Source organism: Arthrobacter crystallopoietes BAB-32 (genome assembly GCF_000328305.2).
In the GTDB taxonomy this organism is placed as follows: Bacteria; Actinomycetota; Actinomycetes; order Actinomycetales; family Micrococcaceae; genus Crystallibacter; species Crystallibacter crystallopoietes_A.
In genome coordinates this window covers 1-50,506 of record NZ_ANPE02000088.1, presented here as the reverse complement: position 1 = coordinate 50,506, position 50,506 = coordinate 1, and the positions used below count along the sequence as shown (strand labels likewise).

The 50,506-nt window shown below is 67.7% G+C and carries 46 protein-coding genes and 1 pseudogene; 15 read left to right on the top strand and 32 right to left on the bottom strand.

The window, feature by feature from the left end; genetic code table 11:
• Positions 1–45: 45 nt before the first annotated feature.
• From D477_RS06305 to D477_RS06265, 9 genes are all read right to left on the bottom strand, one after another.
• Positions 46–396, bottom strand: coding sequence for a P-II family nitrogen regulator (locus tag D477_RS06305; RefSeq protein ID WP_005268090.1), 351 nt, complete (start codon positions 394–396; stop codon positions 46–48).
• Positions 393–1,874, bottom strand: coding sequence for a DUF1538 domain-containing protein (locus D477_RS06300; RefSeq protein WP_005268089.1), 1,482 nt, complete (start codon positions 1,872–1,874; stop codon positions 393–395). Before D477_RS06300 ends, D477_RS06305 begins: the two co-directional genes overlap by 4 nt.
• A gap of 123 nt (positions 1,875–1,997) precedes the next feature.
• Positions 1,998–3,455: an MFS transporter gene (locus D477_RS06295; protein ID WP_005268088.1), complete on the bottom strand. Its 1,458-nt coding sequence runs from the start codon at positions 3,453–3,455 to the stop codon at positions 1,998–2,000.
• A gap of 77 nt (positions 3,456–3,532) precedes the next feature.
• A complete protein-coding gene (locus tag D477_RS06290) occupies positions 3,533–4,849 on the bottom strand; it encodes a M20 family metallopeptidase (protein ID WP_005268087.1) in 1,317 nt (438 codons plus the stop codon).
• Positions 4,850–6,094: an aminotransferase-like domain-containing protein gene (locus D477_RS06285; protein ID WP_005268086.1), complete on the bottom strand. Its 1,245-nt coding sequence runs from the start codon at positions 6,092–6,094 to the stop codon at positions 4,850–4,852. It abuts the gene before it with no gap.
• A 9-nt stretch (positions 6,095–6,103) separates the two neighbouring features.
• Positions 6,104–7,285 carry a M24 family metallopeptidase gene (locus D477_RS06280; protein ID WP_043845932.1) on the bottom strand — a complete coding sequence of 394 codons (1,182 nt, stop codon included), beginning with the start codon at positions 7,283–7,285 and terminating at the stop codon, positions 6,104–6,106.
• Positions 7,286–7,338: 53 nt separating this feature from the next.
• Entirely contained in the window at positions 7,339–8,838 is a 1,500-nt protein-coding gene (locus D477_RS06275; RefSeq protein WP_005268084.1) for an NAD-dependent succinate-semialdehyde dehydrogenase, read from the bottom strand.
• Complete coding sequence (locus D477_RS06270; protein WP_005268083.1) at positions 8,835–11,930, bottom strand: FAD-binding and (Fe-S)-binding domain-containing protein; 3,096 nt, start codon at positions 11,928–11,930, stop codon at positions 8,835–8,837. Before D477_RS06270 ends, D477_RS06275 begins: the two co-directional genes overlap by 4 nt.
• Before the next feature lie 9 nt (positions 11,931–11,939).
• Positions 11,940–13,217 (bottom strand): aspartate aminotransferase family protein, encoded by a 1,278-nt coding sequence (locus D477_RS06265; RefSeq protein WP_005268082.1) that lies wholly within the window; start codon positions 13,215–13,217, stop codon positions 11,940–11,942.
• Positions 13,218–13,284: 67 nt separating this feature from the next.
• Here D477_RS06265 and D477_RS06260 point away from each other — a divergent pair, with 67 nt between their 5' ends.
• Complete coding sequence (locus tag D477_RS06260) at positions 13,285–14,274, top strand: D-2-hydroxyacid dehydrogenase (protein WP_005268081.1); 990 nt, start codon at positions 13,285–13,287, stop codon at positions 14,272–14,274.
• Positions 14,275–14,328: 54 nt separating this feature from the next.
• Here D477_RS06260 and D477_RS06255 read toward each other — a convergent pair whose 3' ends face one another.
• Positions 14,329–14,907, bottom strand: coding sequence for a cysteine hydrolase family protein (locus D477_RS06255; protein WP_005268080.1), 579 nt, complete (start codon positions 14,905–14,907; stop codon positions 14,329–14,331).
• Between the two features lie 281 nt (positions 14,908–15,188).
• Here D477_RS06255 and vapB point away from each other — a divergent pair, with 281 nt between their 5' ends.
• Complete coding sequence (gene vapB, locus D477_RS06250; protein ID WP_005268079.1) at positions 15,189–15,419, top strand: type II toxin-antitoxin system VapB family antitoxin; 231 nt, start codon at positions 15,189–15,191, stop codon at positions 15,417–15,419.
• An 11-nt stretch (positions 15,420–15,430) separates the two neighbouring features.
• A complete protein-coding gene (vapC, locus tag D477_RS06245; RefSeq protein ID WP_272943812.1) occupies positions 15,431–15,829 on the top strand; it encodes a type II toxin-antitoxin system tRNA(fMet)-specific endonuclease VapC in 399 nt (132 codons plus the stop codon).
• Here the strand turns inward: vapC and D477_RS06240 are convergent, their stop codons facing one another.
• From D477_RS06240 to D477_RS06215, 6 genes are all read right to left on the bottom strand, one after another.
• A complete protein-coding gene (locus D477_RS06240; RefSeq protein WP_005268077.1) occupies positions 15,830–17,239 on the bottom strand; it encodes an LLM class flavin-dependent oxidoreductase in 1,410 nt (469 codons plus the stop codon).
• Positions 17,240–17,334: 95 nt separating this feature from the next.
• The gene (locus tag D477_RS06235) at positions 17,335–18,555 is read right to left on the bottom strand and encodes an acyl-CoA dehydrogenase family protein (protein WP_005268076.1); all 1,221 of its coding nucleotides are present in this window, start codon (positions 18,553–18,555) and stop codon (positions 17,335–17,337) included.
• Between the two features lie 26 nt (positions 18,556–18,581).
• Positions 18,582–20,393, bottom strand: coding sequence for a dipeptide ABC transporter ATP-binding protein (locus D477_RS06230; protein WP_005268075.1), 1,812 nt, complete (start codon positions 20,391–20,393; stop codon positions 18,582–18,584).
• Between the two features lie 3 nt (positions 20,394–20,396).
• Complete coding sequence (locus tag D477_RS06225) at positions 20,397–21,326, bottom strand: ABC transporter permease (protein ID WP_005268074.1); 930 nt, start codon at positions 21,324–21,326, stop codon at positions 20,397–20,399.
• Positions 21,323–22,321, bottom strand: a complete 999-nt coding sequence (locus D477_RS06220; RefSeq protein WP_081608490.1) for an ABC transporter permease — start codon at positions 22,319–22,321, stop codon at positions 21,323–21,325. The genes D477_RS06225 and D477_RS06220 overlap by 4 nt, the downstream gene beginning before the upstream one ends.
• Positions 22,318–23,949: an ABC transporter substrate-binding protein gene (locus D477_RS06215; RefSeq protein WP_005268072.1), complete on the bottom strand. Its 1,632-nt coding sequence runs from the start codon at positions 23,947–23,949 to the stop codon at positions 22,318–22,320. Before D477_RS06215 ends, D477_RS06220 begins: the two co-directional genes overlap by 4 nt.
• 404 nt (positions 23,950–24,353) lie before the next feature.
• Here D477_RS06215 and D477_RS06210 point away from each other — a divergent pair, with 404 nt between their 5' ends.
• Complete coding sequence (locus D477_RS06210) at positions 24,354–24,626, top strand: DUF3040 domain-containing protein (protein WP_043845912.1); 273 nt, start codon at positions 24,354–24,356, stop codon at positions 24,624–24,626.
• A gap of 23 nt (positions 24,627–24,649) precedes the next feature.
• Here D477_RS06210 and D477_RS06205 read toward each other — a convergent pair whose 3' ends face one another.
• Positions 24,650–25,288 carry an NADPH-dependent F420 reductase gene (locus tag D477_RS06205; protein WP_005268070.1) on the bottom strand — a complete coding sequence of 213 codons (639 nt, stop codon included), beginning with the start codon at positions 25,286–25,288 and terminating at the stop codon, positions 24,650–24,652.
• A 154-nt stretch (positions 25,289–25,442) separates the two neighbouring features.
• Positions 25,443–26,240, bottom strand: coding sequence for a bifunctional 2-polyprenyl-6-hydroxyphenol methylase/3-demethylubiquinol 3-O-methyltransferase UbiG (gene ubiG / locus D477_RS06200; RefSeq protein WP_005268069.1), 798 nt, complete (start codon positions 26,238–26,240; stop codon positions 25,443–25,445).
• A 56-nt stretch (positions 26,241–26,296) separates the two neighbouring features.
• Here ubiG and D477_RS06195 point away from each other — a divergent pair, with 56 nt between their 5' ends.
• Both D477_RS06195 and D477_RS06190 read left to right on the top strand, forming a co-directional pair.
• Positions 26,297–27,922 (top strand): MFS transporter, encoded by a 1,626-nt coding sequence (locus D477_RS06195; RefSeq protein WP_005268068.1) that lies wholly within the window; start codon positions 26,297–26,299, stop codon positions 27,920–27,922.
• Positions 27,819–28,502, top strand: coding sequence for a uracil-DNA glycosylase (locus D477_RS06190; RefSeq protein ID WP_005268067.1), 684 nt, complete (start codon positions 27,819–27,821; stop codon positions 28,500–28,502). Before D477_RS06195 ends, D477_RS06190 begins: the two co-directional genes overlap by 104 nt.
• Positions 28,503–28,523: 21 nt before the next feature.
• On the opposite strand, the gene D477_RS06185 is transcribed toward D477_RS06190, so the two are convergent.
• Both D477_RS06185 and D477_RS06180 read right to left on the bottom strand, forming a co-directional pair.
• The gene (locus D477_RS06185) at positions 28,524–29,288 is read right to left on the bottom strand and encodes an ArsR/SmtB family transcription factor (protein ID WP_005268066.1); all 765 of its coding nucleotides are present in this window, start codon (positions 29,286–29,288) and stop codon (positions 28,524–28,526) included.
• 76 nt (positions 29,289–29,364) lie between these two features.
• Entirely contained in the window at positions 29,365–30,435 is a 1,071-nt protein-coding gene (locus D477_RS06180) for a zinc-dependent alcohol dehydrogenase (RefSeq protein WP_005268065.1), read from the bottom strand.
• A gap of 273 nt (positions 30,436–30,708) precedes the next feature.
• Between D477_RS06180 and D477_RS22605 the strand changes: the two genes are divergently transcribed.
• Positions 30,709–30,891, top strand: coding sequence for a YegP family protein (locus D477_RS22605; protein ID WP_005268064.1), 183 nt, complete (start codon positions 30,709–30,711; stop codon positions 30,889–30,891).
• Positions 30,892–30,982: 91 nt separating this feature from the next.
• Here the strand turns inward: D477_RS22605 and D477_RS06170 are convergent, their stop codons facing one another.
• The 4 genes from D477_RS06170 to D477_RS06155 all read right to left on the bottom strand — a co-directional run bounded on the left by D477_RS06170 (position 30,983) and on the right by D477_RS06155 (position 34,513).
• Positions 30,983–31,870, bottom strand: a complete 888-nt coding sequence (locus D477_RS06170; protein WP_005268063.1) for an endonuclease/exonuclease/phosphatase family protein — start codon at positions 31,868–31,870, stop codon at positions 30,983–30,985.
• A 135-nt stretch (positions 31,871–32,005) separates the two neighbouring features.
• Positions 32,006–33,544 carry a serine hydrolase domain-containing protein gene (locus D477_RS06165; RefSeq protein WP_043845910.1) on the bottom strand — a complete coding sequence of 513 codons (1,539 nt, stop codon included), beginning with the start codon at positions 33,542–33,544 and terminating at the stop codon, positions 32,006–32,008.
• Positions 33,545–33,723: 179 nt separating this feature from the next.
• The gene (locus tag D477_RS06160) at positions 33,724–34,179 is read right to left on the bottom strand and encodes an SRPBCC family protein (RefSeq protein ID WP_005268061.1); all 456 of its coding nucleotides are present in this window, start codon (positions 34,177–34,179) and stop codon (positions 33,724–33,726) included.
• Entirely contained in the window at positions 34,172–34,513 is a 342-nt protein-coding gene (locus D477_RS06155; RefSeq protein ID WP_005268060.1) for an ArsR/SmtB family transcription factor, read from the bottom strand. Before D477_RS06155 ends, D477_RS06160 begins: the two co-directional genes overlap by 8 nt.
• Positions 34,514–34,680: 167 nt before the next feature.
• On the opposite strand from D477_RS06155, the gene D477_RS06150 reads away from it, so the two are divergent.
• Positions 34,681–35,154 carry a hypothetical protein gene (locus D477_RS06150; RefSeq protein ID WP_005268059.1) on the top strand — a complete coding sequence of 158 codons (474 nt, stop codon included), beginning with the start codon at positions 34,681–34,683 and terminating at the stop codon, positions 35,152–35,154.
• Positions 35,155–35,226: 72 nt separating this feature from the next.
• On the opposite strand, the gene D477_RS06145 is transcribed toward D477_RS06150, so the two are convergent.
• The 5 genes from D477_RS06145 to D477_RS06125 form a co-directional block, all read right to left on the bottom strand.
• Positions 35,227–36,222, bottom strand: a complete 996-nt coding sequence (locus D477_RS06145; protein ID WP_005268058.1) for an adenosine deaminase — start codon at positions 36,220–36,222, stop codon at positions 35,227–35,229.
• Between the two features lie 140 nt (positions 36,223–36,362).
• Positions 36,363–37,610: an amidohydrolase gene (locus tag D477_RS06140; protein ID WP_005268057.1), complete on the bottom strand. Its 1,248-nt coding sequence runs from the start codon at positions 37,608–37,610 to the stop codon at positions 36,363–36,365.
• A gap of 30 nt (positions 37,611–37,640) precedes the next feature.
• Complete coding sequence (locus D477_RS06135) at positions 37,641–38,189, bottom strand: hypothetical protein (protein ID WP_005268056.1); 549 nt, start codon at positions 38,187–38,189, stop codon at positions 37,641–37,643.
• A 198-nt stretch (positions 38,190–38,387) separates the two neighbouring features.
• Positions 38,388–39,122 carry a DUF5058 family protein gene (locus D477_RS06130; RefSeq protein WP_005268055.1) on the bottom strand — a complete coding sequence of 245 codons (735 nt, stop codon included), beginning with the start codon at positions 39,120–39,122 and terminating at the stop codon, positions 38,388–38,390.
• 96 nt (positions 39,123–39,218) lie between these two features.
• The gene (locus tag D477_RS06125) at positions 39,219–40,151 is read right to left on the bottom strand and encodes a cytochrome b/b6 domain-containing protein (protein WP_005268054.1); all 933 of its coding nucleotides are present in this window, start codon (positions 40,149–40,151) and stop codon (positions 39,219–39,221) included.
• 331 nt (positions 40,152–40,482) lie between these two features.
• On the opposite strand from D477_RS06125, the gene D477_RS06120 reads away from it, so the two are divergent.
• Positions 40,483–41,454, top strand: a complete 972-nt coding sequence (locus D477_RS06120; protein WP_424579999.1) for a formylglycine-generating enzyme family protein — start codon at positions 40,483–40,485, stop codon at positions 41,452–41,454.
• 130 nt (positions 41,455–41,584) lie between these two features.
• Here the strand turns inward: D477_RS06120 and D477_RS06115 are convergent, their stop codons facing one another.
• A complete protein-coding gene (locus D477_RS06115; protein ID WP_043845908.1) occupies positions 41,585–42,217 on the bottom strand; it encodes a TetR/AcrR family transcriptional regulator in 633 nt (210 codons plus the stop codon).
• A 177-nt stretch (positions 42,218–42,394) separates the two neighbouring features.
• Here D477_RS06115 and D477_RS06110 point away from each other — a divergent pair, with 177 nt between their 5' ends.
• Genes D477_RS06110 through D477_RS06085 form a run of 6 tightly spaced genes read left to right on the top strand, consistent with a single transcriptional unit; the run spans position 42,395 to position 49,152 of the window.
• Positions 42,395–44,089: an amidohydrolase gene (locus D477_RS06110; RefSeq protein WP_005268051.1), complete on the top strand. Its 1,695-nt coding sequence runs from the start codon at positions 42,395–42,397 to the stop codon at positions 44,087–44,089.
• Positions 44,090–44,126: 37 nt separating this feature from the next.
• The gene (locus D477_RS06105) at positions 44,127–45,128 is read left to right on the top strand and encodes an ABC transporter substrate-binding protein (protein ID WP_005268050.1); all 1,002 of its coding nucleotides are present in this window, start codon (positions 44,127–44,129) and stop codon (positions 45,126–45,128) included.
• A gap of 28 nt (positions 45,129–45,156) precedes the next feature.
• Positions 45,157–45,933 carry an ABC transporter permease gene (locus D477_RS06100; protein ID WP_005268049.1) on the top strand — a complete coding sequence of 259 codons (777 nt, stop codon included), beginning with the start codon at positions 45,157–45,159 and terminating at the stop codon, positions 45,931–45,933.
• The gene (locus tag D477_RS06095) at positions 45,930–46,703 is read left to right on the top strand and encodes an ABC transporter permease (protein WP_005268048.1); all 774 of its coding nucleotides are present in this window, start codon (positions 45,930–45,932) and stop codon (positions 46,701–46,703) included. The genes D477_RS06100 and D477_RS06095 overlap by 4 nt, the downstream gene beginning before the upstream one ends.
• Before the next feature lie 44 nt (positions 46,704–46,747).
• A complete protein-coding gene (locus D477_RS06090) occupies positions 46,748–47,563 on the top strand; it encodes an ABC transporter ATP-binding protein (RefSeq protein WP_005268047.1) in 816 nt (271 codons plus the stop codon).
• Positions 47,560–49,152 (top strand): sulfatase family protein, encoded by a 1,593-nt coding sequence (locus D477_RS06085; protein ID WP_005268046.1) that lies wholly within the window; start codon positions 47,560–47,562, stop codon positions 49,150–49,152. Before D477_RS06090 ends, D477_RS06085 begins: the two co-directional genes overlap by 4 nt.
• 45 nt (positions 49,153–49,197) lie before the next feature.
• Here D477_RS06085 and D477_RS06080 read toward each other — a convergent pair whose 3' ends face one another.
• Positions 49,198–50,190 (bottom strand): PDR/VanB family oxidoreductase, encoded by a 993-nt coding sequence (locus D477_RS06080; RefSeq protein ID WP_005268045.1) that lies wholly within the window; start codon positions 50,188–50,190, stop codon positions 49,198–49,200.
• A gap of 50 nt (positions 50,191–50,240) precedes the next feature.
• Positions 50,241–50,506 (bottom strand): annotated as a pseudogene (locus D477_RS06075) (aminotransferase); the annotation flags it as partial.

Here is a 50,506-nt window from a genome sequence, read left to right as displayed (position 1 = left end):
GACGTCTTTAACGGTGAGCATCATTTCCTCCTCGTTGGAGTGCGGTCAGCCGTCTTCACGGCGCAAGGCCTCCTCGAACTTGCCGACCTGGCGCATGTCGATGCCGGTCAGGTGCTCGATCGGGACCGCGAAGGCCAGGCCGCGGGATTCGCTTCCGTTGACCAGGAGCCGGTGAAGCGCCTTCAGGATCGGGGCGGTCAGGTGGGAACCTACCACCATCAGCAGCACGGACTGGGTTCCTTCGAAAGTCAGCCCGAAGAAGGTCTTCTTGGATTCTCCCCCGATGCCTTTGCCGGACAGGATGGTCACTCCCGTGGCACCTGCCTGCTGGGCGTGCTCGATGACCCGGTCTTCGAAGTCGTCCGGAGCGATGACCACCACGGCGGTGAATTTCATGGCGTTTCCTTCCGCAGCCGGGGAAATCTTTCCATCACCATGGCATACACCATGACGGAGATGACGGGGAAGATCGAGGCGTAGGCGATGAGCCCGAACCCGTCGATCAGCACGTCGCGGCCCTCGACAGCAGCCGCGAGGCCGATGCCGAGGGCGGTGACCAGCGGCACGGTGACTTCCGACGTCGTAACGCCGCCGAGGTCGAAGGCCAGGGCAATGATGTACTTGGGCGCGAAAAAGACCAGCACCATCGCTACCGCGTAGGCGGCCATTATGAAGTAGTGGAACGGGCCTCCGATGAGGATGCGGTAGACGCCGAACCCGATCCCGCACGCGACGCCGAGGGCGACGATGATCCGGATCGCGAAGGCGCTGATACGCCCCGGGGACGCATCGTGGGCCTGCTCGCCAATCGCCACCAGGGCCGGTTCGGCCATCGTCGTCGCAAAGCCAATGAGGAGGGCAAACAGCAGGATCATGGCCGGCGCCCCCTGCTCGATCAGCTGTTTGGCCATCAGGGTCCCCAGCGGGAAGAGTCCCAGTTTCAGCCCCACGACGAAGGCGTACAGGCCGACCAGGACCATGGCGAAGCCGACGACGACGCGTACTGGGTGGGAGAGGCCCCGCCGCAGGGCGACGAACTGGAAGAACAGGACGACGGCGACGATGGGCAGGACCTCACGGGCTATTGAGGCCAGCCCGAGGATCATGTCCACGACCCAGAGCCCTGGGTCCTGCGGTGGCTCAGCGGGAGCCAGCGCTCCCGTGGCGCCGAAGGTGTAGACCCAGACGCCGTACAGTTGGACGCCGATCATGGGGACCATCACGCACAGCGCCACCAGGCCGAAGCCATCCGCCAGCAGGCTGCGCCCGCGGATGGAGTTTGCCAGGCCAAGGCCGATTGCGGCTATGAGGGGAACGCTCACGATGTTGGTGGTGACCCCGCCGGAATCGTATGCAAGGCCGATAATCTCCGGCGGGGCGACGTAGCTGAGGGCCAGGACCGTGGCGTAGCCGGCGATCAGCAGTTTGTAGACGGCCCAGCCGCGCAGTACGCGCAGTACACCGACAATCAGGACGAGGCCGACGGACACGGCGATGACGAAGCGCAGGACCAGCCCGTTGATCCGGCCGTCGCTGACCAGTTGCGCCTGCTCCGCGACGGCGATCACGGCCGGCTCGGCGACAGAGGCCGCGAAACCGATGGCGAATCCGAACGGAAGCAGCAGGCCCAGCGCCCCGCGGCGGACGAACTGGTTGGCCAGGTTCTTTCCGACCGGGAAGACGCTCAGGTCCAGCCCGTGGAGGAACAGGGCGATCCCGACGGCCACAATGAGCAAGCCACCCACCACTTCCAGCGGGTCGGCCGGCATGGAGCGGAACACCAGCACTTGGAACACCAGGACGACGGCGATGATAGGCAGGAGGTTCTTGAGCGCCTGAACAAACTCGAGCGCGAACCGCCTGAGGTGCTCCATCGGGTGCCTCTCCCGGTGACTTCCTGCGGGTACCTGCCTTTCAGTCTGCCCGTCGTGCCAACAGGTGTCTACCGTCGAACGGTCCGCCGCGGGCAGCCTGCGGTCCAGCGGCGGACGATTCAACTATGCTCCGCGGAACGCCTCCCGGCGAGCCTGCGCATCCTGGCGGTTGAGCTCGACGTGCCGCAGGCTGGGCAGGCCGGTGGACTCCGGAACTCCGGGGAGTTCCTCGCCGCGCAGGGTCGCCTGCGACGTCTCCCGCATGCACAGGATGCTCGCGAACCCGATGATGCCGGCGATCGCCATGTACCAGCCCGGCACCAGCTGGTTGCCCGTGGATTCGATGAGCTGGTTGGCCACAGTCTGCGATGGGCCGGCGAAGAACGCGGTCGAGAAATTGTAGCCGATGGCGAAGCCGCTGTAGCGCACGGCCGTGGGGAAGAGCGCCGGCAAGGTGGAGGACACCGAGGAGACCAAAACCACCAGCAGCAGGCCGAGCACCGCCAGGCCGAGGAACTGCAGCAGCAGATTGGGTACCCCGAGCAGCATGATCGCAGGTACGGAGAGCAGGGCGTAGCCTCCGGCGGCGGCCAGCAGCAGCGGTTTGCGGCCAACACGGTCGGACAGCGAGCCCATCGGCGGGATGGCAACCAGCATCAGCGCCATGATGCCGACCAGCATCCAGTTGCCCTGGGCAGTGCTGTGGCCGAGCTGGCCGCTGAGGTAGGTCGGCATGTAGCCGAGGATCAGGTAGAAGGCGACGTTGAGCAGGACGACGAAGCCGGCGAGGATGAGGATCTGCCGCCAGTTGTTGACGACGACGTGGCGCAGCGGGGAGCGCGTGGTCTCGCGGTGGGCAGAGGCTTCGGAGAAGACCGGCGCTTCGCCCAGCCGGGTGCGGATCCACAGCGCGGTCAGCCCGAGCGGGATGGTCAGCAGGAAGGGGATGCGCCACAGACCGTCCTGCACAGCCTGTTCGCCGGCGACGGTGATCAGCGTGGTGCAGACGACGGCGGCCAGCATGAATCCGACGGTCGTGCCGAATTCCAGGAAGGAGCCGAGGAAGCCGCGGCGGCGGTCCGGTGAGGACTCGGCCATGTAGACGGCGGCGCCGCCGTACTCGCCTCCGGCGGAGAAGCCCTGCACCAGGCGGCAGAGCAGCAGCAGGACCGGAGCCAGGACTCCGGCGGTCTGCAGCGTCGGCAGCAGGCCGATGCAGCCGGTCGCCACGGTCATCATCAGGACGGTCAGCACCATGACCTTTTGGCGGCCCACCTTGTCGCCCAGCGGCCCAAGGATGATGCCGCCGAGCGGGCGGACCAGGAACGAGAGCGCAAGGGTGGCCAGGGTCAGCGTGACGCCGAGTCCGCCGTCGCCCTCTTCGGAGCCGAAGAAGTTCACGGCCATGAAGACGGTCAGGTACCCGTAGACGCCGTAGTCGAACCATTCGACGGCGTTGCCCAGGGCGGAACCGAGGATGGCGCGGTTGAGGGTGCGCTTGCCTTCGGGCGTACCCGGTTCTGCACCTGGAGCGGTCCGCGGCTCGGGCTGGTTGTTGCGCAAGGATTCAGAAGTGCTCACGTGGTTCTCCTTCGCGGAGGATTGCCGGCTGGTACGCCGGACTGAAATGACTGGACGGCATTGTCCAGTGGGTGGATTCAACCGATGGTGTTGGGGGAAAGGGTGCGCAGGCAGAGCAGCGCGTAGGTGCGCGCCGCGATGGAGAGTTCGTCCAGGCTGACGGATTCGTCCGCCTGGTGGGCTTGGTCGTTGAGTCCGCCCGGCCCCAGCACAATGGCGGGGATGCCGAAATCCCGGACGACGAAGCCGCCGTCGCAGGCTGCGGTCCACCCGCCGATCCGGGTCCTCCCGCCGGCGGATTCCACACTGGCCACTGCCGCGGCGACCAGCGGATGGTCGGCCGGTGTGCGGAAACCGGGCATCTGCATGCTGACGCGGCCGGAGACGCTGATGCCGTCCGTGTCGATGCCGGCGGCGCTGACCCCGGCGAGCAGGTCCGCGAGGATGCGCTCCGGGTCATCGTCCGGCATCAGCCTGCGGTCCAGCGAGAGGGAGCACGACGGCGCCACGACCGAGGTGCCTTGTCCTCCTTCAATCAGTCCAACGTTCCAGCTGCCGGCTCCGAGGAGCTCGTCCTGGTCCTGCTGCAGCCGCTCGTGGTCCGCACGGACGAGCTCGCAGATCCGGGCCGCGGCGCTGATGGCATTGCGGCCGTCCGCCGGACGTCCGGAGTGCGCGGGCCGGCCGGTCACCTCGAGCTCCAGGTAGCTGTCGCCGCGGCACCCGACGACGGTTTCCAGGTCCGTGGGCTCGGCCACAATGCAGCCAAGGTAATCGTGAGGGAGGGCCGAGGCGGCCAGGGCCCGGATGCCCAGGCCCAGGTCCTCCTCGTCCACCGTGCAGACCAGCGTGACCGGACCGGTCAGGGCGGCACCGGAATGCTTGAGCGCGGCCATGGCGCCGAGCACTGCCGCGAGCCCGCCCTTCATATCCGTAGCGCCGCGGCCGTAGAGCCGTCCGCCATCAACGGCTGCATGGAAGGGCTGCCGGGTCCAGCCGGGCCCGGCGGGAACCACGTCGGAGTGGCCCAGGAACATCAGGCCCGGAGCCGCGGGCACGGGGGAGGCCGGACTGGGCGTGCCTGCCCCAGCGGGAGCCGAAGCTGACCCGGCGCTGCTCTTCGCGGCCGTCCCGGCGGGATGCGGGGGCAGGGTGATGAGGATGTTCGGCCGGTCCGGCGCGGCAGGCTGGATGCTGGTTTCCAGCCCCAGCTCGCCGGCCGCTGCCTCCAGCACGGCCACGGAGGCCGCCTCGGTGCCGCCCGGGTTCTCGCCGCCGGCATTGATCAGCCGTGCGGCGAGGTCGATTATGCGGTCCAGGTCAATCGCGTCGAGGACGGCCTGCTCGGTGGCGGTCAGCGCGTGCTGGGCAGCCTCGCCGGGTGCCGGCGCCATCTACCGGGCTCCGGTGGACGCGGCGGTACCGAAGGGCAGCTCGGCGCGGGCCTTGTCCAGCGCGGCGGTCAGGCGCACGATGCCGGCCTCGATGCGCTCCGGGGTGCAGGACGCGAAGCAGAGCCGGAAGGCGTCGGTGAAGCGGCCGCCGGGGGAGAGCGCGGGGCCGGGGATGAAGGCGACGCCTTCGGCCAGGGCGATGTCGAACAGCCGCTGCGTGTTGATCTTCGCGTCCTCGCCCTGCAGCGTCACCCAGAGGAAGAAGCCGCCGTCGGGGTTGGTGGTGCGCACCCGGCCGCCCAGGTGCCGTTCGATGCTGGCCAGCATGGCGGTCTTGCGGCTGTGGTACTCGCGGCGCAGCCACACCAGGTGGTCGTCCAGGCCGCCGCGCAGGATGAACTCCGCGACCAGGTGCTGGGCCGGCACGTTGGTGCAGGTGTCCATGGCCTGCTTGGCGTTGATCACCAGCTGCTGCAGCTCCGGGTCCGTCTCCACCCAGCCCACGCGCAGGCCGGGGGCGAGGATCTTGGAGAAGGTGCGCACCGAGAAGATCAGCGGGTCGTCCGGGCTGAGCTGGTTGAAGGTGGGCAGCTCCTCACCTTCGAAGCGCAGCAGGCCGTAGGGATCGTCGTCGACAATGACAGCGTTCCACTGGTGCGCGAGCTCCAGCAGCCGCTTGCGGCGCGGCAGCGAGAGCGTGGTGCCGGACGGATTCTGGAAGTTCGGGATGGTGTAAATGGCCTTGGGCGTCTTGCCGTACGCAGCCACCAGCTCTTCCAGCTGGTCCACGTCCATGCCGTCCTCATCCACGGGCACTTCCAGCAGCTCGGCGCCGTAGCTGAGCGCGGTGGCCGAGCCGTTGGTGTAGGTGGGGCTCTCGACCACCACGAGGTCGCCCGGGTCGACGAAGATCTTGAAGGCCAGGTCCAGCCCCTGCATGCCGCCCGATGTAATGGTGATGCGTTCGCGCCCGGTGGGATCCGCCGTCGTCGATAAATAGTTGGTGAGCGCGTCGATCAGGTGCGGTTCGCCCTCGGTGGCCCCGTAGGTGTAGGAGGAGGCGTCGTAGACGGCGGCCGGCACACTGTTGAACAGCTCGACGGGCACGGCCTCGCTGGCCGGCGCGCCCATGGCGAAGCGCACGATGTCGTGCGTCTGCTTGGCCAGCAGCGAGGTGCTCGAGTCGATGACGGAGCCGACCAGCTTGCCGGCGCGGGCGGAGAGCGGGAGGTTGTGCGAGGTCATGGGGAACTCCTAGCTGTTGATGGGGAGCAGGCCCCGCTTGTAGGTGGTGAAGGTTTCGACGCCGGTGGCCGTGACGCGGATGGATTCGGAGAGGCCGTAGCCGTAGTTGTCCATCCACATGCCGCAGATCAGGTGGAAGGTCATGTTCTCGGCCAGGATCCGTTCATCCTCGCTGCGGATGCTGATGGTGCGCTCGCCCCAGTCCGGCGGGTAGCCGACCCCGATCGAGTAGCCCAGCCGGGACTCCTTCTCGAACCCGTACTCGAAGATAGTGCGGTTCCATACGGCAGCGACCTCGCGCACGGGCACGCCGTCGCCGATCACGTCCAGCATGGCGCCGAGGCCGGCATCGGTCGCTTCGGCCACGCGGCTCAGTTCCGCCGACGGCTGGCCGAGCACGAAGGTCCGGTTCAGCGGGACGTGGTAGCGCTTGTAGGCGCCGGCCAGTTCGACGACGACCGCCTCGTCGCCGCGCAGCCGCCGTTCGCTCCAGGTCAGATGCGGGGTGTCGGCGGATTCCGCGGTCGGCAGCAGCGGCACGATGGCGGTGTAGTCGCCGCCGAATTCCTCGGTCCCGGTGATCTGGGCCGCGGTGATCGCGGCGGCGATGTCGCACTGCCTGGCGCCGGGGCGGATGGCCTCTTCGGCCGCCGCCATCGCGTTGTTGGTGATCACCGCGGCCTTGTGCATCAGCTGGATCTCCGCGGGGGACTTGATGACCCGCACCCAGTTGACCAGCTCGAAGCAGTCCACGAGCGTCCATTCCGGGATGGCGTTGACCAGCGCGCGGTAGGCCTTGGGCGCGAAGAAGTGCGAGTCCATTTCCAGCCCCACGCAGCCCTTGGCCGCCGGCGCGATCAGGTGGCGCTCGCGCAGTGCGAAAGCCACCCAGTCGAAGGGATGGATGTGCGGCCGGTGGATGTAGCTCTCCGGGTAGCCGACGATGCATTCCTCCGGCAGCCAAGCCGTGCGGAAAGCGCCGTTGGCATCCATCTGCCGGGTGAAGAGGATCAGGTCGCCCTCGGCCGGCACGAACACCATCTGCGGGGTGTAGAAGGACCATGCGTTGTAGCCGGTCAGGTAGTAAATGTTGGCCGGATCGGTGACGACCAGGGCACTCAGGCCCTGCTCCGCCATCCGCAGCCGGACTGCGGCGAGGCGCGCCTCGTACTCCTCGATCGGGAAGAGCATGGGGGCGATGCCGTTGTGGTTCACTGGGCCTCCTGGACTCTCGGCCGCGCAGGTCAGCGCGGGACCGCCATGTACTTGTACTCGAGGAACTCTTCGATCCCCACGCGTCCGCCTTCGCGGCCCAGCCCGGAGGCCTTGATGCCGCCGAAGGGCGCGGCCGGATTGGAGACGATGCCGGTGTTCAGGCCGACCATGCCGACCTCCAGCGCCTCGCCCATCCGGAAGCCGCGGTCCACGTCCTGGGTGAACAGGTAGCCGACCAGGCCCCACGGGGTGTCGTTGGCCAGCCGCGTGACTTCCTCCTCCGTATCGAAGGGGATCACGGGGGCAACCGGGCCGAAAATCTCCTGGCTCATCAGGTCCGCGCCGGGGTCGACGTCGGCGAGCACCGTGGGGGAGTAGAAGTAGCCCGGGCGTTCCGGGCGGGAGCCCCCGCAGACCACGGTGGCGCCCTTGGCGACGGCGTCGTCCACCAGCTCCTGCACCTTCACCAGCGCCTTCTCCTCCACCAAAGGTCCGACGTCGGTGCCATCCTTCGCGCCATCGCCCACCGTGAGCGCGGCGAGGCGTTCGGCGAGTTTGCGGGCGAACTCTTCCGCGACCGGCCGCTGCACGAACAGCCGGTTGGCGGCGGTGCAGGCTTCGCCCATGTTGCGCATCTTGGCGGCGACGGCGCCCTCGACCGCACGGTCCAGGTCGGCGTCCTCGAACACGATGAACGGCGCGTTGCCGCCAAGCTCCATAGAGGAGCGCATCACGTGCTGCGCCGCCTGCTCGAGCAGCTTCACGCCGACCTCGGTGGAGCCGGTAAAGCTGACCTTCCGGGCAATGCCGCTCTCCATCCACGGCGTCACCACGGAGGACGCCTTGGAGGTGCAGACCACGTTGAGCACGCCCTTGGGCAGACCCGCCTCGATGAGGATGTCCGCCAGTGCGAGCGAGGACAGCGGGGTCAGGTTGGCCGGCTTGAACACGATGGTGCAGCCGGCGGCGATGGCCGGACCGATCTTCCGGGTGCCCATGGCCAGCGGGAAGTTCCACGGCGTGACCAGCACGCACGGGCCGACCGGCTCCTTGGTCACCAGGATGCGGTTCTTCCCGTCGCCCGTGGTCGTCTGGTCGCCGCCGATCCGCACGGCCTCCTCGGAGAACCACCGGAAGAACTCGGCGGCGTAGGCCACCTCGCCCTTGGCCTCGGCAAACGGCTTGCCCATCTCCGTGGTCATAACCAGGGCCAGCTCGTCCTGCCGCGCCATGATCAGGTCGTAGGCGCGGCGCAGGATCTCACTGCGCTCGCGCGGGGCGGTCTTCGCCCATTCCTTCTGGACCCGGCCGGCGGCTTCGATGGCCCGCCGCGCGTCCTCCGGGCCGCCGTCGGCCACGGTGGCGATGACCTCTTCGGTGGCGGGATTGACCACATTGAAGCGCGCGCCGGAGGCAGAGTCGCTCCATTCGCCATCGATGAAGACACCGGTGCTGACCTTGGCGACGGCGTCCAGTGCGCGCTGGGAGGTGGCCGGAGCGCCCTTGCGGAAGGTGGTTTCAGTAGTCATTCGGCAGAGTCTTTCTGGTTGAGGTTCTGGTCAGGTCGAGGGTCGAGGAGTTGGGCGAGGTGCAGGCCGGGCCGGGCCGGATCCAGCTGCTTGACCTGCATGGCGCAGGAGAAGCCATCCGTGAGCACCGGGACGTCCGCCATGCTGCTGCGCAGGGCCGGCGCCAGCGCATGTTCGGCCACCTGCATGCTGACGTCGTAGTGCTGCTTCTCGAAGCCGAAGTTGCCGGCCACGCCGCAGCAGCCGGTGGCATCGGTGATGCCTTCGACGCCGATCGCGGCCAACGCCCGGCGCTGGGTGCCGGCACCGAAGACGGAGTATTCATGGCAGTGCGTTTGCAGCACCACCTGCTCCGGCAGCGGCTCGGCGGGCGCCGGCGTCCAGCCGCTTGCGGCCAGTTCGCCGACGTGAGCGGCGAAGCTGCGCACGCGGGCGGCAACGCGCCGCGCCTGCTCGGTGTGCACGAGTTCGGGCAGGTCCTTGCGGAGCGCGGCGGCGCAGCTGGGCTCGACGACCACGATCGGCCGGTCCGTGCCGTCATCGAGTGCCTCGGCAGCGCCGCGGAGCAGCTTCCGGGCAGTGCCGAGCTGTCCGGTGGAGATCCAGGTCAGCCCGCAGCACGCATCCGCCGAGCATTCCGCCGGTTCGCCGGCACCCGCGAGCACACGCGCCGCGGCGCCCGCGACCTCCGGGCGGAAGCCCCGCGTGAACGTGTCCACGAAAAGAACGACGCCGGAGGTGCGGTCCGCGCGGTGGCGTGCCCCGCCGTCGTACTCACCGTGGGAGGTGCCCGAAGCGCCCGGGCTGCGGACGCCGTCGTACTTTTGGGGCGCACGGACCCCGGCGGCCGCAACCGCCCGCTGCCACTCCGCAGTGCCGGCGAACTTCGGCAGCGCCCGGCGCGTGGTCAACCCGCCGAGGGCGGCGGCCGCCTTGCCCAGGGGCGTGCCCAGCACGGCGTTGACCAGCGGCGCGATCCGGCCGGTGAGCTTCAGCCAGCGCGGCAGCCAGCCGAGGGAGTAGTGCGAAAGCGGGCGCCGCCGGCCCTGGTAATAGTGGTCGAAGAACTCGGATTTGTAGGTCGCCATGTCGATGCCGGTGGGGCAGTCGCTCGCGCAGGCCTTGCAGGACAGGCACAGGTCCAGCACCTCGCGGACCTCCTCGGAGCGCCAGCCCTCATCGACGGTCCGGGCGCCGCGGACCATCTCCTGCAGCACGCGGGCGCGGCCGCGCGTGGAATCCTTCTCGTCCCGGGTGGCCCGGTAGCTGGGGCACATCACGCCGCCGGACACGGTGCGGCATTTGCCCACGCCGATGCAGCCTTGGACGGCGTGCACCCACGGGTCCGTCCCGGCGCCGGACTCATCCGACGGGTCGTCGGTTTCGGCCCTGGCGCTGCCGCCGGAGCCGACCGGGCGGAGGTCGAAACTGGTCCGCCATTGCCGCTCCGGCACGCCCTCGAGCGACAGGTGGGCGTCCATGGGGTCGGGGTCGGTCAGCGATCCGGGGTTGAGGATCCCGGCCGGGTCCCAGATCCGGCGGAACTCCGCGAACGCCGCCAGCATGGCCGGGGAGTACATCAGGGGCAGCAGCTCGGAGCGGGCGCGGCCGTCCCCGTGCTCGCCGGAGAGGGATCCGCCGTGCCGGACCACCAGCTCCGCCGCTTCCTGCGAGAACTGCCGGAAGACGGCGCGGCCGGCTGCGCTGCGCAGGTCGTAGGTGATGCGGATGTGCATGCAGCCGGCGCCGAAGTGCCCGTACATCACGCCGGTCAGGCCGTGCTTGGCCAGCAGGTCGCGGAAGTCCGCCAGGTAGCCGGCGAGCTTGTCCGGGGCAACGGCGGAGTCCTCCCAGCCGGGCCAGGATTCGCCGCCCGTGGACAGCCGCGAGGAGAGGCCGGCGCCGTCCTCGCGGACCCGCCAAAGCGAGGCGCGCTCCACGGCATCGGGCACCGGGCGGCCGTCGATGAGCCGCCCGTTCTCCTTCAGCCGGGCCAGCAGACGCTCCGCCTGGGAACGCACTTCGTGCGGGTCCTCCCCGTCCAGGTCGACGTAGAGCCACGCCTTGCCCGCGGGCAGCCCGAGGACCGAGTCCTGGCCGCGGCGGAACCGCATGGTGTCCACGATCTGCTCGTCGATGCCCTCGACGGCGGCGGGGGAGAACTCGAGGATGGTTTGGATGTCGCGGGCGGCTTCCACCACGTCCGCATAACCGAGGGAGACCAGCAGTGCGCTCGCCGGCTTGGGCACCAGCTTCATCCGCGCCCCGACGATCACCGCGCAGGTGCCCTCCGACCCCACCAGCGCGCGGGCGATGTTGAAGCCCTTCTCCGGCAGCAGGTTGGCCAGGTGGTAGCCGGAAACCTGCCGCTGGATCCGGCCCAGCTCGGTGCGGAATCCGGCCAGGTTGGCGTGTGCCAGCTCCTTCAGTTCCCCGGTCAGCTGCGCCGCCCGCTGTTCGGCGGCGCGGTCAGCCGGGTCCGTGGCCCGCAGCCCCTCCGCGCTCGCGGTGAGCCGCGCGCCGTCGGAAGTCACGACGTCGAGCTCCACCACGTGGTCCGACGTGCGGCCGTAGCGCACCGAATGGTTGCCGCAGGCATCGTTGCCCAGCGCTCCGCCGACGGCCGCGCGCGTCTTCGACGACGGGTCCGGCGCAAAGGTGAGCCGCCCGCCCGTGGCGCGTTCCACCTCGGCGGAGAGGACCGCGAGCACCATGCCCGGCTCCACCGATACCGTCCCGGCAGCCTCGTCAATACCGTGGATCCGGTTCATGTGGCGGGAGAAATCGAGCACGACTCCGGGGCCGATCGCGTTGCCCGCCATCGAGGTCCCGCCGCCGCGGCTCACCAGCGGGGTGCCGGTTTCGCGGCAGGCATGCACGACGGCGACGACGTCACCAACGCTGCGCGGGAACACCACGGCCAGCGGTGGGACGCGGTAGTTGGACGCATCGTAGGAGTACTCGGCCAGCCGGCGCGGCGAGGCGTCGGCCGGGATACCGGCGGCAGCCAGGCGGGAGAGCACCGCATTGCCGCCGGGTGCTGCCGGAGGGGCCGGCGTGCGGTCGGTGTCGGGGAGCACGGCTTCGCTCATCGTCTGCGCTCAGGCCCCTGCTGCCGCGGTCACGGCTCCGGTCACGGCGGCGACGGCTGCTTCGAATCGCTGCAGGCCGGTGGCGATCTCGTCTTCGGTGACCACCAGGGCCGGAATCAGCCGGACCACGTTGCCGGCTGGGCCGCAGGTGAGCGTGAGCAGCCCCTGTCCGGTGGTGGCCTGCTGGACGGCGGCGGCGGTGGCGGCATCCGGGTTGCCATCCTGGCCCGTGAACTCGATGCCCTGCATCAGGCCCAGGCCGCGGACATTGCCGATCTGCGGGAAGCGGGCCTGGATCTCCAGCAAGCCGGCCTGCAGCTGCTCGCCCCGGATCCGCGAGTTCTCCACGAGGCCCTCCTCCTCCACGACTTCCAGGGTGGCGACGCCGGCGGCCGCGGAGACGGCGTTGCCGCCGTAGGTGCCGCCCTGCGAGCCCGGCCAGGCCTTCGACATGGTCGCGGTGGACGCGGCGATGGCGGAGATCGGGAAGCCGGACGCGATGCCCTTGGCGGTGATGAGGATGTCCGGAGTGGCGGTGGAGTGCTGGTGGCCCCAGAACTTGCCGGTCCGGCCGACCCCGGCCTGCACCTCATCGAAAATGAGCTGGATGCCGTGCCGGTCCGCGCGCTCGCGCAGCCCCTCCATGAAGGCCGGCGGCGTGGGTAGGTAGCCGCCGTCGCCCAGCGCCGGCTCGATCAGGAACGCCGCGGTGTCATTCGGCGCGGTGCGCGTCTGCAGCAGGTAGTCCAGTTCCTTCAGGGCGAATTCGACGGCGGTGGCCTCGTCCCAGCCATAGCGGTAGGCATAGGGGAAGGCGGACATGTGGACGCCGGCCATCAGCGGCGCGAAGCCCGCCGAGAACTTCGTACCCGCGGTGGTCAGCGACGCCGCCGCGACGGTGCGGCCGTGGAAGCCGCCCTGGAAGACCACGATGTTCGGGCGTCCCGTGGCCATGCGGGCCAGTCGGATCGCGGCCTCGACGGCCTCGGAGCCGGAGTTGGCGTAGAAGACGGAGTCCAGCCCGGCCGGCAGCACCTCGCCCAGCTTCTCGGTCAGCTGCAGCAGCGGCTGGTGCATCACGGTGGTGTACTGGGCGTGGATGATCTTGCCGACCTGCTCGCGCGCCGCGGCCACGACCTTGGGGTGGCAGTGGCCGGTGCTGGTCACGCCGATCCCGGTGGTGAAATCCAGGTAGTCCTTGCCGTCCGTGCCATGGATCCAGCTGCCGAGGGCATGGTCGACGACGACGGGAGTTGCTTGCTTGAGCGCGGGGCTGAGTGAAGTCATGCCACCATGGTGTAGGTCACATCTGTTTATTGTCAACAATCCGTCGATCACGTAGCGTGGAAGCGTGATGAAACAAGCGACTGGCTCCCGTCCCAAGCTGGTCATCCTCGCGGAAGACGGCCAGCCCCGCCCCTACAATCTGGACGCGCTCAAGGCGCGCACCGACGTCGTTATTGCCCCCGCCGCGGACCTGCCGCGCGCGATCAAGGGTGCGGACGTGCTGTTCCTGTGGGACTTCTTCTCCTCGGCCCTGCGCGATGCGTGGCCGCAGGCGGAGGAACTGAAATGGGTCCACGTGGCCGCGGCCGGGGTCGACGCGATGATGTTCGATGGGCTGCGTGAATCCGATGTGCCGCTGACCAACGCGCACGGAACCTTCGACCAGCCGATCGCGGAGTTCGTGCTCGCCTCCATCCTCGCGCACGACAAGCAGCTGCACCGCAGCAAGGGCCTGCAGCGGCAGGCGATCTGGCAGCATCGCGAACCCACCAGAACCGCCGGCTCCCGAGCGCTGGTGGTGGGCACCGGCGGGATCGGGCGGGCCACCGCCCGGCTGCTGCGCGCCGTCGGCATGGAAGTGCGCGGCTCCGGCCGGACGGCAAGGGAGTACGACGACGATTTCGGCTCGGTGGTGCCTACCGCCGAGCTCGCCGAACATGCCTCGTGGGCGGACCACGTTGTGCTGATCGCTCCGCTGACGGACCAGACCCGGCACATGCTCAATGCGGAGGTGCTCGCCGCCATGAAGTCCACCGCGCACGTGGTCAACGTCGGCCGCGGCGCCCTGGTGGACGAGCCCGCGCTCATCGACGCACTGCGTTCCGGCCGGATCGCCGCCGCCTCGCTGGATGTCTTCGAGCAGGAGCCGCTCCCCGCCGACCACCCCTTCTGGCAGATGGAGAACGTGCACATCTCGGCTCACATGAGCGGCGACGTTGTCGGCTGGCGCGACGCCCTCGCCGACCAGTTCCTCGCCAACCTCGACCGCTGGCTCGCCGGCGAACCCCTCGCCAACCAGGTGGACAAGCAGCGCGGCTATGTCAGCACCACGCAGTGAACCGACGGCGGTCAGGGGCGGATCCTGCCGTAGTCAAGGAAGCCGGTTCTGCTGCTAGGCCGGTTGTTCCGCCACCGTCCAAGTGATGTCCTTCGAAACTGTTATATCCGCCAGCAGTCCGAGCGAGTTGATGCTCGCCTCGTGTGCTTCCGGAGTGGCGGTAGAGCACGCGTCCTCGACGATGACGACGCGGTATCCAAGGTCGGAGGCTGCCCGTGCCGAGCTCTCGACCGAGACGTTCGTCGCGACTCCTGCGAAAAGGACGGTGTCGATTCCGCGCTGCTCGAGGACATCCGTTAGCTCGCCGACGAAGCCGCCGACTCGCTGATGCGTAATGACCACGTCGTCGGCAGTCGGAGCGAGCGGATCGATAATCTCCGTGAGGCGGGCGCCATCCTTGAGGTTTTCCCTCTGGAGGACCATTTTGAGCAGCGGCGAGTTGGCGACCAGATTGCTGTAATCGGGCTCGAACGCGATTCGGGTGTATACGACTGTGGCTCCAGCACCCCTGGCGGATTCCAAGAGGCCGGCCACCTTCCCGACCACATCGCGGCTGACCACTTGTTCGTGGAAGAAATCTGCGAAGGCACCTTCTGCCCCGATGATGTCGCCCTGCCCATGGACTGCTATCAATGCCGTTTTCTGAGGCGTAAGTTCCATTGGCCTTGCTCCGTTCCGCAACGTTGGACCCGGAAGAGCTGATCGGGCTGGATTGGGAGCATAGCAGCTCGACCAACCCGAAGGGGAGGGGCCTTCCAGCCCCGATCGTTGCATGCTCTTGCGTTGCTGCTCCCACGGGTACCGCGGCGGTGAAGCTGCCGTTACCACTCGGCCTTCCACAGGGAGGCTGGGGCATGGAGCTGAGTTTGACCTTGGATATACGATAGACATATCCCACACATGGAAGCTGCAAAATGATCAGGGCCAAGCTATTCCGGAGCAACCGTTCACAAGCAGTCAGACTGCCGAAGGCCTTGGAGATGCCGGCTTCAGTCGACGAGGTCGCGATTGTGGCGCAAGGAAGTTCGCGAATCCTCTCGCCCGTGGATATGGTGTGGGACGCTTGGTTCGATGGACCTGCTGTCACTGCAGACTTCTTGGCGAAACGCGACCAGCCACAGGACCAGGAGCGCGAGGAAATCTGATGCTCCGGTACATGCTGGACATCAACATTGCGACTTATGTACTGAAGAACCGTCCGGAACACCTTCGCCGGAAGTTCAACGAGAATGCGGGAAGGTTGGCACTCTCGGCCGTCGCCTTGTCTGAGCTGGCATACGGGGCTGAAAAGTCCTCCCGCGTCGCCGCGAATCTGGAAATCCTTGATGGCTTTATTGCCAGGCTGGAGGTCCTGCCCTTCGACGAGGCGGCGGCGTATCATGCCGGCCAGATCAGGGCAGATCTGCAAGAAGCAGGACCCCCTATCGGCGCGTACGACGTGATGATCGCTGGACACGCGCGTTCGGCAGGCTTGACGGTCGTAACCAACAACAGGCGTGAGTTCGAACGTGTTCCGGGGCTTCAGCTGGCGGACTGGAGCCCCGGAACAAGCTGACTACGCTGTCGCTGTTGCTGGTTCTGCCGCTGCGGCTTCCTCCCAGCTGGCCGGGCCGTTGGCGAAGGCGCCGCGGTAGCGGGCGGCGGGATGACGCTCGTTGAGCAGCGGAGCACCGAAGAGCTTCTGCCGCAGCGGCCCCTCGGCGTACTCGAGCTGGGCGAGGCCGCGGTCGCGGAGCACGGGCAGGACATGGTCGGCGAACTCCTCAAACGAGCCGGGGATGACCCAGTTGATCACGTTGATCCCGTCGACGCCGGCGGCCTGCCACTGTTCCAGCCGGTCGGCGATCTGCTCGGGCGTTCCGACCACGCGCGTGCTCCGCGCCTGCAGGTGCGCAATATCGCCGACAACGGGTTCGCGGTCCGGGATGGCCTTGGCGACCCACTCTTGGAAGCCCTTCCGGGTGTTGCTGTCGACCTCGGACAGCGGGGTCTCGGCGGGGTAGACACGGCCGGTCTTGTCCACGAGGGCGGAGTGGGCCAGGTAGCCGTCGACGCTCACGAACTCGTCGTATTCCTTGGCCTTGGCCTGTGCTTCCGCCTCGGTGCCGCCGATGATGAAGGACAGGCCCTGGAAGAATTTGATGTCCTCCGGGCGTCGGCCTGCCTCCACCGCCTGACGCCTGGTGTCCGCGATCTGCAGGGCGGCGACTTCCGGCGTGGGTGCGATGATGAACACGGCCTCGGCGTTGCGGGCGGCGAAGGCGCGGCCGGACGCGGACGAGCCGGCCTGGTAGAGCAGCGGGGTGCGCTGCGGCGAGGGCGAGGGCAGGTGCGGGCCCTCCACGCGGTAGCGCGGCCCCTGGTGGTAGATCTTGTGGATCTTCGACGGGTCGGAGAAGACGCCGCGCTCCTTGTCCTTCAGCAGCGCGCCCTCGTCCCACGAGCCTTCCCAGAGCTTGTAGGCCACGTCGACGTACTCCTCGGCCCACTCGTACCGCTCCGCGTGGTCCGTCAACTGCGACAGCCCGAAGTTCCGCGCGCCGTTGTCCTGCATTCCCGTCACGATGTTCCACGCGATCCGCCCGCGCGAGATGTGGTCCAGCGTGGAGACCTGCCGGGCGAAATTGAACGGGTGGTTCTGGACCACGTTGGAGGTCAGCGCGAGCCCGATGTGCTCAGTTTTGACCGCCAGCGCGCCCAGCAGCACGGTCGGATCGTTCGACGGGATCTGCAGTCCCTCATGCGCGTAGACATCGAAGTCGGCATCGGCATCCCCATAGAGCCCGGAGACGTCGGCGAAGAACATCGCGTCGAACTTCGCGGCCTCCAGCTTCTGCGCCAGGTCGATCCAGGTGTCGACGTCGTTGAACTCGGTCTGCCCCGCGTCCGGCCGGCGCCATTGGCCGTGGTGGATGTGCGAGGCGGTGTTCATGACGAACGCGTTGAAGTGCAGCGGCTTGGCCATGGGGTGCTCCTGTTCGGGAGATGGTGGCTGAAGGTGGTCGGCGGCAAAGTGACAGAGGGTGGATGGTGGCTGGAGCGAGGTGGCGGGTGGCCGGGCTACGAGCCGGCGGCGGTGCCGGAGCGCCAGACGAATTCGGGGATGGTGCAGTTGATCTCCCAGTCGCCGACGATGCGCGCCTTGTAGACCACGGGGTTGTGCGAAGAGATGACCCGCGCATTGCGCCAGTGCCGGTCGAGCTGGAGTTCCGTCTTGGTGGCGGAGGCGCCGAGGGCATCAAACAACGACGACGACGCCCGCTGCGCCAAATCCGTCACCACGATCTGGGCCTGGGCTGACCCGAACTCCACCCGGTGCACGGCGTCCTGGAAAGCCTGCGGATCGGCCCCGGCCGCACGCAGCTCGATGGCTTCCTGCAGCAGGTTGGCGACGCGTTCCACCGCGGCCTCGGCGGTGAAGGCCTTGGCGGAGAGCTCGCCGACGATTTGCTGGATCTGGATGTCCTCCCGCGGCTGCACACCGTTGCCGTGGCTGAACACCCGGGAGCGCCCGCGCACCGCAGCTGCAGCATCCTGCACCACGCGGCGGGTGATGCCGGCCAGCGTCGCCACGTGGATCAGCTGGTAGACGCCGGTGGTGTACGGAGCCTGCTCCGCCTCAACCACGAGGTGCGACGCCGGCACGTACACGTTGTCGAACACGGTGGTGCCGGAAGCGGTCAGCCGCTGGCCGAAGCCGTCCCAGTCGTCACTGATCGACACGCCGTCTGCTTCGGCCTCGACGATCGCGATGATGTCTTCGCCCGCGGCATTGCGGGCGCCGGTCTGGATCCAGTCGGCATAGAGGCTGCCGGTGGTGTAGTACTTCGTACCGTTGATCCGGTAGCCGTCGCCGGCCGGCTCGATGGTGGTGGAGACGCCACCGACGGCTACCGGCCCGGTCTCGGTCCAGGCATTGCCGAGGATCCGGCCCTCGCCCACCTTCCGCAGCCACCCGCCGTCGTTCGCGTACAGCCGACCCTCCACAAAGGCGACGTGCGAGCGCAGCGCCTGGGCGATGTTGGATTCCGCGGCGGCCAGCTCGACGAGCAGCCGGAAGAACTGTGGCGCGGTAGCGCCGTCGCCGCCGAACTCGCGCGGCACGCGGACGGCTCCGAAACCGGCCGCGGCCAGTTCGCCGATCTGCCGGTGGAGCAGCTCGCGGTTGGCCTCGCGCTCGGCGGCGCCGGCGGCGATGCGCTCGAAGATCGGACGGTACTTGGCCGCGAGTTCGGCGTAGGCGGGGGGAGCGGCGGTGGTTGAGTCGGCGGTGATGGTCATTGGTCCTCCTGGGTGAGTCGGCGGGGTCAGGCGCGGGCGGGCAGTTCGGGGACGGCGGCGAGCAGCTGCCGGGTGTAGTCGGTCTGCGGGTTGGCGAAGAGCTCGTCAGCGTTGCCGCTTTCCACCACGCGGCCGTCCTTCATCACCAGCACGTGGTCGCTGACGTGATGGATGACGCCGAGGTCGTGGCTGATGAAGAGGTAGCTCAGGCCGAGCTGGTCCTGCAGGTCCGCAAGCAGGTCGAGCACCTGCGCCTGGATGGACACGTCGAGCGCGGAAACCGGCTCGTCCAGCAGCAGGACCTGCGGCTGCAGGGCGAGGGCGCGGGCGATCGCGACGCGCTGGCGCTGGCCGCCGGAGAGCGTGAGCGGGCGGCGGTCAAATAACGACGCCGGGAGCCCGACCTGGGCGAGCAGGTCCAGTGCGCGCGTGGTCCGGTCGCGCGGCGTGCCGATGGCGCCGGCGTCGAGTGCGTCCGTGACGACCTTGCCGACGCTGAAGCGCGGGTCGAAGGAGCTCAGTGGATCCTGGTTGACCAGCTGGATGTCCGGCCGGTGCCGCCGGCGCTCATCCTCGCTGACCGTTTCTGAACCGGCGCCGGCCCAGGCGAAGCCGCCGAGGGTGACGGTGCCGGTGTCGGGCTGGGTGAGGCCGAGCGCGATCCGGGCGGTGGTCGACTTGCCGGAGCCGGATTCACCCACGATGCCCAGGGTCTTCCCGCGCTCCAGTGTGAAGGAGACGTCGTGCACGACGGTGCGCCGGATGCCGCCGGGCCCGGGGTAGGACTTGGCCAGGCCTCGGGCTTCGAGTGCCGGCGCGGTTGCGGAGAACTCCGTGGCCCGGACACGCTCGATGGGAGCTGCGGCGGATGTGGCGGCGGGGGTGCCGTTGGCTGTCGTGGTGACGGCGGCGCTGCTTGATGTGGCCCGCCCGGCCGCGGAGAGCCGGGTGCCTTTAGCCGCGCCGGAGGGGATCGCGTCGATCAGCGCCTGGGTGTACTCGTGCTGCGGGTTGGCGAGCACCTCGGACGCGCGGCCGGACTCGACGATCCGTCCGCCCTGCATGACGGCGATTTCGTCCGCCAGCCGGCCGACCACGGCGAGGTCGTGCGAGATGAAGATCAGCCCGCGGCCCTGTTCCTTCAGCCCTTCGAGCAGCTCGAGGATCTGCGCCTGAACCGTGGCATCCAGCGCGGTGGTCGGTTCGTCCGCGATGACCAGTTGCGGGTTCAGCACGGTCGCCTGCGCGATCAGGGCCCGCTGCCGCAGTCCGCCGGAGAGCTCGCCGGAGCGCTGCCGGGCCCGCACTTCCGGGTCGGGAATACCGGCGTCGCGCAGCGCCTGGTGCACCCGTTCCAGCCGCTCGGCCTTGCCCCGGACGCCGTGGGCCCCAAGCGCTTCGTCGATCTCCTGGCCGACGGTGCGCAGCGGATCCAGCGAGACCAGGGCGTCCTGCAGGACGTAGCCGATCTCCTTGCCGCGCACGCCGCGCCACTGCCGTTCGGACAGCGCCAGCGCGTCCCGCCCGAGCACCTCGAGCCGGTCCGCGGTGACCCTGGCGTTGGCCGCATTCAGCCCCACCAGCGTGCGCGCGGTGACCGTCTTGCCCGAGCCGGATTCGCCCACCAGCGCCAGCGCCTTGCCCGGCGCCAGCGCCAGCGAGACGTCGCGGACCACGTCCACCCGTCCGCGCGGCGTCGAGAAGGAGACACTGAGCCTCTCGATGTTGAGGAGGGATTTACCGCTGCCAGTGGAACCGGTAGCCGCAGCCGAAGCCGCGCCTGCCTCCGTGACGGAAGTTCCGCCGTCGTACTTTGCGGTGTTTGCTGTGCTGCCCATGTCCTAGACCTCCGCTTCCAGACGCTGCTGCAGGTGCCGGCCCACCAGGGTGGTGGTCAGCGCGGCGAGGGTGATGAAGATGCCGGGGAACGCCGCGATCCACCAGGCGACCTGGAGGTAGTTGCGGCCGTCGGCCAGCATGGCGCCCCACTCGGCCGCCGGCGGCTGTGCGCCCAGGCCCAGGAAGCTGAGCGAGGAGGCCCAGACGATCGCCTGCCCGACGCCGAGCGTCGCGAGCACGAACAGCGGCCGGATGACGTTCGGGACGATGGTGTGCCACAGGATGTGCGCCCTTGACCGGCCCAGCGACAGCGCGGTTTCCACGTACGGGGCGTCGATGACCTGCAGCGTTTGGGTCCGCAGCATGCGCGCATAGCCGGGCGCGGTGCCGACGCCAACCGCGATGGCCGCGGTGACGACACCGGTGCCGGAGACCGCGATGACGATCAGTGCGAGCAGCAGGCCGGGGAAGGCGAACAGGATCTCCACGAAGCGGCAGATCGCCGAGTCGAGCCACTTGCCGGAGACGCCGGCGGTGATGCCGAGCAGGCCGCCGAGCACCAGGCCGATCGCGGTGGCGGCCAGGCCCAACAGCAGCGACTGCCCGGTGCCGGCGACCACCCGGGAGAAGACGTCGCGCCCGTTCTGGTCGGTGCCGAACCAATGCTCCGCGCTGGGCGCGGTGAAGGCCGCCGCCGGATCAATGATGTACGGGTCCTGGCGGAGCAGGAGGGAGGGTACGACGGCGGCTAGCACCAGGAAGGCGAGCAGTGCCGCCGCGATCCAGACGCCGATCGGCGTCCTGCGCAGCGCCGCGGCGGCCTTCCCGGCAGCCGTACCGCGGGCGGAGTGGGTCGGCTTCCCCGGTTCCGGGGCGCCGGGGACGCCAGGCCGGTTGCCGTGGGCGGTAGTGGGTTCAAGTGCCACGCTCATGCCGCGGCTCCCTTCTGGATGCGCGGGTCGATCACGCGGTAGAGCACGTCGACCAGCAGGTTCACGACGATGTAGACGGCGGCGATGATGAACACCACGGCCAGGGTGATGGGCAGGTCCCGGTTGATGATCGCGTCCACCAGCGAACGGCCCAGGCCCGGGCGGGCGAAGATGATCTCGGCGACCACCGCGGAGCTGACCAACGAGCCGATCGCCCAGGCGGAGAGGGTCAGGCCGGGCAGGATGGCGTGCCGCAGTGCGTGGCCCAGCCGGACGGCCAGGTCGGAGAGTCCGCGGGCCCGGGCCGAGAGGATGAACGGCTGCGCCAGCGCCTCCTCGAAGGAGGACCGGGTGACCTGGGCAATGAAGCCGGCCAGCGGGATGGCCAGCGCCAGCGAGGGCAGCACCAGGGACTTGAATCCATCGTCCCCGGCCACCGGGAACCAGCCGAGGATGACCGCGAAGACCACGGCGAGCATGATGCCCACCCAGAACGGCGGCAGTGCGGCAAACAGCACTTCCACACCGCGGCCAATCCCGTCCAGCAGCCGGCCGCGGCCGACGGTCAGCAGGGTGAAGGCCAGCGCGATGGCCCAGGCGAACAGCAGCGCCAGCCCGGCCAGCTGGAACGTCGGCAGGATCTGCGGGCCGAGGATGTCCAGCACCGGCACCTTGAAGACGTAGGAGGTCCCGAAGTTCCCGGTGGCCACGCCGGCCAGGTAGTTCACGTACTGGACGAGGACCGGCTGGTCCAGTCCGTACTGGGCCTTGACCACGGCGACGGTCTCGGCGGACGGCGCGGCGCTGTGGCCGCCCAGGATGGTGGTGACCGGATCGCCGGGCACCAGCCGCAGCACGAAGAAGGTCAGCGTCACCGCCGCCCAGAGCACGAACACGCTGCCGGCCGCGCGCTTAAGGACCACCTGCCCCGGGGAGCCGGATGTCGCCGTCGTTCTGGGAAGTTCGGTATGCGAGGTTGTTGCTGCAGTGCTCATCGGTTCTCCACCGCCGTCACGTCGTAGATATAAGGGAGGGACAGGCTCGGCTCCAGCGTGAGGTTGGCGAAGCGGTCCTTGCGGACGGCGAGCTGGCTGGCCTGGTTGTAGAGCGGCAGCTGCAGCGCGTTCTCGCTGACAATCTGCTGCGCCCGGTAGTAGAGCTTTTCGCGCACCGCCGGGTCGTCGGTGGCCAGCGCGTCGTTGACGATCCGGTCGAACTCGGGATTGCTGAAGCCGGAGCCGTTCGGCACGAAGCCGGCCGACTTCATGTACTCAGTGGAGAACACGATCCGCAGCACGTCCGCGGTGTTGGTGTTCCAGTAGCCGGCGCGCAGGTCGTAGGCGAAGTTGTTGTACTTTTCCGACGACGACGCGAAGTCCTGGTTTTCGATCCGCAGGTCGAAGCCGGCCTGCTTGGCGCTCGCCTGGAGCTGCGTGATCAGCGCCGCGTGCGCCGTCGGCCATGCGGCCGGGGTGTAGGGCAGCACCACGGTCAGCCGCTTGCCGTCCTTGGTCCGGTAGCCTTCCTCGTCCCGGACGGTCCAGCCCGCCTCGTCCAGCAGCTGCGCCGCCTTGGCCGGGTCCGGCTGGTAGACGTCCTCGAAGTCAGGGGAGTAGAAGCCGGTAGTGCTGGCCAGCGGGCCGCCGGCCTGCGTGACGGTGCCGAAGTAGACGCTGTTGATCCCGGCCTCCACGTAGACGCTGTGCAGGAAGGCCTTGCGCACGCGGATGTCGTCGAACGGCGCCCGCGTGGTGTTGAGCATCAGGTTGGTCGGATTGCCCGGCCGGTCCTGCAGCACCAGTTCGACGTTCTTGTCCGCCTCCGCCTCGGCGAAGTGCACGGACGGCATCAGGTCCAGCGCGTCCACCTGGCCGGCGCGGAGCAGGCCGTAGCGGGTGGAATCCTCCGGCACGATCTGCCATTCCAGGTTCTTGATGTGCGCCGGGCCCTGGTGCTGCGCGAACGGCGGCGCCGAGTTGTAGTCCTCGTTGCGCACCAGCGTGACCTTGGACTGCGGGATGTAGTCGACGATCTTGTACGGCCCGGTGCCCACCGGCGAATTGCAGTTCTCCGCCTGCGGCCGCTTCAGCGCCGTAGGCGATTCGATCCCGAGGAACGGCTGCGCCAGCACCTCGAGGAAGGCCGCGTACGGCCGGTTCAGCGTGACCACCGCCGTCGTCTCGTCCACCACTTCGGTGCTCTCGTACGGCTTGAGGTATCCGCCGGCCGTGCCGGACTGGGTGTCCGGATCCACCATGTGGTCCAGGTTCGCCTTGACCGCCTCGGCCGTGAACTTCGTGCCGTCGGTGAAATAGACATCGTCACGGACCTTGAACGTGTAGGTCAGCCCGTCCTCCGAGACCTCCCACGACTCGGCCAGCCACGGGTGGATCTTCCCCTCGGCATCCTGGGAGACCAGCGAGTCGAGATAGTTCGCGGCGATCGAGGCCTGCGGCATGTCGCCGTTCACGTGCGGGTCGAGGCAGGAAATGTCCTTGCCGGTGGCGAAGACAAAGGTGTCGTCCTGCGGCTGCGCGCTCGCCGCACCGCCGCAGCCGGTCAGGGCCAAAAGTACGACGGCGGCGCCAGCCGTGGGTGCCCAAGGGGCCTTGCGATGTTTCATGCTCGGGTCTTCCGTCCGGCCCGTTGAACAGGTCGCCGGAGGCACGCCCGAAGACAGGGGCGACTGCGATCACCGGCTAGTGTTCAACGAGGCTTGTGTCGCCTCGCGGCAGTTCACGAGGAATCTATCGGCCGGCGTGGAGCGGCGAAATATTTCTGAACCGCGATGACCTGGTGCGTCATGGACGTGACAGCACATGTCGCCGCGTGACGTTACAAGGCAAAACATGACATGCCAGATGGCTGCTGGCGCAGGCGAATCCACCGCGCCCGCACGGTGTTTTCCACTGCTGGCATTCGATGCTTTGGAAGCGCATCATGGCCTTAAGGGACCGGCTCCCCAAAGAACCGGTCCGGGCGGCAGGCGTCTTGGGCGCAGCTCGCCTGGAGGAAGGGGGTCGCGCAGTGCCATTGTCGGATGAAGAACGGAAACAGCTGCGGGAGCTGGAGCAGGCGCTGGCCGCTGAAGACCCCAGGCTCGCCGAGGAACTGGAGTCGGGTTCATTGTGGCCGCGGCAGTCCCGCGCGCTGCTGGACGCGTTGGTCTGGCTGGCGGCCCTGGTGCTGCTGATCGGCGGAATCGCCGCCCAACTGGCCGCCGTGGCGATCGTCGGCTTCCTGCTGCTGTGCGCAGCCGGATACTGGTCGCTGCGCCTGGCCCGGCACCGCCCGAGGTAACGTCCCCGCTCGGACCAGGGGCGTCAGTCGAGGATCTTCAGGGCGGTGCCCCAGTTGAACGACTCGTAGGCAGGGTTGGCCTGCAGCGCCATGACCAGCAGCTGGAAGCCCTCCAGCTCGCGCGCGTGGTGCAGGCCGCCGACCTCGAGCGGGCGCAACCCCGCGGCGCGCACAAAATCGGCCACCTGCTTCCGCGCCTCCTGCGAATCGGAGGCGATGAAAACGTCCAGCGGTTTTCCGTCGGCCGACCCCGCGGACAGCGTGCCGGCGAAGGTGGTGTTGAAGGCCTTGACGAAGGTGGCCTCCGGCGCCAGCTTCGCCAGCTCCTCGGCGGCCGACGTGCCTGGCTCGACCACCAGCGAATCGAACGTGTCCGTGTTGATCGGGTTGCTGATGTCGATGACGGTCTTGCCGGTCAGGGAACCACGCAGCCTCGTGATGACCTCCTGGGCCGGCCCGTAGTACAAGGCGACGATGACAATGTCTCCCAGCGCCGGTTCCGCGAGCCCACCGCTGATGACCCCGGATCCGAGTTCGCCGGCGAGCTCCGCAGCCTTCTCCGGCGTGCGGTTCAAGATCTGCAGGGAGCGGCCCGCGGCCGCCGCGCGCTTGGCAAGGGCGCTGCCCATGTTGCCGGTACCGATAATGGTGATGTCCGTCATGTTGCTTCCTTCCGAAGGAATGTACAGGCCCGTGACACATTTGCTGCCCTCACAGAGGACGACGGCGGAACTTGCCTTCCGCCGTCGCCAGCCTATGGCGTATGCCAACCGCAGGCCAGAGCGAAGCCCCGCAGGCCGGCGACGGTCCCGCGCACTAGCTGGGCTTGACGGCGTAGCCCATGTAGGACAAGGCGGTACTGCGGACCGGGCCGAAATCCAGGCGGCGGCCCAGTTCGGCGTAGCTGATCCGGCCGCTCCGGGCGCGCCGGAGGTTCCGCGCTGATGCCAGCGGATGTGCGCGCGGGGCGAGACCGGACAGCCCGGCGGGCTGGAGGCCCTTGGCCGCCAGGAGCGCGGCCAGCTCCGAGGGCTTGATGAACATCTCCCAGACGTGCAGCGGCGAGTCGAAGAGCCGGGTGAGCGGCCATTCCTGCATCGCTTTGATCGCCGCAATCCGGCTCACGAAGGTCCGGTTGATCGTGTCGAAGAAGTAGAGCCCGCCCGGTTTCAGAACCCGGGCAGTTTCGGCGATGACCTGCGGCACGTCCGCAACATGCTCGAGCACGTCGCAGCAGAGAACGACGTCGAACGCCGCGTCCGGCACGGGCAGCTGCTCGCCGGAACCTTGGAGGTAGCGGATGCGCAGCCCGCCGTCCGCGGCGTGGCGGCGGCCCGCTTCCACGGCTGCCGCCGCAGGATCGACGCCGGTGACCTCGCAGCCCAGCCGGGCGAACTCCTCGCTCATGAAACCGGCGCCGCAGCCGATGTCCAGCACCCTGAGCCCGGCCGCTCGGCCAAGGCCTTCCTGCGCCAGGATCTTCCGGAAATAGGCGAGGCGGGCCGGGGTCAGGCTGCCGTGCAGCAGGCTGAGCGGGTTGTCCTCGTCCCACCAGCTGCCGCCGAGCCGCTGATAGACGTCGTTGTCGATGGGAATCCCGCGGATCCGCGCCATAACTGGATAATAGCCATACCCCGCGGTCAGGGTGGCTTGATGGGCGGAGGAGGGCCATGCTGAAGGCAGGCGGCGATGCCCGCGTGAATGCCTTGCGGAGGATGATGATGAGCCAGCCAGCTGGAGGGGAACAGGATGAGGGACTGCACCCGGCGTACCCGCTCCGCCCGGTGCTCTGGGCCGCGATCCTCGCCTCGTTCGTAGCCTTCCTGGACGGCGCGATCGTCAACGTTGCCTTGCCGGCGATGTCGGACGAGTTCGGTGGCGGGCTGGCCCTGCAGCAGTGGGTTGTTGATGCCTACCTCCTGACGCTGGGCGCGCTCATTCTGCTGGCCGGCTCCCTGTCCGACGGCTTCGGCCGCGTCCGCATCCTGCGGCTGGGGCTGCTGCTGTTCGGCGCCGCGTCGCTGGCCTGCGCGCTCGCCTCAAGCGGTGCAGTGCTGGTGGCCGCGCGTGCGGTCCAGGGTGTCGGCGGCGCGCTGCTGGTCCCGAGCTCGCTGGCCCTGATCATGTCGGCCTACAGCGGACCCGCGCAGGGCCGCGCCATCGGGACCTGGACCGGCTGGACGGGAACCTCCGCCATCGCGGGGCCGCTGCTCGGCGGCGTCCTCGTGGACATGTTCAGCTGGCGCTGGATCTTCGGCATCAACGTGCTCCCGATCGCCGCCACGCTGGTGCTTCTCAGCCGGCTTAAGGACCCGCCTCCCGCCCGGCGCCGTCCGCCGGTGGACCTGGCCGGCGCAGTGCTGGCCGCGGCCGGCCTTGCCGGGACGGTCTTCGGCTTGATCGAGCAACAACGGCTCGGCTGGACCCATCCGGCGGTGCTGGGCTGCCTGGTCCTGGGGCTGGCGTGCCTCGTTGCCTTCCTGTGGTGGGAAGGCCGCACTCCGTACCCGATGATGCCGCTGGAGTTGTTCCGCAGCCGCAACTTCGGCATCGGGAACATCGCCACCGCGTTCATCTATGCGGCGCTGTCCCTCGGCATGCTGATGGTTGTCCTGTTCCTCCAGCAGGTCGCCGGGTTCTCGGCAACGCAGGCAGGCCTGGCCACCCTTCCGGTCGCGGTGCTGATGCTGCTGTTCTCCGCGTCTTTCGGCGGACTGGCAGGCAAGTTCGGGCCGCGGGTTTTCATGGCGGCCGGCCCGGTGCTGCTCGGCGCCGGCTACCTGCTGATGCTGGCCGCACGCACCCCAGTGGACTTCTGGCTCCAGCTGCTGCCCGGCCTCGTCGTGTGCGGGCTGGGCCTCGCCATCACGGTGGCGCCGCTGACCGCCGGCATCCTGTCCGCCGTGCGGCCTGAGGAAAGCGGGATCGGTTCGGCCATCAACAACGCGGTGTCCCGGGTCGCCGGGCTGATCGCCGTGGCCTTCGCCGCCGTGGTCACCGGAGGGACACTTGACGACGGCGGCTTCCACCGGGTGCTGCTTGTCGTCGCCCTGCTCGCGGTCGCCGGAGGCCTCATCTCGGCGTGGGGGATCCGCAACGTTCCGGCTCCTGCCGGACCGCCTGTGGAAACGCCGGGCAGAGCGGCGCCGGAGACGATAGCGTCGGAGCATGCGAGTGGAGAAGAGCGGGCCGGTGGCGCAGCCCAAGACGGTCGCGAAGAGCCTGCCGGCGGCGAATCCGGTCCGAGCGTTCGTGGAGCTGCTCGCTGGAACGGAAACCGGCGCCAGCAGTACTAACTTCCTCGACTGCAGCGACCCCAACAATGCCATCCGGCGCCGGAACCTCGAGCTCTACCTGCTGGAAATGCTGGCGCGCCGGCCCACGGTCCTGCTCGTCGGAGAGGCGCCGGGCTACCGCGGCATGCGGATGACCGGCGTTCCGTTCAGCAACCGCGCCATCATCGAAGGCCGGATCGATCCGTTCGGGCTCTTCGGCGCGCACCACGGCTTCACCCTGCCCCCGGACGCGCGCACGGTGGCGGCCGAACCGACGGCCACCGTGATGTGGGACGTGCTGGCGGACCTCGACTTCCTGCCCCTGCTGTGGAGCGCCTACCCGTTCCACCCGCACCAGACCGGCCGGCCGCTGTCCAACCGGACGCCCAACGCGAAGGAGATCCAGGCCGGACTGCCGTTGTGGCAGGAACTGGCCCGAATCTTCTCCATCGAATCCATTGTGGCCGTCGGCAACATCGGCTACCGGAGCGTCCAGGCCAGCGGCACCAGCGCGCCGAAGGTCCGGCATCCAGCCCACGGCGGCAAGGTGCAGTTCCGCGAAGGCCTGCGGGAATTGCTCGCCGAGGGGATGGACAGGTAAGACGAGAGGTCTCCGGCCGCGTCAGCTGGCGTACATGAGCGAGCCGGGGGTGGTCAGGGTCGAGCCGGTCTCCAGCCAGGTCTTCAGGCCGGAGAGGATCATCGGCCATCCGCCGTAGAGCTGCTCGTTGGCGCCTTCGCGCAGCTGGTCGTGCGTGACGGTGAGCCGGCACGAGTCCTCCACCTGCTCGATCTCCCAGGTGATGCGCGAGGTGCCTTCGGCCTCGACGTCCTCGCCCCAGAGCGCCCGCATGGTCTGCACGAGGCGGCGCGGCGGGTCGACTTCGAGGATCTCGCCCTCGCTGAGCGGGCCGTCGGCGCGCGGGTTCGTCATCCGGTAGGTCGATCCGGGCTGCCAGTCCGTTTCGATCCGGTTGCCGAAGATGTACTTGCTCCGGATTTCGCTGTCCGTGATGGCTTCCCAGAGCCGCTCCGGGGATGTACGGATGTAGATTTCGAAGATCTTTGCGGTCGTTTCCACGGGATTTTCCAATCTGGTTTTCAGGTCGCTGAGTCCAGCGGCCCATGGGGCTGCGTATTTGCTGACCCACCGGTCGTGGATGAGCCGGATGGGCACCGAATTCAGGAAGTGCAGCTTTTCGCGGCCGCGGCGCCGGGTCACCACCAGGCCTGCTTCCTCCAGCAGCTTCAGGTGCTTCATCACCCCGAAGCGCGTCATGGCGAAGCGTTCCTCGAGGGCACGCAGGCTCTGTCCGTCTTTGCGGAACAGCTCGTCCAGCAGTTCCCTGCGGGTGGGATCGGCCAGCGCTTTGAACACCTCGTCCACACCTCCAGAATAGGTGACTAAAAGGTCACATGTACAGACCTGGGAACCGGGAGTCGGGGGCAGTTCATCGATGGAATCAGGGGACGGGTCGGATGGCGGCCTTGATGAGCGGTTCGGCATTCGCCCCGGAGGGGCGGGCGGTGCGCCGCAGTGCCTCGACCGCCTGTTCCATCGGGTAAACAGTGACGAGGCGGCTGCCCAGGGCTGGCAGAGTGGTGAGGAAGCGGATGGCGTGCTCGAAGTCCGGGCGGGCCGAGGAGTAGCTCGCGAGGATTGTGAGTTCCTTACCCACCGGCATGCTAATGGTCTCCGGCGTGCCGCTGGCATACATTGCAACAAGCACGAGTTTCCCACCGGGCCGCAGCGACTCCGTTGCGGTGGCGAGCTGCTTCCCGGAGCCCGTGGCCTCGATCCACGTATCGAAGCTCTCCGGGGCGGGGTCGGTGGCGGTTTCTAGGCCGAGATCTGCGGCCAGCCGTTCCTTGGCCTCCAGCCCGGGACCGGGCCGGCCGACCATGGTCACTTCCGCACCCCGGCTCTTGGCGATCAGGGCCGCTAGCAGTCCGACGGCCCGCGTGGTGGACACCGCCACCCGCTCGCCGGGGCTGGTTTGCGCCACGTCGACCGTGGCCCGCCAGGCGACGGACGCAGGCTCGGTGAGCACCGCCGTCGTATCCGGCAAGTCGGCGGGCAGCGGGACCAGGCAGTGCCACGGCAGTACCGCGCGGGCTGCAGCGGTTCCGTGCCGTCCCAGCCCGAGGGTGACCCTGTGCCGGCACTGCTCGGTGCGCCCGCCGATGCACTGGCTGCAGCGGCCGCAGTGGAGTGCCGAAACGGGGACGACGCGCAGCCCCGGGGTGACCGCCTCCGGAACCAGGAGGCCCGTCGTGCCGACCACCCCGACGGCTTCATGTCCCAGGACCGTCCCCGGGCGCACCCACGCGAAGGCCGGATCGGCGTCGAAAACCACCGCATCGGAACCGGACAGCCCGCAGAGCGAAACCTGGAGCTCGACCTCGTCCGGTGCCGGCTGGCGCAGCGGATGGTCGATCAACCCGACCCCCGCCGGCTCGGTCGAGGTGCGCGCCAGCGCGCGGGTTGTCGGGTACAGGCGCGTCAATGCCCTGCTGCCTTCGGATGCAGCCATGGGCCCGCCTCCTCCTCGTCGTTCCGAGAGCCACCTCAAGCACCGCCGCGCGGAAAAGGCAAGAGCCTGACGCTCATTCATAGCCCCTTCAGGGCGATATTTCAGCTTCTGACAAGATGTGACAAATATTACAAACACGTACTCGGGAGTAACGAAGAACACGCCTACCCTTGTGGTACAGCCATGGCAACGGCGCCATGGCTGACAAGCCTGCACGCAGGCCGCGCAACCAGGCGGCCGCGGGGGATCCAACAAAGATCGGGGGAAAGAAGCATGTTCGAAATCTTTAGGGATACCAACAAGAAGTACAGGTTCCGGCTGATGGAGAAGGACCGCGTCATTGCCGTCTCGGAGGGGTACGAGGAGAAAGCCAGCGTAGTGGCCGCGATCAATGACGCGCGCGAGGTTGCCGCGACGGCTTGGATCAAGGACAAGTCCGTGGCCATTGCCGGTTAGAGCCTAGGCCCGAGCCTGAAGACGCTGGCCCGACCGATTGGTCGGACCAGCGTCTTCAGTGGTTTAAGCCTCGTCCGGCGACCGGATCGGGCTACTTGCGCAGGCCGTTCGGCGCCTGGTCCACATCGAGGTCCGCGATGACCGGCAGGTGGTCGGACGACATGGTACGGATGACCTCCGCAGCTTCGACTTCCACGTCGCCGTGCGTGAGGATGTAGTCGATGCGGCGGTCGGGCTCGCCGACCGGGTACGTGAAGTCCTCGTCCTGCCCCAGCTGGGCGAAGGTATCGGTGAACTCCGTCAGGATGTCCTGCATTTCGGGCGACGACGGGATGGCATTCAAGTCGCCGACCAGTACCGACGGACGGTCGGAGTCGTCGGCAATGGCGAGGATTTCCTTCACCTGGGACTGGCGCTGCTCGCTGCGCTGGTGGTCCAGGTGGGTGTTGTAGAAGTTGATGTGGCTGCCGTCCACGTTGATTACGGCCTCCAGCAGCCCGCGCTGCTCGGTGGGACGTTCTGCGTACTCAATACTGGTCAACAGGTGGTTTTCGGAGTCCAGGATCGGGTACTCGCTCAGGATCGCCGTGCCGTACTGGCGGCGTTCCGGCTGGCCGTCCACCGGATCGCGGTCCAGGTTCGCCGCGTAGGAGTAGTGCATGCCAAGGCGGTCGGCGAGCCAGGCTGCCTGGTCCACGAAGTCGCTGCGCGAAGACCAATGGTTGTCCACTTCCTGCAGGCCGATGATGTCCGAATCGCTGGCTTCGATGTCCTGGGCGATGCGTTCCAGGTCCAGCACGTCCTGGCCGTCGGCCCCGTGGTGAACGTTGAAGGACATCACCCGAATATCGTCATCCAGATCGCCGTTCATTACAGGAGCAGCGGTGGCGGCTCCGGTGGCCGCCACCACCGAGCCGGCAGCCAACGTGGCCGCGGAGGAAAGCAGCAGGAAATTCTTGACCGGGGGATTCCGGAACATGGATCGTCCTTCACATCGGGGGAGTGATTGCAGGACCACTGTTCCCGAGTTGTGTTTCAGTCCGTTGGCTCCGGCTTGGCGTTCCGGTTGCCGGGGAGTGAACGGGAGAAGGGCGTTTTCGCCGTCCGTCTGGAACTAGCGCGGGACCCTGCGGCGTGCTGTGACCAGCAGCAGGACGGTCCTCGGCAAGGACCAGAGCAGGGCCAGCGCCAGGGCGGGCATGAGCGTGACGGCGACGTCCGGCAGGTGGCTAACGACGACGGCGAGCGGCACCGCGAAATGTGCGGGGACGTAGGCCACGGCAAGCCAGAGCAGCAGCACGTCCAGCGCCAGCGCGGCCGCGGCCAGCAGCAGGATGGGCGCGCGCCGGGGCCGGCGGCTCCGGAACAGGACAAACAGGGAGGTGGCGAGGCTGGCCAGCTCGGCCAGCAGGAGCGCCGCCGAGACTGCCCAGGCCTGGCGCTGCAGCCAGTCCTCCTGGATGGCGGGCGCGGCCGGCGGCTGGCCGTGCAGGATCCGCAGGATGTTCGTGTCGATCGCCTTCAGCCGCGACGGCGAAGACGGGTCATTGGCGTTGATGACCAGCGCCACCCCGAGCCCGGAGGACGGCACGACGGCCTGGTAGGTGTGCGTGTTGCCCCATTCGCCCTGATGCTCGACGACCACCGGGAGGTCCGCCGGCGGCTCGGTGGCCGGGGAGGCGGCCTCGACGAGCGGCCGAACGAACCAGCCCATCGCATACTCCTGCTCCCGGCTGACCCGTACCGCCGGCGTGAACATCGTCCCGACGCTCGACGGTTCGAGGATGCTCCGGCCCCGCCATCGGCCGCGGTCCAGCAGGGCGATCAGCTCATGGCTGAGGTCCTGGGCGGAGGCGTAGAGCGTGGTCGACGGCATGCCCGTGGTCGGGGCCGGCGCGTCGGCCGGCAGCCACCAAGTGCCGAACCACAGCGTGTGGCCCGTGGCCAGCCCGTCGGCCAAAGCGGCGGCCTTCGTGGTGTGCGTATGCTCCATGTCCAGGGGGGCCAGGACCTGCTGCCTCAGGTAGTCCCCGAAACGTTGCCCGGAGGCGGTCTCCACCAGCAGCCCCAGCACGGTGTAGTTGTCGTTGGAGTAGGTGAAAGCCTGGCCCGGCGTCCCCACGAGCTGTGCCCCTGCCAGCTTCCGCACTGCCGGTTCCAGTGTGTCCGCGGCCTGGGTTCGCTGCGATTCGAAGCCGGATCCGGTGGCCGTGGATAGCCCGCTGCTCTGGTTCAGCAGGTGCCGGACCGTGATGTCGGCCCCGCGCGGATCGTCTACCCGGAACCATGGCAGATAAGTGGTCACCGGCGCATCGAGCTCCAGGCGCCCCTGCTCCACGAGCTGCAGCACGGCAATCGCGGTGAGGGATTTGGTGGTCGACGCCAACAGCACCGGCGTCTCCACGGTCATCGGACGGCCGGAGCCATCGGCTTTGCCGAAGGCGGCCTGATGGGCAATGCGGCCATCATCAACGACGACGACGGCCGCTCCCGGGATTCCCAGCGTTTCCAACTGTTGCCGCAGATAGGAATCCACTGCGCCAAAGTCCGGTGCCGCCGTCGTCATGGGAACCCTGCTGAGCAGCGCCGCGGCCGCCACGATGCTCATCGCGAGCAGCCGCCGCAGGCAGGACCTGCTCCAAAACCGGGACACCGCGCCGCCTCCGCCGTCGGCTCATGTTGCCCCCACGGTAGGACGCTGCCGCACGAACCGCAACGGAGCGCAGCCGCCGGCCCCGCACTGGCTCGCAGTCACCACGCGGAAAGGGGAGTACGACGGCGAAACGCGAGTTCCGCCGTCGTTCTCTCCTTTAAGGTGGGGGAGCGGAAGGGTCAGGCCAGGTGCTCGGCGAGGATGTCGAAGGCCTCAGCCCAGCCGTCGTGGACGTAGCCGTCGCCCGGTTTGCCCGCGATACCGCGCAGGTGGAAGGTCATCTCGGTGCGGCCGCCGTCGAGCTCGGCGAGCGTGACGGTGATGAGCGGCGAATCCTCCACCTTGTCGCCGGGCGAGGCCCAGGTGAAGATGAGGCGCTCGGGTTCGACCACCTCGAGGTACTGCCCGGCGGTGGGGTACTCGCTGCCGTCCGGGGCGATCATCGTGTAGGTGTAGCTGCCGCCGGGGCGTGCGTCGATCCGCACGGACTCCCGCGGTGTCCTGACGTCCCGCGGGTGCAGCCAGAACGGCGCTTCCTCCGGGTCGGTCCAGGCCCGCCAGATGGTCTCGCGCGGAGCGTCGAAGACGCGGGTGATCGTGAACTGCTTTTCCTGGGTGCTGGTTGCCTCAGCCATTGCCGGGCCTCCCTTTCAGATCGCGGAGCCGCTCATCCAGCAAGTCGAACCGTTCGTTCCAGAGACCTCTATGGTGGTCGATCCAGTCCGCAACATCATCCAGCGGTTCGGTGCGGAGCGTGCAGGTGCGCCACTGCGCCGTGGCGGTCCGCTCGATCAGGCCGGCGTTCTCCAGCACCCGCAGATGCTGCGAGACCGCAGGCCTGCTCATCTCGAACGGCTCCGCCAGTTCGCCGACAGTAGCCGGCCCCTTGCGCAGCCGGGAGAGGATCTCCCGGCGGGTGGGGTCCGCCAGCGCCGCGAACACGGCGCTCAGCCGGTCCTGCGCGCCCATGTAAGTAACTCCTTAATTAAGCTGTCTCTTAACCGTAGGCCCGTGGGCTACCTTGGTCAAGGGCTCGTTCCAAGCAACCTGACGATCCGTGCGGCAAGGCCGCAGCGCCGGCGGCTTGGGCGTGCTGCCTAGACTGGCTACAGGGAAACTGCGAAATCGGAGGAAACGTGTTCAGGCCCGGGGCGCCCATCGACGAGATCGAGCGGGATGTCGAAGCAATGATCATCGAGCTGGTGCATGAGCTGGGCCGGCAGGCCGATGCGGATCCCTACAGGGTCGGGGCGGAGGAGCGCGCCTACATCAAGGCCTTCTCGGACGCCCGTGCCAACAGCAGCCACAACCAGGCAGGCCTGTTGTCCACGGCCATCGGGCGGCCCAACCTCGCCGAGGCCCTGATCTACCTGAACCGCCGGCTGGACCGCGAAGACCTGGATCCGCGCGAGCCGGCGGGCATCATCGGCGTCATCGTGCGGCTCGCGATGGACGGGCTCTGGGTCAGCGACATCCTCGACAACACCCGGTTCTCGCCCGAGGAGCGCCGCAGGATCACCGATATCCTGACCGGGCTGACCTACCTGACGGACAAACGGCTGGAGCAGGTCGTCGAGGAAGCCAAGGCGGATATCGACATCCGGAAGTAATAACGACGGCGGACGGCCGGCCTGGGTGCCGGTGCTTGCTGTGGTGCGGAATTCCTGCCTGCATAGGCATCCTCAGCCCTGCCCCGACCGCCAGGCCTCGACTTCCGCCAGGAGCGCAGCGCGCCGGTCCTCCGTCAGGAAGGCCGAGCGGATGGAGTTGGCGGCGAGCCTGGCCAGCTCGTCCGGGGTGAAGCCGAAGGTCCCGGTCAGCTGGTCGACGTTGGTGTCCACGTAGCCGCCGAAGTAGGCCGGGTCGTCGGAGTTGACGCAGACATTGAGGCCGCGGGCGAGCATGGCGGGCAGTGGATGGTCCGCGAGCGTGTCGACGGTGCGGAGCCGCACGTTGGACAGCGGGCAGACGGTCAGCGGGACCTGGTCGGCGGCGAGCCGCTGGACCAGCTGCTCGTCTTCCATGCAGCGGATGCCGTGGTCGATCCGCTCCGCGCCGAGCAGGTCCAGCGCCTCGGTGATGTAGCTGGGCGGACCTTCCTCGCCGGCGTGGGCAATGCGGCGGAGACCGGCGGCCCGTGCCCGTTCATACACCTGGACGAAGCCGCTGGGCGGGTGGCCGACCTCGGCCGAATCCAGTCCGATCCCGATGATCGGTGCCTCCGTGGCGATCAGCCGGTCGAGCACGTCCAGCGCCTCCTCCGCCGGCCGGTCCCGCAGGAATGCGGCAATGAGTTCCGTGCTCACACCGAACTCGGCCTCGCTTTCGGCCAGCGCCGAGGCCACGCCGTTGACGCACGTTCCCAGCGAAACGCCGCGCGCCAGATGCGCCTGGGGATCCATCATGATCTCGGCGTGGCGGATGCCGGCGGCGGCAGCCCGGCGCAGGTACGCCTTCGTCATGTCCGCGAAGTCCGCCTCCGTGCGCAGCACGTCCATGTTCCGGTAGTACAGGTCCAGGAAGGACTGCAGGTCCGTGAACTCATACTGTGCCCGGAGTTCGTCAAGGTCCTCGTATGGCAGGGCGATGCTATTGCGGTCCGCCAGCTCGAAAATAAGCTCCGGCTCCAGCGTCCCCTCAATGTGGAGGTGGAGCTCTGCGACAGGAAGCTGGTTCATCTGGTCCTTCCCTAGGTTGTGAAGGTCAAACCTAGGCGACCCGGGAAAGCTCTGGCAACAAGCGCGGACGCAGTTGTGGGGAACCGCCTCCCGCTGGCCCCCGCAACAACGGGGTCTGGTTCCGGAAGAAGGCTGGTTCGTTAGCGGCCCACGTAGCAGAGCATGGCGCTGAGCGCGGCAGCGGTGCCGTGCACGAGGGCGGCCTCGGAGTCCGGTGCGAAGGCCGGGTGGTGGTTGCCCGGCGGCACCTTGCCGTCCTCGAACTCCTCGGCAGGAAACGCGCCGAACGCCCAGAAAACCATGGGGACGCCGATCGCGTCGGCGAGCCACCCGGCGTCCTCCGAGCCCATGCCAAGCGGTGCGTTGACGATCGAGTCCTCGCCGAAGGCGTCGCGGAAAGCAGCCTCCACACGTTCTGCCTGCTCGGGATCGTTATAGAGGCGCGGGAAGCGGGAGATCTCTGCGATCTCCGGCTCGCCGATTCCGGACGCGGCGGCCTCGGCGTTGACAATCCGGCGGATCGCGCCGAGGACCTTTGTGCGGGTGTCTTCATCCGGCGTACGGACGTTGAGGCTGAACTCGGCGGTCTCGGGAATGATGTTCTCCTTCAGGCCCGCATGGAACGTCCCAACGGTGACCACGGCCGGCGTGGTTGGCGCGAGCTCGCGCGAGACGATGGTCTGCAGACGCAGGACCATCGCCGAGGCCGCGACGATCGGGTCGATCGACTTCTCCGGCTGGGAACCATGCGCTTGGCGTCCGCGGACCGTGATGCGCCACGAGTCGGCAAGGCTCGCCATGTGCTCGGGCCGGATGGTGAACGTGCCGGAGGGCTGTGGCATGACGTGCTGGGCCAGGACCACCTCCGGGCGCGGCGCGCGGTCCCATAACCCGTCGTCGACCATGGCCTTGGCGCCGGCCGCTGTCTCCTCTGCAGGTTGGAAGAGCAGGACGACCGTTCCCGCCCAGGCCTCGCGGTTCGCCGTCAGGTACGCCGCGGCGGCGAGTGCGTTCGTGGTGTGGGTATCGTGCCCGCAGCCATGCATGGTGGGGGTGGTGCTGCCGTCCGGGAGGGTCCCCGTCGCGGTGCTCGCATAGTCAAGCCCTGTTTCCTCGGCGATGGGCAGGCCGTCGGTGTCCGCGCGGAAACCGATGACCGGCCCTTCCCCATTGCGCAATAGACCTACGACGCCGGTCCCTCCGCTGCGGAAGTGCTCGATGCCGAGCTCGTGGAGCCGCGCCTCGATGGCCGCGGCGGTCGCGTGCTCTTGGGACGAGAGCTCGGGTGCCCGGTGGAACGACTTATACATCTCGATGTGCTCGGCAATAAAGCCCGGCGAGACCTTGATTCCTGGTGCGAGGGTGATGAGGGCGTCGGGCTGGGTCATGGGAGACCTTTCGCGGATTTGTTGCAGAAGTCAGTGTCCGGCGGATGGTGGTGCTGCGGGCGGCGCATCGGTGCGGCTGCGGGCAACCCACGCGACAACGATCGAGATGATGACAGCCATCGCAGTGGCGAAGTTCGTCAGGGCTGGAACGAGCGGGACGACGAGGAACGTGATGACCGCTGCGACGACGGCGGCGATGACCGTGATGCGCACGTTCCTCATCGTGACGACGGCCTGGACTGTCACGGCGCCGAACACTGCAGGGAGGATGTAGAGCCGCGCGAGGCCGATGAGGTCCGGTGGGAGGGAGCCCACGAGCCACGTGCCGAGGAGGCCGACCAGGACCACGAGTGTGACGAGGTGGATGTACACGGCACCGATGATGGCGGCGCCCGCTATGAGTTCCGCACGCCGCGTCCCCGGTCTTTCGTCCAGGTCGGTTTGGGCGATGAGGGCCGCCGGGAGCAGTTTGTTCGCGATATTGCCGATCATGAACGCCTGGTACATCGCGGAACGCCCGAGGATCGGATAGTACGCAATGGGCTCGACGATCGCGATGACGCCGAACGTCGCGATCACGATGCCGACGGCGCCCCAGAGTTCCGCGGCGGTGACCCCCAGCCCGGTGCCGAATCCGGCGAAGAGGGCCGCGGCGAGGGAGATGAGGAAGCCGAGCGCCAGGGTGATGGGGCCCAGACGGACGTAGTGCGGTCGAACTGGGCGAGTCCGGTGAGCGGCGCTTTGCTGGTCTGCGAGGACATGCGGTCTCCTGCCCTTTCACCCGGTAGTCATGAAGTAGGCGACGGCGAGTGCGACGACGATCGCGAACCCGAGCCCCCACTCGTGCAGCCAGGACTTCTTGAGGTATTTGGCCCCGAGCAGGCACAGGCCCATCGTGGCGGCCGACACGAGCAAGGTGACCAGGTGGACCGGAGACTTCGTGGTCTCGGCGAGCGCGAGCGTGAAGAACGCCCCGAGCAGGGCCGCGGCGGGCACCACGGTCATGACCGCCGGATTGACCTTGCGCAATGTCTGGTCGCCCTTGGACAGGATCGGGGTGAGGATGAGCGCCGAGAGCATCCACACGATGCCGCCCAGCGTCATCGCGGCGAAACCGATCGCGAAGATCTTCTGCGTGTAGGTGGGCCCGCCGAGCTGGGCGTCCTGGGTGCCTGCGGCGAGGCCCGCGGCCGCGACATCGAACGCCGCCGAACCGACCAGGCCGATGCGGGTCAGTACAGCAGGCGTGGCGAACAGCGGCAGGAGGGAGATCGCCACAAGCGCGACGGCGAGCGACGGGCCGATGGCTGCGACGGCACCGGCGCGGACGGCGCGGCTCACCTGCTGATCGGTCAGGTCGGCGGCGGCGCCTGCCCTGCGGATGGCCCGCAGGTAGATGACCGACTGCAGGATGATGACGGCGAAGACTCCCGCCGCCGCGACCCACAGCACCGGATGGAACGCCACGGGCAGGATCTCAGTCGAGTTCGGGTCTATTCCGGTAGGAAGCATGGCGCTCCTTGGATGCAATGCCTGGAAACGGAGCCTTGATCAATGAAGCGCCTCAGTATCTCCGAAGGTCAACCCTCCGCGCCAACTTTCGGTGCGTCAGCGGCTGATCTTGCCCATCAAAGCTGCGACGGGGCGCAGCAGGACCGGCCGGGCGGCGATCCAGGCCGCCGCCATGACCACTAGGGAAGCCGCGAAGATCCAGAAACCGAGCCACCCGCCGTCGTCCCTTGCCGCATACATGTGGTTGAGGTTGCGCAGCGCGCCCGTGGCGAGCACCAGGGCGACGTGGACGATGATGAAGGCGACAAAGTAGAACATCACCGGCAGATGGATGGCGCGGGCCAGTTCGATCGGGTAGACCTTGTTGATCCCGGCCTGCTTCGGCCAGGCCGAGGACATCCGCAGGCCGGTGATGATGGCCAGCGGGGCGGCGATGAAGATCGTGGCGAAGTAGGTCAGCAGCTGCAGGGCGTTGTAATTGACCCAGCCGTTCTCCAGCGGCCAGTCCAGCGAGGCGTACTGCAGGCCGGCGGAAACGGCATTCGGGAAGACGTCCCAGCTGGTGGGCACGACGCGGGTCCACTGGCCGGTGGCGAACAGCAGGATGTAGAAGGCCAGGCCGTTGAGCACCCACAGCACGTCGAGGCTGAGGTGGAACCAGAGATGCAAGCTCATCTTCTGCGGCGGGTTCTTCGTCTTGATCAGGCCCCGGTTGTTGCGCGTCCAGTAGCTCGGCGGGCGGGTGACCGTGCGGACCTGCCAGCCGGAGCGGATGATCAGCAGGATCAGCAGCGCGTTCAGGAAGTGCTGCCAGGCGAGCCAGGCCGGGAAGCCGACCGGAGCGCCTTCGGGCAGGTCGGAATGGCCGGGGTAGGCCGCCAGGAAGTCCTGCACAGCCGGCAGTCCGCGCAGGCCCTTGGCAGCGAGCACTACGGCGAGCAGGCCCACCAGGATGGCGGGCACGATCCAGTACAGTTTGGTCCACTTGCTGCGCGAAGCGGCGGACTTGGTCTTCATGGAGGGGGACATGGGGTGTGATTGTCTCTCTGGTAAGGACGGGTGCGTCCGTGCAGGTCTGCTCGGTCAAGGGTATGAACCGAGGATACTCTGAGGCCGGAATATGGCGGAGAGTGGCGAAGTGCGACCTCAGCGCCGCAACGATGACGTAACGCTTGGTCATCCGATTGTCCGGTGACGCCCGATCCGGGCCACGACCGCGACGAGCTGCCTGCCTTGGAGAAGCTGCCGCCGCTGCTGCCGTAACCGGGTGGTGCTATCGGTTGAAGGCGGATCGGTCGGGCATGTCCGCTGTCACAGTGGCGCGGTACGGTGGAACAGATCGAAGCGGAAGGAGTCCGGAGTGTCTTGTTGCGGCACGCCGCCACGGCAGGGCGGGACGGAGGCGGATCGGTTGTCGCCGGCTTCAGCGGTACCGAGGCCGGGCACGCCGGCGGAGCATCAGGACGTCCTGCTGCCGGGTGGAAGCTTCCTGATGGGCGACCATTTCGGCGAGGGCTATCCGGCGGACGGGGAGGGGCCCGTGCACAAGGTAGTGCTGGACAGCTTCCGGATCGATGCGGCTGCCGTGACCAATGAGGACTTCTCCCGCTTCGTCGAAGCCACTGGGTATCGGACCGAGTCCGAGCACTACGAGTCTTCCGCCGTCTTCCACCTGCAGGTGCAGGCCGCAGCCGCTGATGTGCTCGGGGAGGCAGCGGGCGCACCGTGGTGGGTGAACGTCCGCGGTGCCGACTGGGCCCATCCCACGGGCCCGTTGTCGAGCTGGAGGGATATCCCGCAGCATCCGGTAGTACAGGTGTCCTGGAACGACGCTCAGGCATACTGCCGCTGGGCCGGGCGGCGCTTGCCGACCGAGGCGGAGTGGGAGTATGCCGCGCGCGGCGGGCTGGAAGGGAAGCGCTACGCGTGGGGCAACGACTTGGCCGGCCCGGCCGGGGAGCACTACTGCAACATCTGGCAGGGGGAATTTCCGCGCAGCAACACGCTCGACGACGGTTACTTGGGAACCGCCCCGGTCCGCACCTTTCCGCCAAACGGGTTCGGGCTGTACGAGGTCAGCGGGAATGTGTGGGAGTGGTGCAACGACTGGTTCTTGCCGAAGTATTACCGCAATTCGCCATCGCACAATCCGCAAGGCCCGACGATCGGCAGGGGCAGGGTCATGCGCGGCGGGTCATTCTTGTGCCACGACTCCTACTGCAACCGCTACCGCGTAGCGGCCCGTAGTTCCAACGGCCCCGAGTCTGCCAGCAGCAACTGCGGTTTCCGGACTGTGGCGGCACCGGGTGTAGCCAGCAGCCAGCGGCGCTGACAGTCCGGCCGTCCTGGCTCAGCAAATATGCTTCTCCCTCGCCGGCTGAGGGACAGCGGTCCACCGGGACCGAGCCGGCGCACCGCTCCGGGCGATAGAACGTGGTGAGGACCAGAAGGAAGGATTCGGGCTAGCTGGTCTTTGCTGAATCCTGTGCGTAGACGAAGGCGCCGGACACGCTTCGAGCGAGCATGTCAACCAAAGCGGCGGAGCGTTTGGGATCAGGGTCTGCCAGATGCTGCATGCTGATGCCGTCGATGCCCGAGATGAACAGGCGCGCGGCCAGTTCCAGATTGGTGGGCACTTCCTCGCCCGCGTTGGTGGCTGCGGCTTCGAACAGGTCGCTGGTCGAACGGACCCAGCCCTCGTACATCGAGCGGTTCATGGCCAGCGCTTTTGGCTCCTCTTCGGCGTCGACGCGGAAGCGGCGCAGCAGCAGTTCAAAGGTGGTGACCTGTTCGTGGGGTTCCGCCAGCATTCGTTCCCAGACACGGCGCGCGTGCGCTAGAACCACAGATTCGAGGCCGGCATCGGAGGCCGGCACCGGGGGCAGCGCCTGGGCGTAGTCACGGCTGAGGTAGTAGTAGACCTCCTGGAGCAATTCGTCCTTGCTGCGGAAGCAGTAGTGCAGCGATGCCAGCGGAGCCTCTGCTTCAGCTGCGATCCGGCGAGTCGTCGCTGCTGCCAAGCCGTCATGTGCGATGACCTTCGCCGCTGACCGAACGAATTGAAGCCGCCGTTCGGCAGTAGGTACTCGAGCCAATGCATTCTCCTCCAGCTAACTGGAATCCATCCTAGGCCCAGATTGGAGCCTCCGGCTTTCTTGCGGACATGACGGAAATGGGCCGTCTGGAAAAGATTCTAGAAAAAGCTGGTCAATTGACCAAGTCATCCGACATACTGTTCGAGTCGGTAATCCAAGTCACATCAGGAGGTGTCCATGGCTAACGGGGATGCGGTTGGTCTGCTGATCGCCAATGCCACCCTGCCGGAGGGAGCGCGCGCGAATGTCGCGGTTTCAGGAGGCGCGATCCTAGCCGTTGGCGGGGACGAGGTCTTGGAGCTGGTCGGTCCGAGTACCCGCGTGATCGACGCAGACGGAGGCGCTGTACTGCCGGGCGTCAACGATGGCCACCTGCATTTCATTGCATCCGCGATGGCGAAGTTCGGCTACCTCAACGTTGGCGCCTCGGTGGCTTCGAATTGGCGGCATGTCGAGACTCTGCTCGCAGACGCGGCACCCGGAGCGGACGGCTGGATCCGGGCCCATGGCTGGGACGAAGTTGTTCTTGGTCCGGGCGGCGAGGAGGTAGTGCGCGGTCTGCGCCCGGACGCCCCGGTGGTCGTGTTCGACCAGACCGGCCACCAATTGCTGGCCAACCAGACCGCAATGGCGGCCGCCGGCGTGGGCCAGTCCCCGGCCGTGCCCAGCGGCGGTGTCATCGGCCGCACCGCATTGGGCGAGCCGAACGGCTTGTTCGTGGATGCCGGTATGGAATTGATTACCGCAGCCCTGCCTCCCGTTCCCCGCCAGGCCCTGCGCACCGCAGCGCTGAAGTTCCAGCGTCTGCTGCATGCCCAGGGAATCACCTCGCTGACCGAACCCGGCCTCGGCCCGGGCGGCAAAGCGCTGATCGGCGGCGCATGCACCACCGACGCGCTCGAACTGCTCGGGGACCTCGCCGCTGGTGGCGAACTCACCCTGCGTATCAGCGCGCTCCTGCTCTTCGCCGGCACAGGCGGCGTCTCCACCGAGGCTGTCCGCGCCGGTCTGGCTTCCGGGCTGCAGCACCTCTATACGGACCGGGGCATCGATCCGCAGTTGCTGCGTATCGCCGGGGTGAAGGTTTTTGCCGACGGCACACCCCGCAGCGGCACCGCGTGGATGAGCGAGCCCTACGGACGCGAGTGCAACCACGGATCCTTGGTAGTCGCAGGCAGTACCGACGCCGAGCGGGTCAGCGAGCTGCACGAAATCGTTCGGCTCATCCACGAGGCCGGCCTGCAGGCGGGCGTCCATGCCACCGGCGACGCAGCCACGGAGTCCGCCGTGGACGCCATCATCGCTGCACAAAGGGACGGGCGCATTGGCCGGCACTACATCATTCACGGGGCCTTCCGCAGCAACGCTTCCCTCGGCCGGCTCGCCCGCCATGAGGTCGGGTACAGCACGAACCCGGCCATCCGCGCCGCCGCCGGTGACTTGATGAAACGCCTGCTCGGCGAGGAACGCTACGCGCGCCACCAACCGCTCCAGTCGGCCCTGCGGGCCGGAGTCAAACTGAATATCGCCTCCGATTCGCCAGTGACCGACACGGACTGGCGCCGCACAATCGCGGCGGCTGTTACCCGCGACACAGTCCACGCGCTCGGACGCCCCGATGACCCGGGGCGCCTCACATCCGCGCAGGCGCTGCTGGCCATGACCGCCCTTCCCGCGTGGCAGGACCATGCCGAGGATGCCAAGGGCAGCCTGGCGCCCGGCATGGCCGCGGACCTATGCGTGCTGGATGGCCCCTGGCCATCCTCGGAAGCCATCGACGAGCTGGCCGAACGCAAGGTCGCATGGACCATTGCGCGCGGCGGCGTCGTCCACGAACCCGGCTGGGTCACCGCAAGCCGCCGCCCGGCCTGAATCTTCCGCTCCACATACCCGACCTGAAGGAAAAAACATGGGAAAGAAGAATCTCACCGTCGCACTGGCCACCGTAGCTGTCCTTGCCCTGTCCGCCTGTGGCGGCAGTGATGCCGGCAGCAGCGAGGCCGAGGCAGCCGGCGGCACCGGGACGCTGAAGGTGGGCACCATCGGCATCGGCTCGGACGCAGCGATCAAGATGGCCATCGATAAGGGTTATTTCAAGGACGAGGGCCTCAACGTCGAAACCAGCGTGGTGGCCAATCCGCCGGCCGGCGTCGCCGCAGCCCAGAGCGGACAGCTGGACCTGACGTACTCGCCGTCGATCCCGATGCTGAACGCGATGAGCCAGAACGTTCCGTTGAAGATCGTCGCCGCCGCGGATGGCTATGCCCCGAAGGACCAGCAGCCGGAGGACTTGGCGCAGGTCGACGACACGGGCCTCTTCGTGCCCAAGGGCAGCAGCATCACCAGCCCCAAGGACCTGGAGGGGAAGTCCGTTTCCGTGCCGGCCCGAAAGGCCCAAATGGAGGTGACGGTGGCCAAGGCCGTCAAGGATGCAGGCGGGGACCCGGCCAAGATCAACTGGATGGTGCTGGATCCGGCTTCGGCCCTGCAGTCCCTGGACTCCAAGCGCGTTGACGCCGCCGCGCTGGTCGCTCCGTTCACGTCCCAAGCCGAGTCGAAGGGCCATGGGCGCCTGGCCTCTCCGGGCGTTGAATTCTTCCAGGAGGGCGCGGTGGGTCTCTGGGTGGCCGGCGCCAAGACGGTTGAGGAGAAGAAAGACCAGATGGCGGGTTTCGCCCGGGCGATCAACAAGGCCAACGATTATGCCAACAAGAACCTGGAGGAAGCACAGAAGGCGGGTGCCCAGTTGACTGGCGTGCCGCTGGAGACGCTGCAGAAGGGCGCCGAGACGTACTGGCCTACCGAAGTGAAGCTTGAGGAGATCCACCGGGTCAACAAGCAGTTGGCGGAGCTGGGATTTCTGGCCAAGGAAGTGCCGCTGGACCAGGACCTGATCTTCAACGGCCAGTAGGCCAGCCGATCCTATTGGAGCAGATCTCATGAACAAGAATCTGAGGCCGCTGCTGGTCAGCGCCGGCGGCATGCTGGCTGCCCTGGCCCTGTGGCAAGTCACCGCAACTGGCCCGATGGCGGGTGGTCCGCTGCCCAGCGCGGCAGCGACCTTCGTCCAGCTGGCCGGGCTGGTGGCCAACGAAGCCTTCTGGGCCGCGCTCGCCGAAACCCTGGTGATCTCACTGGCCGGCTTAACGTCAGCAGCAGTGGTTGGCGTCGTCACTGGCGTGCTGATCGGCAGCTTCGAGCCGGTCCGGTACGCCACCTTGGCCGTGCTGGAGTTCCTCAAGCCCATCCCGCCTATCGTCATCCTGCCGCTGGTAGTACTGATTTTCGGCCCGACTACGCAGATGTCGTGGTTCCTGGTCTTCTTCGGCTGCGTGCTGCCCATAATCATGCAAACCGTTTCGGGTGTGCACGACGCCGACCCTGTCACCCTGGATACGGCGCGCTCCTATGGGCTGGGCAGGACCGAAATTCTGGCCCGGGTCACCCTGCCGTCGGCCATGCCGTTCATAGGTACCGCCATGCGGGTGGCTGCTCCGGCCGCCTTGGTCATCACGGTGGTGGCTGGGCTGCTCGGCGGCGGGCCCGGTCTTGGCCTCAGCATCTACCAGGCCCAGGCTGCAGGCGACTACCCGGTGCTGTACGCCTATGTCGTCGTCCTCGGCGTGTTGGGCTTGTCTTTCCAAGGTGCCAGCAGGCTGGCCGAGCGCCGTCTGCTCCACTGGCACGCGTCCTACCGTGAGGTGCTACCGGCATGAACCGCAAATTGACCAATTGGGCCCTCGGCGTCGGCACTCCATTCTTGCTGGTAGCCGCCTGGTGGATGTTCTCGGAGAACTCGACCAACACTTTCTTCCCTCCGCTGGGCATGATTCTGGAGCGCTTCCAGGCGCTTTGGCTGTTCGAGCACTTCGAATCGGACGTGATGCTCAGCCTCCGGAACCTGGTCGTTGGCTACGCCCTGGCCACGGTGATCGGGGTTGGCTTGGGCTTCGTCACGGCGCTGATGCCTGTTGCCCGATGGGCGCTGGACCCGCTGATTCACTTCCTGCGCGGCATACCGCCGGTGGCCTTGGTCCCGATCTTCATTTCCCTGATCGGCTTCGGCATCGAGATGCGTCTCGTCAGCATCACGCTGGCGGCGATGTTCCCCACCCTGATTGCCACCGTAGACGGCATCCGCAGCGTCGATTCAACCCTCAAGGACGTCAGTTCCGTCTACCGGCTGACTCGCGCCGAGAAGCTGGCCCAGGTCTACCTGCCTGCCGCCGGGCCGCAGATCGCCTCCGGTATGCAGGTGAGCCTCCAAGTCGCGTTCGTCGTGATGATTGCCTCCGAGATGCTCGGCTCCTCACAGGGCATCGGTGCGATGACTCTGCTGGCCCAGCAGAGCTTCATGACTTCGGACATGTGGGCAGGCATCCTGCTGCTGGGGGTCATCGGCTTCGGCGCCAACCTGGTCTTCGAAGTCATCAAGAACAAAGTCCTGGCCTGGTACGTGGGCTCGAAGAGGCTCGCCCGCTCATGAACCACCTACCGGCCCCGCATCACCATTCCGCTATGGAGAATTCGATGAAACTGCAGGAGAAACCCGTGACAGTCAACAACGCTGCGGCCGTACCGCCGCGGCTCGAAGTGACAGCCTTGTCCAAGACCTACGGCAGCGGCCCGAGCGCCAAGTGTGTGATTGAGGACCTTACTTTCACGATTGGCACTGGCGAAGTTGTCTGCATCGTAGGGCCCTCCGGTGTCGGCAAGACTACATTGCTCAAGTGCCTGGCCGGCCTGCAGCCGGCGACGTCCGGGACAGCTGCTATCGACGGCCGGACAATTGCCGGTCCGCCCGCGGAAATGGCACTGGTCTTCCAGGACTACAGCCGTTCCCTCATGCCGTGGTTGACCGTACGCAAGAACGTCAGGCTGCCGCTGCGCCATCTGCGCCTGCCGGAGGCTGAACTGAACCAGCGGATCAACACGGCACTGGAGGCAGTGGGCCTGGCGCACGCCGCAAACCAGTACCCGTGGCAGCTCTCCGGCGGCATGCAACAGCGCGTGGCCATCGCCCGCGCCCTGGCCTACCGCCCGGAAATCCTGATCATGGACGAGCCGTTCGCCTCGGTGGACGCGCAGACGCGCTTCGAACTTGAGGATCTGTGCCTGAAGATCCGGGAGGACTTCGGCATGACAATCCTGGTGGTCACCCACGATATCGACGAGGCCGTGTACCTCTCCGACCGTGTCGTAGTGCTCGGCGCGAAGCCTGCCAGGGTGCTGGACGTTGTGGACATTGACCTGCCTGCCCCGAGGGACCAGATCTCGACCCGTGCGCTGCCGGAGTTCGCCGAACAGCGCACCATGGTGCTGTCCATGATCCGGAAGCCGGCATGAGCGCGCCGAAGCGGCCCAATGTCCTGGTCTTCATCGCAGACCAACTGCGCGCCGACCATCTTGGCTTCGCGGGGAACTCCGTCGTGTATACGCCCAACTTGGATAGGCTCGCTGCCGAGAGCATGGTCTTCACCGATGCGGCCGTCACCAACCCCACCTGCATGCCTAACCGCGCGAGCCTGCTGACCGGGCGCTGGCCGTCCGCCCATGGAACGCGCTGCAATGGGATACCTCTGGATCCAGATGCCAACAACATGGTTCGCCAGCTCTCCTGCGGAGGGTATCTGACGACGGCGGTTGGCAAGCTCCATCACCAGAACATGGGGTGGGACTTCGAACCGATGCAGCGTACGGAGATCGAGACGACGGATCCGCTGCTGTTGGAGGGAACCGCCGCGGACGCCCGCATTCCGTCCCGGCCGCACGGCTGGGACCGGTGGGAGAACCGCGAAGCCCATGACCAGCGCTTCATCCCCCTGCCCGAGGACTACTACGGCTACCGGCAGGTGGACCTGGTGATCGGCCACGGGGACCGGCCGGGTGGCCATTACGTGCATTGGGCACGTGAACGGGGCGTTGATCCGCTGGCGCTGGGCGGCGCTGAGAACGCCGCGCGCCGCTTGGAGGGGTGGGACCAGGTCTACGAAACCCGCATCCCCGCCGGACTGCACCCGAGCGCGTATGTCGGGGAACGCGCCGTCGGACATTTGGCGGAATTTGCCGACGCCGGTGCACCCTTCTTCATGTTTGTCTCCTTCCCGGATCCGCACCATCCGTTCTCTCCGCCGGAGGGGTACTCCGATCTGTATGACCCGGAAGAGGTGGAACTGCCGATCGGGTTCTGGCAGGACCATGCGAAGTCACCGCCGCACATCCGGCACATGGTCGAACGTCGCGGTGAGCCCAACCCCGACCCCACCATGACCTTCGCCGCAGACGAGACCCAGTACCGCAATGCGGCGGCCGCGCAGTACGGGCTGATCACGCTGATGGATGAGCAGATCGGCCGCATCCTGGCTGCCTTGGAGGAGCACGAGTTGGCCGACGACACCATCATTGTCTTCACGAGCGACCACGGCGACCTCTTCGGCGACCACGGCCTGATGCTCAAACACTTCAGCCACTACCGGGCGGTCACCAATGTGCCGCTGACCATCAAGGTCCCCGGCTCTGCTCCGGGGGTTTCAGATGCGCTGGTTTCCACCGCGGACCTGGCTCCCACGCTGCTGGAACTAACCGGCGCCCGGCACTACCGCGGCATTCAGGGCAGGTCGCTGGTGCCGCTGCTGGAGCGCAAGGCGGGTTCGGTCCGGGACGCGCTGATCATCGAGGAGGACCAGCCCTTCGGACTGCCCGGGTTGCCCGGCCCCGTCCGCAGCCGGTCTGTCCTGACAAAGGAAGGCAGGCTGACGCGGTACTTCGGCTCCGACATCACGGAGCTCTACGACCACCGGCTGGACCGCGAAGAGCTCAACAACGTGGCGGGCGAACCGAAGTTCAAGGAACTGCAGGATTCGCTGACGGCAGCGATGCTTGACGGTATGGCCGCGCTGGCAGAGGAGGGGATTGCCCCGACCGCCGCCGCCTAGGCGTCGGTCGGGGCAGTGCGGTCGAGCAGAACACCCGGCGTGGGGTCAGATATCCAGCACGAGCCGTTTGCCCTTGCAGCGCGAGACGCAGATCATCATGGTGTCCCCGGCTTCGCGCTCCTCGTCCGAGAGCAGGCTGTCCCTGTGGTCTATCTCGCCGGAGATGACGGGGGTTTCGCAGGTCCCGCAGATTCCCTCGCGGCAGGAGTTGAGCACGGGAACGCCGGCGTCCATGAGGGCCTGCAGAATGCTGGTGCCGGCGGGGACCTCGATCTCTTCGCCGTCCGCCGTTTCAACGATGAATTCCGTGTTGTCTGACGTGTCGTTGGCGGTGTTGTTTGACGCGTTCGACGCCGGTGCCTCCTGGGGATCCGATGCGAACCTTTCGAAGTGGTACCGTCCGGGGTCTGTCCAGTCCTCGGCAAGGCGGGCGACGGCGTTCAGCAGCGGGGCGGGGCCGCAGGCGTAGACGTGGACCGCAGGGTCCAGCCCAGCGAGCAGCGGTTCGAGCGGGAAGAGGCCCGCTTCGTCGTCGTAATGCAGATGGACCTGGTCCCCGTACCGGTCGAGCTCATCCACGAATGCCATGGAACTGCGGCTGCGGCCCAGATAAGCCAGCCTCCACCGTGCCCCGGCCTGCTCGGCCTGCCGGATCATGGGCAGGATCGGCGTGATGCCGATGCCGCCGGCGATGAACAGGTATTCCGGTGCCGGCTCCAGCGCGAAGTTGTTCCGCGGTCCGCGCACCTGGACCTTGGTGCCCGGGCGGAGTTCATCGTGGATATAGGCTGAGCCGCCGCGGCCTTGCGGTTCGCGCAGCACGCCGAGGCGCCAGAAGCCGTCTTCCTGCCGGGAACAGAGCGAATACTGCCGCAGCAGTCCGTTGGGCAGCAGGACGTCGACATGGGCGCCGGGTTCCCACTCCGGCAGTGCCTGGCCGCCGGTGGGCTCAAGCCGCAGTGCGGCCACCGAATCCGAGGCCGCTTCGATCGAGGTGATTTCGACGTCGAAAAAATCCTGGCGGGGTCCGGTTCCCATAGGTGCTGCTCCTCATTCAAGGCCGGTGCAGGCCGGCGGTGTTCTACGATTCAGTTGGCCAGGGCGTCCACGGCGGCAAGCACGGCCGCTGATGCCTGCGGGCCGACGACGGTGACGCGGACGCCTTCACCGTCGAAGGCCCGGACGGATACCGACTCGGCCTGGCAGGCGGCTTCGAGTTCGCGTGCCCGGGCTCCTGCCGGAATCCACAGGAAGTTGCCGCCGCTGTCCGGAACGTCGAGGCCGCGGCCGCGGAGGGCGGCGGCGAGGCGCTCGCGTTCGGCGACGATGCCGGCCACGGTTTCCGCGGTCCGGG

Coding starts and splice junctions, on each gene's coding strand:
- D477_RS06205 (WP_005268070.1), bottom strand. CDS start 25,288: ATGACGGACATCACCATTATCGGTACCGGCAACATGGGCAGCGCCCTT.
- ubiG (WP_005268069.1), bottom strand. CDS start 26,240: ATGGCGCGGATCCGCGGGATTCCCATCGACAACGACGTCTATCAGCGG.
- D477_RS06260 (WP_005268081.1), top strand. CDS start 13,285: ATGAAACAAGCGACTGGCTCCCGTCCCAAGCTGGTCATCCTCGCGGAA.
- D477_RS06230 (WP_005268075.1), bottom strand. CDS start 20,393: ATGGGCAGCACAGCAAACACCGCAAAGTACGACGGCGGAACTTCCGTC.
- D477_RS06195 (WP_005268068.1), top strand. CDS start 26,297: ATGCTGAAGGCAGGCGGCGATGCCCGCGTGAATGCCTTGCGGAGGATG.
- D477_RS06235 (WP_005268076.1), bottom strand. CDS start 18,555: ATGACCATCACCGCCGACTCAACCACCGCCGCTCCCCCCGCCTACGCC.
- D477_RS06220 (WP_081608490.1), bottom strand. CDS start 22,321: ATGAGCACTGCAGCAACAACCTCGCATACCGAACTTCCCAGAACGACG.
- D477_RS22605 (WP_005268064.1), top strand. CDS start 30,709: ATGTTCGAAATCTTTAGGGATACCAACAAGAAGTACAGGTTCCGGCTG.
- D477_RS06105 (WP_005268050.1), top strand. CDS start 44,127: ATGGGAAAGAAGAATCTCACCGTCGCACTGGCCACCGTAGCTGTCCTT.
- D477_RS06140 (WP_005268057.1), bottom strand. CDS start 37,610: ATGACCCAGCCCGACGCCCTCATCACCCTCGCACCAGGAATCAAGGTC.
- vapB (WP_005268079.1), top strand. CDS start 15,189: ATGATCAGGGCCAAGCTATTCCGGAGCAACCGTTCACAAGCAGTCAGA.
- D477_RS06280 (WP_043845932.1), bottom strand. CDS start 7,285: ATGCTCTTCCCGATCGAGGAGTACGAGGCGCGCCTCGCCGCAGTCCGG.
- D477_RS06170 (WP_005268063.1), bottom strand. CDS start 31,870: ATGTTCCGGAATCCCCCGGTCAAGAATTTCCTGCTGCTTTCCTCCGCG.
- D477_RS06080 (WP_005268045.1), bottom strand. CDS start 50,190: ATGGGAACCGGACCCCGCCAGGATTTTTTCGACGTCGAAATCACCTCG.
- D477_RS06180 (WP_005268065.1), bottom strand. CDS start 30,435: ATGGCTGCATCCGAAGGCAGCAGGGCATTGACGCGCCTGTACCCGACA.
- D477_RS06275 (WP_005268084.1), bottom strand. CDS start 8,838: ATGACTACTGAAACCACCTTCCGCAAGGGCGCTCCGGCCACCTCCCAG.
- D477_RS06240 (WP_005268077.1), bottom strand. CDS start 17,239: ATGGCCAAGCCGCTGCACTTCAACGCGTTCGTCATGAACACCGCCTCG.
- D477_RS06225 (WP_005268074.1), bottom strand. CDS start 21,326: ATGAGCGTGGCACTTGAACCCACTACCGCCCACGGCAACCGGCCTGGC.
- D477_RS06155 (WP_005268060.1), bottom strand. CDS start 34,513: ATGGGCGCGCAGGACCGGCTGAGCGCCGTGTTCGCGGCGCTGGCGGAC.
- D477_RS06095 (WP_005268048.1), top strand. CDS start 45,930: ATGAACCGCAAATTGACCAATTGGGCCCTCGGCGTCGGCACTCCATTC.
- D477_RS06290 (WP_005268087.1), bottom strand. CDS start 4,849: ATGGCGCCGGCACCCGGCGAGGCTGCCCAGCACGCGCTGACCGCCACC.
- D477_RS06215 (WP_005268072.1), bottom strand. CDS start 23,949: ATGAAACATCGCAAGGCCCCTTGGGCACCCACGGCTGGCGCCGCCGTC.
- D477_RS06285 (WP_005268086.1), bottom strand. CDS start 6,094: ATGACCTCGCACAACCTCCCGCTCTCCGCCCGCGCCGGCAAGCTGGTC.
- D477_RS06110 (WP_005268051.1), top strand. CDS start 42,395: ATGGCTAACGGGGATGCGGTTGGTCTGCTGATCGCCAATGCCACCCTG.
- D477_RS06100 (WP_005268049.1), top strand. CDS start 45,157: ATGAACAAGAATCTGAGGCCGCTGCTGGTCAGCGCCGGCGGCATGCTG.
- D477_RS06300 (WP_005268089.1), bottom strand. CDS start 1,874: ATGGAGCACCTCAGGCGGTTCGCGCTCGAGTTTGTTCAGGCGCTCAAG.
- D477_RS06125 (WP_005268054.1), bottom strand. CDS start 40,151: ATGTCCCCCTCCATGAAGACCAAGTCCGCCGCTTCGCGCAGCAAGTGG.
- D477_RS06145 (WP_005268058.1), bottom strand. CDS start 36,222: ATGAACCAGCTTCCTGTCGCAGAGCTCCACCTCCACATTGAGGGGACG.
- D477_RS06130 (WP_005268055.1), bottom strand. CDS start 39,122: ATGCTTCCTACCGGAATAGACCCGAACTCGACTGAGATCCTGCCCGTG.
- D477_RS06265 (WP_005268082.1), bottom strand. CDS start 13,217: ATGACTTCACTCAGCCCCGCGCTCAAGCAAGCAACTCCCGTCGTCGTC.
- vapC (WP_272943812.1), top strand. CDS start 15,431: ATGCTGGACATCAACATTGCGACTTATGTACTGAAGAACCGTCCGGAA.
- D477_RS06090 (WP_005268047.1), top strand. CDS start 46,748: ATGAAACTGCAGGAGAAACCCGTGACAGTCAACAACGCTGCGGCCGTA.
- D477_RS06270 (WP_005268083.1), bottom strand. CDS start 11,930: ATGAGCGAAGCCGTGCTCCCCGACACCGACCGCACGCCGGCCCCTCCG.
- D477_RS06305 (WP_005268090.1), bottom strand. CDS start 396: ATGAAATTCACCGCCGTGGTGGTCATCGCTCCGGACGACTTCGAAGAC.
- D477_RS06085 (WP_005268046.1), top strand. CDS start 47,560: ATGAGCGCGCCGAAGCGGCCCAATGTCCTGGTCTTCATCGCAGACCAA.
- D477_RS06160 (WP_005268061.1), bottom strand. CDS start 34,179: ATGGCTGAGGCAACCAGCACCCAGGAAAAGCAGTTCACGATCACCCGC.